Below are 57,671 nucleotides of genomic sequence, written 5' to 3' on the forward strand. Positions count from 1 at the left end.
GGGGCGCCTCCGGCGGCCTGGCAGGGGCCCAAAGACAACGAAGTAACTGATTCATAACCCCGCCTCACACACAGAAATCCTGACACTCCCGCAGAAGCGCTTGGTCTGGGGAGAACAGCATTCTCAAACTACAAATCCGGACGCCGCCGTCTTCCCGACGTAGCAATAGCATGCATCTCAGACGCGACAGGGCTACCGATCACAACAGTGATGGCGGCAGTAAACGCGCATTGGGATGGGACACCAGATGATGAACTGCCGTTCTGGGCCGAAAGACTGGGGACACTGGCAGGACATCGGCGGAAGCGGTGAGATTCGAACTCACGGTAAGGTCGCCCCTACGCTAGTTTTCAAGACTAGAGCCTTAAACCACTCGGCCACACTTCCTAGAAGGGCTGCATTGTAAGCCAAGCCAAGCCCTATTTTCCAGGCTTTTGCGCCTGCGGACAATCGATCTGGATCAACTCGCGCTGGGCGCCGTCAATGCGCACCGCACTCAGTTGGCCGCCCCACACGCACCCTGTGTCCAGCGACAGCAACTTATCGGTGTTGATCAAGCCCAAGGTGGACCAATGCCCAAAAGCCACCGGTGTGTCAGCCGTGCGCCGCCCGGGCAATTCAAACCAGGGGGAGAACCCCTCAGGAGCCTCTCCCGCCCCATCCTTGGTGGCAAATTCCATGGTGCCGTCGTCTGCGCAAAACCGCAGTCGCGTCAAGCTGTTGACAATGCAACGCCACCGATCAGGACCCTGCAAATCGTCTTGCCAGCGGTTGGGTTGGGCTCCATACATGACGTTCAAAAAATCGCCAATGTCGGGGCTTCGCAACATCGATTCAACCTCACCCGCCAAGGCCACTGTTTGGTCGGCATCCCACTGAGGCACTACACCGGCATGCACCATCAACCAGCCGTGCTCCCAGACCGCCAGCCGCTGGAGCCGCAGCCAATCGAGCCAGTCATCGCGGTCACGGGCCGACAAAATGCTGTCCAAGGTGTCGTTTTTGTGCGGTTTACGCACGCCATGCGCCACGGCCAGCAGGTGTAGATCGTGGTTGCCCAGCAGGCAAACCGCCGAATCGCCCAAGCTGCGCAGCCTTTTCAGCACACCCAAAGAGTCGGGCCCGCGGTTCACCAAGTCACCCAAAAAGTAGAGCCGGTCCCGCGAGGGAGAGAAGTCAATCGTGGCCAGTAACCGTTCAAGAGGGTCACAACAGCCTTGCAAGTCGCCAACGAGATAGATCATGGCACCGATTCTGCTACGCTTCGGCGGTGAAAATTGATGGCCCGGCTTTGCCCGGCGCCCCACATGGACGTTGCGCTTTTAATTTTTCTGACAATCCTTAACGGCTTATTCGCCATGTCAGAGATGGCCCTGGCCGCCAGCCGCAAGGCACGGCTGCAGGTGATGGCCGAAACCGGCGATGCTGGCGCCAAGGTGGCCATGGAGTTGCACGACAACCCCACTCAGTTTTTGTCGACCGTGCAAATTGGCATCACTTCGATCGGGGTACTGAACGGTATCGTGGGTGACGCCGCGTTTTCGGGTGGCTTGTCGGTGTGGCTCCAGGCCCAATTTCACCTCAGTGAAAGCGTGGCCGCCATCACAGCCACTGGCCTGGTGGTGATGATCATCACCTTCATCACGATCATTTTTGGCGAACTGGTACCCAAGCGGGTCGGCCAGATGTATCCGGAACCCGTGGCCCGCTTGGTCGCTCAGCCCATGAAGTGGCTGTCGCGCCTGACCAAACCCTTTGTGTACTTGCTGACCGCCTGCACCGAAGGCCTGTTAAAGCTGATGGGCGTGCATGACACCGGTGGCCGAGGCGTGACCGAAGAAGAAATCAATGCCAGCCTGGAAGAAGGACTGGACGCGGGTGTGATCGAGGCCAATGAACACCAGATGGTGCGCAATGTGTTCCGCCTGGACGATCGCCAGGTGGGCTCGATGATGATTCCGCGCAGCGACATCGCGTGGCTGAACTTGGACGCATCGATGAAGCAAAACCTGGCAATCATCGCGCTGCATGGGCATTCGCGTTATCCAGTCTGCCGAGGTGGCCTGGATGACGTGGTCGGGGTGATCACGGCTCAACAATTGCTGCACCAGATCACTCAGGGGGTGAGCAACGATCTGGCGCTGGGCCTGCAACCTGCGGTGTTCGTGCCAGAAACCTTGTCCGGCATGGAGTTGCTGGACCACTTCCGCGCCTCATCGGTGCAAATGGTGTTCGTGGTGGATGAGTACGGCGAAGTGCAGGGTGTGATCACCTTGCGCGATGTGTTGGAAGCCATCACGGGCGAGTTCACCACGCCGCAGGACGAGAACAGCTGGGCGGTGCAACGCGAGGATGGTTCGTGGTTGATTGATGGCCTGATCCCCGTGCCTGAGTTGAAGGACCGGCTGGGCTTCAAGGCGCTGCCCGATGAAGACAGAGGCCGCTACAACACGCTGGCCGGCATGGTGATGATGTTGTTGGGCCGTTTGCCGCAAACCACCGACACCGTCGAGTGGGATGGCTGGCGATTTGAGGTCGTGGACATGGACGGCAAACGGATCGACAAGTTGCTGGCCTCTCCCCTGCCCGAAGATGAGCTTCAGTCCCAGTAGTGTCTGGTTCGCTGACGCCAGCATTCGCCCACGTGAAGGTGCTGTGCGGGGTCCAGTTTGAGCGCCTGGGGTTGCGCCAGTGGTGCATCCCCGCTGTTCCACAAAAAGGCACCACACGCGGGCGTGGCGACACGCGAAACACCCCGCTCGTCGTAACGGGCCACGATCTCGGGCGAGGGGTGGCCATAGCCATTGCGCCGCCCCACCTGGATCACGGCCTGTGTCGGGCGCACTGCCTCCAGGAACACCTCGGTGGATGAGGTGCTACTACCGTGGTGGGGCACGACCAAAACCGTGCTGCGCAGACTTGCAGCAGGCCCTTCACCCGATGCCCGAGCTCGCGCCACCACGTCGGCCTCTTCCTGGGTTTCGATGTCACCGGCCAGGAGCACGCTGGCGGCCTCGCGCCCGGGCAAGGCCTTGGCCTGAACCCTCACCACGCAGGACAAGGCGTTGGTCGACAGATCCACACGCCTCTCATAGTCTTCCGCACGGGGGTGCAGCACGGTGAAATCGACGCCATCCCATTGCCAATGCTGGCCTGCCTCGCACCGACGATGACGCAAAAGCTGGCCGTCCACCATGGTCTGACGCAAAGGGTGCTCGTCTTCCAGGGATGAGCGCAACAACATCACCGGCACCTCCCGCACGACCGAGGCTGCGCCGCCCACGTGGTCGGCATCGCGGTGGCTGATGATCAGCTCGTCGAGCTGAGTCACGCCCAAGGCCACCAGCAAGGGCACCACCACGCGCTGGCCCGCATCGCTTTGATCGCCCACCTTGGGGCCCGCATCGAACACCAGGGCATGCCGCGCCGTGCGCACCAGCACCGAAGTGCCCTGCCCCACATCTGCCGCCACGACGCTGAACTGGCCAGGGAGTGGCGGCGGCACCAGCGACCATTGGCCTGGCAAGAACGGCAGCAACAGCAAGGCTGGCAAACCTGCCAGACGCCAGCGCCAGGGCACGGGCAGCACCAAAGCCCCGGCTGCCAGGACCACGAGCGCCGACAAGCCCATGGGCAGCATGGGCACGTGGGTGGCAGCCCATGACCAATGGGCCATCCAGGCCAACACTTTGACGGTCATGGACACCAACCACGCGGCCACACTCCACAAGGCCGGCCAGGCGACGCCGCCCAGCGCCAAAGGGGTGATCAACACGGTGAACACCGGGATGGCCAACAAGTTGGCGGCAAAGCCCACCACCGACACTTGCTGGAAAAACACCGCCGCCAAAGGTGTCAACGACAAGGTGGTCAACCACTGCGTGTGCACCAGGGATTGGACCATGCTCGAGGCGCGTGCGCGCCATGACGCCTCGCCAGGCATGGTCGGCTCAAGCACCGTGCCGCTGGACATGAGCACACCCACCGCAACAAATGACAGCCAGAAGCCGGCCTGACAAAGGGCCCAGGGATCCATCACGGTGACCACCACCGCCGCTGCCAGCCAGACCGGTGGCCAGGGCCAGGGACGGCCACCGATGCGCAACAGTGCCCAAACGGCCATCATGCAGACGGTGCGTTGTGCTGGCACGCCCCAGCCGGCCAGCAGCGAATAAGCCGCAGCCACCAGCACGCCGCTGACCAGTTGCACGACCGGCGCAGGCCAACGGTGCATCAGCCACGGGCTCCGCCGCCACAAGCGGGCCAACAGCATGCTGCCCATCCAGCCCACCATGGCAATGTGCAAACCGCTGATGCTGATCAAATGCGCGATGGAAGTTTTCCGAAAGACATCCCAGTCTTCACGGTCGATTGGTTGCTGGCATTAAAGTCGTTTTCTTGCCAAACAGTCGTTTCCAAATACTGTTTCGACAAATAGTCGTTTCCAGACTGGGAGCCAAAAGCGACCTGCCCGCAAATAGTCGGTTCCAATCGACCAGCAGGCGTTGAGCTGCTTGACCCGGCTGGCCATGCACCGTTTCTGCAAGTGAACGTCAAAGTGGCGTGGAAGGAGCTTGCCGCCCCTCTACCAACTTGCTCTTTGACAGCCGTGAACTTCCAGTTGCGCTCAAAGCCAGCATTGGCGCGGCTTCCACAGAGGCGATTACAAATAGTCGTTTCGCCGCAAGTTCTTGCTGACAAATAGTTGTTGCCGCTCAACGGCTCCTCGAGGAATACGTATGGCTCGGAGGTGCGATGACTTTGAACCACCGTTAGATTGCTGAGAGGCTCAGTCTCGCCCGACGTCTGCCGCGCTTCACCCTCGGGATATAGCGGGCAGCCAGCCCTTGATTTTTCGAACGGTCGTCTTACTCCGCTCCATCTTGGCGACGTGATTCGCAGCGAGGCGCTCGACTCCCGATGGCGGAAAAATCCGCGCGGCACATTCGCTGGTCGCAGTGGGCGAATCCCAGTGCTCTTCGCAAAGCCTAGCGAAATGAGAGGTTGCGCGAACATGTCGCATACGACACAATAATGCCTTATATGTAACTTTCGACTTGCTCAACTTTCGAAAATATGAAAGTACTTGGTGGCGTTGGCAAAGAGGTTCTCTACCTGGACTACGACGGCGTGCTGCATCCGGAGGGCGTGTACCGGGACAGGCATCGCGGCAAATACCTGGGAGACGAGTACGCAGGGCACCACCTCTTCGAGAATTCCAACCTCTTGCGTGAATTGCTTGAACCCTACCCGGGCGTGCGGATTGTCTTGTCGACAACGTGGGTTCGGATACTGGGCTTCACCCGAGCCAGGTCCTACTTGGTTCCTGAGCTCGCTGAGCGGGTGGTGGGAGCCACATACCACTCGGCTATGCAGCGCGGCGTCTTCGCACAGCTGACGCGACCCCAACAGGTGCTGGCGGACGTTACCCGGCGGTGCCCGTCCACTTGGCTCGCTATTGACGACATCACCGATGGCTGGCCCGACAAAAATCTTCCCAACTTTGTTGCTACTGACCCGAGATATGGATGCGCGGAACCCTCCGTTATCGCCGAGTTGAAGGCACGTATGGCGGTGAAGTACCGCAGCCGTGGTTGAACGATGAAGAGGCCAATTCTGTTCCTCGATTTCGACGACGTCATCTGCCTCAACGCTCCCTACGGCGGATACGACGTGTTTGCGCCCAACAAGCCTTCAGACCTGTATGAACGGCTTTTCGCGCCGCAGTGCACGACGCTCCTTCTTGAAGTGCTGAAAGCGTACCAGCCCCAAGTTGTCCTCACCACTTCCTGGCTTCGCCTGATGGACCGTGAGGGCTTCGAGAGCCTGTTCAGTCGCACCGGCCTTGAGTTGGTCTCTACCTCTCTCCAAGAGCACTGGTCCGCGACTCAGAACCGCGGGTGGGAACGTGTTGCTGCAATTGATAGTTGGCTCAGCAACTTTCACGACGGCGAGCCCTACGTGATTTTTGACGACGAATGCAGCGGCACCGGCTTGAAGCGCTCACGGCATGACAGAGCAAAACGTCTCGTCTTGTGTGGCGAAAATGTTGGACTTCAAGAGGGCCATCTTGCTTTGGTAGCACAGGCGCTAACGACACCAGCAAGGCGGCAGCAAAGGAAGCAGCGCGATGGTTGAAACGGACTGCAGGCAGGCGGCAGACGACATCGCTCCGAGAAGGTTAGCCGGGCAAACTCACGCTCCAACAGGGCGCATCAATATGCTTCTCTCGGCATATTTGTAGCCAAGCTGCTGAAGCCATGCCATCAAACGCACCTTCAAGGAAGCAACGGCTTCACACGCTGCCGGATGGCGGCGCCAACTACGAAGCGTCGTGGCTTCGTTGGTCGCAGACCGGCGGCTTGGTGATGGTCTTTATGTGCGGCCAGTGCGGCGTCTACGCCTCTTACTAGGCGCTCCGCATGTGCAATTTGGTTTTTTCTGCCGACGGTGGCTAGACCATCGACTCGCAGCCATCTCAGAGAACTTCAATTCTTAGGACCATGAAACATCCCCCTACTCGACGGAAGAAGAGCTCCGGCGCCGGCTTGACCGAGACGGTGGTGGCCACGGTCGTGCACGGCGACGATTTGCTTTTGACCAAAATTGAGGCTGCAGCCCAGTTGAAGACCAGCCTGCTTTACGTATCCATGCTCTGCAGCGCAGGAAAGTTAGGTGAACTGGTCACGGACGACGCGGGACATGGACGCATTCGGTCCTCGGCAGTCGACGCCTACCTAGCAGAACGGACACGGCAACACGAGACAGCCCTTTCTCCGCGGGAGGCGGGAGTAGCGGCAGGCTTGTATGACTATCCAGACAGTCACTTCATTCGTAAACTGGTGAGGCGGCCAAACAGGCTGCAAGCAAAGAATCCGCGAAAGAAACGATAGCGGCTGGCCCCTGAATATTGCCATCTAAACCACCACGGCCCTCATTGACCTCCATGGACCTCATACCCACGGCAAAAATACCGAAGCGGGGCGCTTCAAGTTCACTTCAGGTTCCGTTCGGGCTTCACGGGGGAAAGCTCGTCGAACCACTTCAGGTTCCGCTAGGTACCGATTGCGATTGTTCTTGCCCTGGCTGCGGCGGCCCATTGATTGCAAAGCACGCAGCGGCCGGAAAGATGACTCCGCACTTTGCCCACGCTGCAAACACCGGTTGCGAGGGCGGCCTAGAAAGTGCGTTGCATCTCGCGGCCAAGCAGTTGATTGAAGAACGGCAGGAACTTGTATTGCCGCCGTTAAATATCGAGGTAACGGCTTACGGAATGCGACGGACAGCCCTAAGCCGCTCGGCGCTACTTCATCCAGGCGGAACGGTTCACTTGTCGCGCGTGCAAGTGGAGAAAGCAATTGGAAAAATACGGCCAGACCTAGTCGTTCACGGTAACGAATTCGAGCTGCTCGTCGAGATTGCCTTCACTCATTTCGTTGACGAAACGAAGTTGGCGTTCATCAGGAACCAAGGCATCGCCGCGATTGAAGTGGACATTTCAGACTTGACGGTCATCGACTTTACTGCGCTAGCTCAACGCCTATTCGTAACGCCGTCCGCAACAACTTGGCTCTTTCATCCAGACGCTGGCCCCCTGAAGGAAGCTCTCGAGATTGAGTTGAGGAATGACCTGTCTACCGAGCGACTTGAGTGGTCCAGGGAGCAAGCCGCTCTTAAAGCTCAAGCAGACATAGAGGCCAGGGAAAAAGCCCAGCTAAAGATTTCTAACCGTCCCCACACCGTGAAGCATGGCCAAAAGGAGCAGGCTCGCCGACAAAGGACAGCCGAATTCGCCGCACTCTCAAATGAGCAGAAGCTCTCACGAGTTCTTCGCTATCTCGGTATTGAGATGGATGAATTGCCGAGCTTCTTAACGATGGAAGTTAGAGCCTCGCGGGGAACTTCAGCTCAACCACGTGTATGGCAAGCAGCAGTTTTCGCTTCTTTGATTCACACGGCGATAAGAAGGAAAGAGCCTCAGGTCAATGTTGAGTGCGTACTGGACTGGCTTGCAGGCAGATTTCAATCGAGCGTCGTGGGAGGACGTGGAAGTCCGACATCCGCAGTGAAGGACTACTTGTCAAGTTTAGAAAAGCTTGCAATCTTGCATCGACACACCAGGTCTGAGTTCCTTGTCGCAACTGCCGACTTCTCAGCCGCAAAGGAGCTCGCTCTGGACCACAGGACGCTAGGACGGCTTCGGCAAAGGTGGCGCAAGGAATGGCCAAGCAGAGAGCAGACTGAAACTCTTGCCGATGTGTTCTCCACTATTCACGGTTCGTCGCAACCATGGACAAGGCTGCCAGGTCTATTGCCATCGGTACGAGAGAATGAAGAGCCCTTGGAAACCATCATGTACTACATGAGCGGCAACTCACCTGGCATCGGAGCTGCGGAACTGCGAAGGTTCTTTTTAAGTGTCGGTTTTACGGAACTCGCACGGCCCTAGCGGGCATTCACCCTGAATGCAATTGCCCCCTCATTTCGGGGTTGGTGTTAGTCGCATGCAAGCCGATACACTTCGGTGATGCGCTTGTCGACGCACGCTGCCCACCATGGCCCATCTGGTTCGCCGGAACGACATTAGGTATTTTCTATTTTTTGCATCCACGTTCAGCGGAACTTGGCAGTGGGCACTGAGCTATTCCGCTTCAACGATTGGAGCGCACCTTGAAAATAATCCCGATAACGGCCACTGCTGCCGAGAAGCTTAAGCGCCTTGCGAAGACCCTGCGAAAGCAGACAGGCACATCCCTCGCAAAGGCTCTAGATTCAGTTGCCCTAGACCAGGGCTATGGCAGTTGGAAGCACCTGACACTCTGCCTAACTGAGACACAGTCCGCTGGAGCCTCGCCTCTCACCCTCCCCCAATCACTGCTTGGATATCTCGAAGACGAAGCAAGGGCAAATCCTTCCATTGCAGGGACGTCCGGGTTGGCCTTTCAGTCCGGGCTTGTATTCGCGCTGGACGTCAAAGACGCTGAGACGTTCAATCCCGGTGACAACGTGGTCGAATGCGGCGAAGCGTGGATGTTCGCCGCCAGCGACGTGTGGAGACTCTTTGTCAACGCAAAGGACGACGAGACGGGGAAGTCCCTGGTGGACGTCTATTCCGGTGATGCCTTGCTCCAGCGAGCACAGGATTTCTACATGGATGTGCGCCTCTTCAAGTACACGGGGCCAGACACGCCAGAAACGCTGACGGAAGCCTTTGCGCGAGTGCTTAGGCGCTCCTTCTTTCCGCCCATGTACATATGGCTCAAAGGCAAGTTCATTGACATGGATGATGTGCGCCAGTCCTTGGTGGATGGTGAGGTTACCTATGCTACGGCAGCTGTTGGGGAGCAGGCATCCGCAGCTGGGCATCTTGTCCAAATTGCTAACACCAGTCTTCCGAAGTCGACGCCAAGTGACAAGGTCATCATGGAGCTCGATATCGAGCGAATCGATGCTGGTCTCTATGGATTTCGCCTTTCGTTTGGACCTAACGAAATGGATACGGGTGCAGGCTATTCCTCAATTCAAGAAGCCATTGAATCAGCGGCCGCCGTCACAGGGCCCATTCGAGGCTACGTTGTTTCATATCAAGGGGTCGTCGTCGGAACTTACCCACTCACCATGCTTCAGTCATCGGCTGCAAAGGTCGCTCAAGAAGCAGTGGATACCGTATCCGCATTGAGGGACTAGAGGCGCGACCCGTCCTCCGGACGCGTGTGGAAAGAGGTAGCACCTTAAGCTGATGCTGCCTCGAACGAACCATTTGCGCGAGCAAGCGCAGTTAGCTGCTAAGGCGTAGCCGCCGTGATTTGCAAAGACCCCGCCTGCTCTCCTTCTTCAGGTTTTTGCTAGGACCTTGAGAGGAGGAAAAATGTGCACACCAACAGCGTGCGCCAGATGTTGGCATCACGGGCCCCCGTGAATCAATGGTGGCCACGCCACGAAAAGCGACTTAAGCGCCGTCTACCGATACCATGTCCACCAGTAGTGAATGGGAGTAGACAAGCAATGAGCGAACACTCGGCCAGCATCCTGGACCTGTTGACGTATATCGAGGAGGCCGAGAAGCTCAAGCGAAAGCCTGTCTATGTCGTCCCCACAGAGTTCTTTGCCAGCCATCAGGTTGACCTCAAAGGTCTGCCCGATTTGCAGGTCAACCTACAGGAACCCGACGGCGACGTTTGGTTGCGCGTTCCTCGTCTTCAAGAACTGAAGGCTCCCTCGCTGCCAGAGCAGCTGGTTGGCTGGGTCACCCTCAGTCAGTCGCTGACCAAGCCGCCTGTTCTGCTGTCATCCCTTCCGGTCATGAACGGCAAGACTCAGGTCGGCGAAGAGCTCCTGACCGACCAGCCAGAATTGCCAGAGCTGTTTGACTGGTACCTTAAATTTCACTGGGAACCGTGGCAGCTAGTCGAGACCATCCGGCGCAAAACAATCTCCCTGTACAACAAGCTCTTTGTGCTCAACCAGACGCTGTCGATGGACGGCGTTGAAAACCCCATTGAGCTGGTCTGGGGTGTTGGAATGGCATCTTGGAAGAAGGCGGGTTCTCCATCCAAGGTCGAGCATCCTCTGCTAACCCAGGCCTGCGAAATCAGGCTCAATTCTCGGACCTTCGCCCTGGAAATCAGTCCTCGGGAGGCTGACTCCAAGATTGAACTGGACTGCTATGCAGAGATGGAGCTGCCTGGTGTGATGCCGCTGGAGGCGCTGTGGAAGGAGACTCAGTCCAAGCTGGCCACGCCACTGAGCCCGTTCAGTCCGGACACTTACGAGCCAATCCTGAAAGCGGCCGTCGCCAACCTGGACCCATCGGGGCGCTATGAGGGCCGAACTGATGACCTTTCGGTGCCAACGGCCCGTGACGTTCTTTGCCTCACCAACACCTGGGTGATTTTTGCCAGGAAGCGTTCCGCTGATGTTTTCCTGGAGGACGTGCGCCGCCTCAAGAAGAAGGTCGAAGACGGTGCGCAGGTGCCTGCCGTAATAGAGGAGTTTGTTCGGCCTGGTGACGCTCAGGTCCGGACGCGCCAGGAGGTCGCCTTCCGTGGCTTGTCCACCAGCGCCTCTGGCGCTGGCGTTCGAGAGCTGTATTTCCCGATGCCTTACAACGAGGAACAGGTCTCCATCATCCGCAAGCTGGAGTCAAACAACGGAGTCGTGGTTCAAGGCCCCCCGGGCACTGGAAAGACTCACACCATCGCCAACGTGATTTGCCACTACCTGGCGCAGGGCAAGCGCGTGCTGGTGACCTCCAAGGGCGAGACGGCGCTAGCTGTCCTGCAAAACAAGCTGCCCGAGCGAATCCGTCCCTTGAGCGTGGCATTGCTGTCCGACGAAAAGGAAGGCATGCGCCAGTTCGAGCACTCCATCGGGAAAATCGCCTCAGAGGTCTCTGCCTTACAGCCCATGCGCCTGCAGGCCAACATCGCCACCCTGGAGCAGCAGCTCGGCGAACTGCATGCACGCATCTCGGCGGTGGACCAAGCCATCTCCAAAGATGCCTCCCGGAACATGCAGAAGTATGTCTACCAGGGTCAAGAGGTCACGCCCGAGGACCTGGCCAAGCTGGTCATGTCCCGGATGGACGACTTCCAGTGGTTCGATGACGAGTTACCCGAGCACGGTTCGCAAACTCCTCCGCTGACCGATGACGATATCGCGTTGCTCCGCAAGGCGCGTATCCACGCGCTCGCAGACCTCGGCTACATCGGCACCGCTCTTCCCTTGGCCGCAGACCTGCCTACATGGGAGCCTTTGAGTGCTCTGCACAAAGACATCGTCCGGGCCAAGACCATTGAGGAGCAGGTCGCGAAGGGCGTGGTACATGCGCTCAAAGACTCGTCCTTCGAGACTTTTGAACAAGCCAACCAACTGCTCACACACCTCACGCACTACCTCGAACAACTCAGCAAGGTTAAAGCCCGCGGCTTCGGCTTGCTGACGCGATTTCGCGATGCCGAGCAAGGCGATACCCTTGTTTTGAGCTTGATGGCCTTGCAGCACAAGGTAGCCAAGCTTGAGGACCTGCGCAAACAGCTGGTGGCGCAGGCCGTCGACGTGCCCCCAGGGGCGGAGCAGCACGTAGATTTCCTGGTCGCCCTGGACAGGCTGCTGGAGGGTAAGAGTGCGTTCGGCCTGCCGTTCGGAAAAGCGGAGGCTCGCAAGCTGGTGGCTGCGGTCAGCGTAGCTGGCTCGGAGCCGACCAGAGAAGCTTGGGCTCAGGTCAAGGAGGCTGTTCAATGGCGCCTGGACTCGCGGCGCGAGCTTGCACGCTTCGGCGCCATAGCTACTGAGTTCGGGCTGGAGATTGAGGCCTCGGTTGGGCTGGATACGGGCATCAAGCGCGCGCACGACCAATTGATATTCGTGGGCCATACGCATGAGCTGGTCTATGCGGTCGAGCGCCAGCTGTTTGGCCGAGTTGAAGCCGTCTTTGGAACGAGAATGGCCAACGACCTGGGTGACGACTACGAAATTTCCCTCGCGGGCTTGGTTGACAGCCTCCTTGCCCAGCTGGATAAGGGGCGCCTGGGCTATGCCATGGGCAAGGTGTCGGAGTACTTGGCGGTGCTGGACGGCAAGTCAGGCGACATCACCGGCCAGTTGAAAGCCTTCTTGCAGAACCGAATTGGCAATCCCGACCTGGACGAGTCAGTTCTGCGCCAAGAGTGGGTGTCGACTATCGATGAACTGAAGCGGCTCAACGCGCTCAAACCACAGTTCGACGTCATCGAAGAGTGCTGTGTGGCACTGACCAAGTCCGGAGCAACGCAATGGGCTCAGCGTCTACTGATGCAACCGCCAACTGTTGATTTCGACCCTTTGTTGCCCTTGAACTGGCGCGATGCCTGGGCATGGCGTTTGGCGCTCAGCCTGCTGGAGCGCATCGACGTGCACTCTCGCTTGCGCGCCCGCTTTGAGGAGCGTCGCACTCTGACCTCCACGCTGGCCAAGACCTACCAGGACTTGGTGGCGGAAAAGACCTGGCTGGGCGTTTACAACAATTCGCCTTCCAGCATCCGTCAAGCTTTGCAAAGCTATCTGACGTCCATCCAATCGATGGGCTCGGGCACCGGCATCCGTGCCGTGCGTCACCGGCGCAATGCGCGCGAGGCCATGAAGCAAGCCTATCTGGCCGTGCCGTGCTGGGTGCTGCCCCAGTGGCGCGTCTCAGAAACACTGCCGCCGGAGATGGGCCTGTTCGACCTGGTGGTCATCGACGAGGCGTCCCAGTCGGACATCTGGGCGCTCCCTGCGCTTTTGCGCGGCAAGAAACTCTTGGTGGTGGGTGACCACAAGCAGGTCTCCCCTTCCGTGGTCGGCATTCCCGAGCAGAAGATTCTGGACATCCAGCGGCGCTTTCTGGACGCGCAGCCGCACGGCAAGCACATGACGCCGGACTCGTCCATCTACGACCTGGCCAGAGTCATCTTTGCTGGCAATTCGGTGATGCTCAAGGAGCATTTCCGCTGCGTCTCAGCCATCATCGAGTACTCCAAGCGCGAGTTCTACGAGCACGAAATCGTTCCCCTGCGTGTGCCTAAGGCCAGCGAACGCCTCGACCCGCCGCTCGTCGACGTGTTCGTTAAGGGTGGTTACCGCAAGGGAGACGCCAACCCGCCAGAAGCTCAAGCCATCGTCAATGAGATTTTGGCCATCATTGCGGACGACCGCCTGGGAGGCCGCAGCCTCGGCGTGGTAACGCTCTTGGGAACGGAGCAAGCCAAACTCATCCACGACCTGATTGCCGACAAGGTTCCCGCCGAGGAAGTGGTTGCCCGCGAAATTACCGTGGGTCCGCCACCCTTGTTTCAAGGCCGCGAGCGAGACATCATGCTGGTGTCCATGGTGCTTCAGCCCGGAGACAAGACCGCGGCCAACACACTGGGCCAACAACAGCGCTTCAATGTGGCGTTATCCCGCGCGCGGGACCGAACCTACCTGTTCCGCTCGGTTGGGGATGATGCCTTTCCACCGGACAGCTTGAGTGGTCGCTTGCTTCGCCATTTCCGCTTGCCATTTGCTCAGGATTCTCAGGGCGTGAAAGCGAGCCGGGAACTGTGCGAATCCGGCTTTGAGCTTGAGATGTTCGATGAGCTGACCAAGCGAGGTTTTCGCGTTCGGCCGCAGGTTCCTTGTGGAGGTTTTCGCATCGACTTCGTGGTCGAAGGGCGCGAAGGTCGGCGACTGGCCATCGAGTGCGATGGTGACCGGTTCCATGGACCTGGCCAATGGTCCGAAGACATGGCTCGCCAGCGGGTTCTTGAGCGGGCAGGCTGGGTGTTCTGGCGATGCTTTGCATCCAGCTTCGTGCGCAGACGCAAGGAAGTGATGGAAGACCTTCGAACGAACCTGGGCTTGCTGGGTATTGAGCCCATGGAAGACGAGGAGCAGGACACCTCACATTGGGTGACCAAGAAAGAAGTCGACCCCATGGACATCGCTAACAGCAAGCAGTTTGAGGGAGAGAACACCTGATGGACCGACCACTCGCACAACTTGGAATAGATAAGCTGGAGGAGCTGTTCGCTGCCGGTCAAACTGACGCTAAACGCCTCAAGAGCCTGGCCGCAGAGCTGGAGTGTCGTTCCACCAATCGAGCTGCAGGCCTGTTATCGAAAGTCAACGAAGCTCTCGCCCAAACTGGTCCAGCTGCAGCCGCGGGTCCACGCCAAACTGAATTGGGCTTGACACCTCCGAGAACGCCCACTCGAGAGGACTTGCCACGGGGCGCTCCGGTGGCACCACCGATTGTTCGGGCGACAACCGCCGCTACGCCAACATCGAGGTCAGCAGTGGCCCCGGTTCGGCCGGCGGCACCTCCCAAGAGGGATGAGGTCGCTAAGCCCACAATGGACTTGGCTGAAGCCGCACGGGTGCTTGGCGTTAAGACGGACGCGTCCTGGGAACTGGTAGAGCAAGCGCGCTGCAAGCTAGTCGACCCCTCAAGGCCAAAGGCCACGGGCTTCGGCTCTGAAGAGGAAAATCTGTCTAGGGTAAAGCTTGCATCAAGGGCGAATGAGGCCTATCAAGCTTTGGTCACAGGACGGGCATATTGATGGGTTCTCTGTCCTGGTATTGCAACCAAGCCAAGTACGAGTGTGCCGAAGACCTCCACGTGGGGCGGTGTCCGAACGAATTACTCATCGAGGCGCTCAGCGCGCTTGAGTCGGCAGAATGAACGGAAAGCTGCTCGCGGTCGTCGGCGTCGAGAAAGCCGACAGGGTTGTTTGCCAAGCCCAAGGCTGTGGCCATGGGGTCTACCGGCGCATCCACGTTGTTCGCCACGATGAAGGCGCTCTGGGTGTGTACGGCTCTGATTGTTTCGGCCGGTTGTTCAGCCACCTCGTCGAGACCAACCCGCGGTACGGAAGTGGTGAGGGCCGAGAATTGACCGCAGACGAGCGTCAAATGCTGGCCGAGAACACGGAGCGGCTGATTTGCCAGTTCGAAACCGAGCATCAAGCCCTGCTGGAGCAGGCTCGGCTTCGACAGGAGCACCAAGCCAAAGTCGAACAAGCCGCCCATGAGCTGGCCGAGCGTCGAAGGGCAGAGGCAGAGCGTCGTCGGCCCCCTACTGCTGAAGAGATTGCCCGCGTTGAACAGGAAGCAAAGAAGATGGTCCGGGAGAAGTACAGCGTCGACCCAGACGCGCCGGGGTGGCGTGGGCTGGTCATAGCGGAAGCACGGAAGCTGCTTGGCCGCTAACGGCTTTGGGATGCCCCTGGCGAACCCCGAAGCCCAATTGGCAGTTTTTGACAGCATTTTGTCAATTTCCAAGAGTCTGGAAATTTTTGGCAAAGCGGCAGGTGACGAGGCCAGTAAACCCAAGGCGCTCCAATTTCCATTGGCGTGTCGGGGGTGGTCGGGGCTCGGGCAAATTGTCGGTTGTGAAGCTAAACGCGGCGAGGCTTGGGCCGCAACTGTGCCCGACACGGGCAAACATGTAGTGGTCACATTCAGCCCGTGGCTGTACCAAGATTTCGAAGGGGCTCGAAGCGCTTTGCTTCAGCTTGTCGGAGACGGGGTCCTGCGACGGGCGTCTGCTGACGAAAAGCTTTTGAAGAAAGCGAACCGCTTACTCCAACGTATCAATTTTCTTCGCCTGCTGCAGTTCGGCGGAGAAGCACCAGCAACCATCGTCACAGGCGTTCGAGTAGGAGTAGTCGACCGAGCCCCGGCCTTTTCCTGCCTATTCTGGGTCGTAGGTCACCAAAGTCAGCTTATGGCCGTTTTCTTGAACGAGTGTTTGTTCGTAAACAGATTCAGGCTGGTTCGAACTCGATGACTCCGTCAGCCACCAATGCGAGTCAATTTCAAACCACTCGTCTGGGTCGGTAGCCGATTGTCGGCTGGGACTCTTTGTGGGGAGGCGGTCACCCTTGCGCACCGCCAAACGTTCTACAAAGTATTCGCTTTTGACAGCGTAGCGAATAGTGTTGTCCTTAGAAAAGACCACAGCACATGCGTACTCGCTGAGCTCGACTAGCCGACGAGCAGTCATCTCCATGCTAGTGCCGAACTGGTCACGTAGCTGAACTATGTGAGCTAGCTCCGGGTCCTTCAGCGAGTGCAGCTTGTTCTTGACCAGCTGCGCTGGCATCAAAAGCTCTGCCGCAAATTGATTTGCTTGAATTTCCCATTCTTTGTTCGCACGCCCCCCGATATCCTCAGCTGTGCAACTGAAAGAAGTTTGACGATGCCAAGGAAGAAGAAAGTGTCCAAGCTCGTGGCCAATGGTGAATCGTTGCCTTGGCCGAGGACTCAACGCACTGAAAAATATCGCGCCCGCTGACTTCGTTGCATTAGCAATGAGGGCTCCCTCAAAACCTTCGCTTGAAAACGCTTCAATTCGGTTAATGCCCGAGAGACGTGCAATCTCCTCGATAGGCACAGGTATTGGAAGGTTTGGGTTTTGCCGAATGATTTCGGCGACGAGCTGGTCTGGCCGAACAAGGTCGGCGAGTTCTATCAAGTTAAGCTGAACCATCTCCCTGGGTCTTTCTATTTTTGAAGACCTCGATAGTCTGCTTCAAAAGAGCTTGTTCGGAGGGCGCTAAAGATTGGAAATCTCTAAAAAATTGCTGCGCCTCAACGTCGGCAACTGAAGTTGACCCATCCTCATCCGCCAAGAACGTAAGCGGCACGTTGAAGTGGTCCGCCAACTTCCGAATTAGGTCAATCGAAGGGTTCTGACTCGAGCCCTTCTCAAGCTGCCAAATATGGGTCTTCGAAACGCCAACGGCGTCAGCCACGTCCTGTAAGGACGCGCCTTTGCGTAGGCGGAGTTCCGCAAGTTTTGAACCAAGCGGCATGAGGACTCCCAGCTAGTAGCAGAGGTTGCAGAACAAAATTGGATTCTACTCTTAGAACAAATCGTTCGTTACAGTTGACAACGAGAAATCGTTCTTTTAATATTACGTATCGTTCACTCAGGAGGTCTTATGACCGGAAAAAACCAGCATGTTGTCCCTCATCCAGATGGCTGGGCCGTCAAGGGAGAAGGCAATTCCCGCGCAACTTCTGTCCATGACACGCAGAGGGAAGCCACTGATGCAGCTAGGCGCATCTCGCAAAACCAGCAGTCAGAACTGGTCATTCATCGACCAAACGGTCAAATTCGCGACAAGGACAGTCACGGTCACGACTCCTATCCTCCAAAAGGCTAAGTGTTGGCGTCGCCCGCTTGCGGCGTGTTACTGCTCGCTGGAGAGGCGACGTTATTTGCGGCAATGAAACGCCATTGAAGTGAATCCAAATGCTCAACCTTAGTCAATTGTTTTTCTCGGATGAAGACTCCGGCTGCTTTCACGCAAAGCTGGATTTGACGGAGCGTGAGCGCCTAGCCCTTTCGAGTGCTAGAGCGCTGATTCGCAATTGCCTGCGAGTGGAGATTCCAAGGATGCTCACGCGTGGCGGCTATCAGGGAGTGCCACCAATACCTCGCTTCTACACGCAGGGCTCGTGGGCCTATAAGACGTTGAATGCACCGGCGCAGAAGCCTCAGCAAGCAGACTTGGATGACGGCTGCTATCTGCCTATGAGCTTTGTGTCACAGACTTCACGACCGAGTGTTGCATCAAACGTCTTCTTCACCGCCGTGGAGGCTGCCTTGATGCCTCTGGTAAAAATGCATGGCTGGGCGCTGTCGCAAAAGCCGACCTGCGTAAGAGTTGGGCTCAGTCCCGTTGCCCACATTGATGTACCGCTCTATGCCATTCCCGATGCTGAGTTCGAGTTGCTCAAGGCAAACATGCGAGCCCATGCGGCAGACAGCGCGGTGGTCAACAAGAAGCGCGACAATTGGGCAGCCTTGCCCCGCGACAAAGTTCTCTTGGCGCATCGAACGGAAGATTGGATTAAGTCTGACCCTCGCGCTGTAAACGACTGGTTTGAGACCGCTGTCGCAGTTCGTGGTGGGCAACTCCGACGCATCATTCGCTATCTCAAGGCCTACCGAGACAGCCGCTGGGCGGAAGGCGGGCCTTCGTCGATATTGTTGATGGCGGCTGCGGAACCGGTGTTTCTTAAAAATCATGGGCGTGATGACACTGCCCTATTGGAGGTCGTAGCTCAATTACCCGCAATTTTGCGAAAGGGAGTTAATAGCCCAGTCGACCAGACAGAGACACCATTGACCACGCGATTGGGGGCAGCCAATGTGGAAGAGGCTGCTAAGGCATTTGAGGCTCTTGAGCGACTTCTCCGAGGCGCAATAGATGCGGGAAGCTCCAGCCAAGCCTGCACCTGGATGCATCAAGCCTTCGGCGCCAGATTTCCCAATCGCCCTGACTTGGTAAAGATTGTCTCCGTGGCAGCGACTATTGCCGCTGCGCCAGCCGTGGCTGCATCTCATGAAATCGTGCCTCGAACGAAGGCGGGCTGAGCTTGTCTGAGGAAACATCCAATGTCTATGACGCACTGCGGGTAAGAGGTTTCGCTTTCAAAGGCAGGGCAGTGACGGGTCGTCTTGTCTTTGAAGGACCTCTCCGAGTTGGCGGCAGAGATGTTCAATGCGAACTAGGACTTGACCCTGACTTCTTCGTCATCCCATACATCAAACTGATTTCGCCTGCGGCTGTCATTAAGCGGAAGATTACGCCGCACCTTGGTCATGATGGAACACTTTGCTACCTCGCAGCGGGGGCAATGGTCGTGGATGTGTTCGACCCGGTGGGACAGACTCTTGCATGCTTGGCTCAAGCCGAGCGCGTTCTTAACGGGGCGTTGGAAGGTAAGTACCTTGAAGATTTGGAGGAAGAGTTTCAAGTCTATTGGGGTGGTGAGCTCTGTCTCCTAGACATTCAGGATGTCCACGCAGAACTGCAGGCTGTAGTGATGACCCCGTCTGAGTCCGGAGTTTTTGGAGCCATTACCGACGACTACCAAAGAACGTTGAGAAAACTTCAAGCCATCAAACGCGGCGGGAAGCAGGCTCCCTGGCCAGCCTTCTGCGTTAGCACGGGCATAAAACCTCGTCCCAATCTTGATGTTTGGCCGCCAAAGACCGTTGGTCAATTCTTGAACTGGCAAGGCGGCTTGGACGTGAACTGCCGCAAGGCCCTTGAACGGAAGATGTTGAAGGCACTTCAAAATGGTGCGCCAGGCGTCGTATTGATGGTTCACTCTCCGTTGGTGAGATATTGCGTCGGCGTACTATTTCGAGACTCAGCAGTCTCCGGTAAAAGAATACTTAGGAACAAGAGTTGGCTATACGAACGTCGCCTATTCAGGCTTGAAGGGGTACGTATCGATGACTGCTATGTTGCCGAAAGAAATACGCCTGGGGTACGCACCCTTGCAGGCAAAAAAATTGTTCTTGTAGGCGCGGGCACCATAGGCGGTTACCTGGCAGAAATGCTCGTAAAGGCGGGAGCCGGTACTTCCGGAGGGCAACTCATCGTGGTCGACCCCGACTATCTTTTCCCGCAGAATCTAGGACGGCATCGTCTTGGGTTTTCTCACTTGTTCAAACACAAGGCCGACGCCTTGAGCGAAGAACTCACCGGTGTTTCGCCGGGATGCAAAATCAGCGGAGTTGTAGAGGACGTTCGCCATGTCGAACTGCGTGGCGTTGACCTGTTAGTCAATGCGACAGGGGAGGAAGCCCTTGGGCACTGGCTTTGCCGGTATGCGAGGGAACAACCAACTCTCACAGTTTGGATAGAAGGGCCTGGTTCAGCCGTACGCGGGCTTTTAAAGGCATCGAATAGGAGCGCATGCTTCAGATGCCTTTGCGACGCGAATCGTGAAGGTGCCTTGCTCGCTACCGAAGAGCCAGTAGAGCCGCTTATGGCAGGAAACGGTTGTGAAGGTCTTTACGTCCCATTTCCCGCCTCCGTATCCGTGCAGGCAGCAAGCCTTGCTGCAGAAATGGTCCAGGCTTGGTGTAGCGAAGAACCAGCACCGGCTTTGCGAACACGCGTAATCGACCAAACCAGAACATTAGCAACACCGGACTGCGACCCACTTGCAAACGCGGACTGCCCAGCATGCTGTACGTGAGCTCTTGGTCTGCATTGGACCGCAGGGTCTTGCTTAGCTTTTCTGATGCGGTCATTGCCGTTTTTCAAACTTACGTCCAAGACCGTCAAGCTGGTTATGAGGCTGGCGGAATTTTGATGGGGACTGTTCATGGTCAACATATGCTTGTCAGTGAGGCGACCCAGCCAACGCCGCACGACAGGCGGTCACGTTTTCGGTTTGAGCGAAGTACAAGAAATCATCAGGGAATGGCATCCCTTCGATGGAGAAAAAGCTGTGGGACCGTGCGATATCTGGGGGACTGGCACACACATCCCGAAGAGTCTCCAATTCCATCCAATATCGACCGGAAAGAGTGGGCCAAGCTTGCCTGCCAGCGACAGGATGGTCGTCCATCGCTTTGCGTCATCGTAGGAAGCGCAAGCTTGTTTGTCAGCCTGGCCTTTAAGAATGGGGCCATTGAGAAGCTGGCCTCTATTCCTGGCTAGCCATCAGCTCTTAACGCGATGAGGTTTCCAACCTTCCTGTTTTTGAATGCCAGCGGGAGGCTGCTTGCAAGTACGTTCAATCTTGCATCTCAAGGCAAGGCAAGGCAAGGCGCCAAGCAGGCGAGGTTCTAGAAAAGCCGAGGCGTTTGAGCCTCAGAACATCTGACTAATGAACGGAGGAACTGATGGATTGGAATAAAGACAGGCCCTTTCAGGCACTTGCTTTGACCGGGGGGGGCTATCGAGGTCTGTTCACTGCGCGTGCCTTACAAGCAATTGAGGACCATTTAGGAGAGCCCATCGGACGTCGGTTCGATTTGACATGTGGTACTTCCATTGGCGGCATCATTGCGTTGGCAGTAGCTTTCGAGATACCGATGAGCAAGGTCGTGTGCGAATTTGAAGCATCTGGTACAACCATATTTCCTCCCAAGGAAAAGCCAACAAATTGGATTGGAAAAGCGCAAGACTTTTGGGCTCATCGAAATCGAGCTCGCTATCAGTCTGAAAACCTTCGGGCGGTAGTCGCGAGGATTCTCGGCTCCGACACCACACTGAACGATGCGCTGCACGCGGTCGCCATTCCAGCCGTAAACGTTACGAAAGGACAGCCCCAGCTGTTCAAGACTCGCTACAAGCGCGAGTGGACTCGTGATTCAAAATATAAGGCAGTGGATGTTGCCCTAGCGACCTCTGCTGCGCCAACGTTCTTTGAGTTGGCAGAAGTCGATGGGCATCTGTATGCCGACGGAGGTCTTTTTGCAAATGCCCCTGACTTACTCGCCACCCATGAGGCCGAGCACTTTTTAGGCGTGGAGCCTGGAGCAATAAGGCTCCTTAGTGTTGGAACAACCACGAAGAATTACTCGGTGTCGTTTGGTGCTGGGCGCAACTTTGGCATTCAAGATTGGATGCAAGACCAACGTCTCTTCTCTGTCACCATTGCCTCTCAACAGCAACTTGTTGACCAATTGATGAAGCACAAGCTTGGGCCAAACTATTTGAGAGTGGACGCCGAGCCATCCCACGAGCAGGCTAAGGACCTGGGCCTGGATGTGGCCACTGATGCTGCAAAACGGACGCTTATAGCGCTTGCCACTAAATCCATTTCTGATGTCCTTGGCTCTTCCTTACAGGAATACCTTAAGCACGAACCTCAACTCAAGTTATTTAAGGAAGGCTGAAGGCAATTTTTTTTGCCGACATGACTAGGACTTTGCGAGCTCATGACACCCCACGTTGCCGACTGTGCCCATCGGCGGCTTGGCTTGCATGAAGACCCATGACAAGGAGGACTGCCTTGAAGACAAACATCAAGCGAAGCGAGCTCTACGCAAAAGTTTGGCAAGCTCCGATGACGCGGCTAGCCAAAGAATTCGACATCTCTGACGTGGGCCTGGCCAAGACTTGCAGGAAGAACAACATACCTACCCCACGGGCCGGCTATTGGGCCAAAGTTGCCCACGGAAAAGCACCGCCGCCAACGCCTCTTCCACAAGGTGAGGACGTTGTTATCAGACTTGAGGCTCATGTTCATCGAATGCAGCCGGCGTCCTTCAAACGAGTTGCAGCCGTCAGTGCAGAACTGGTTGCACCGGTCGTTCAAATCGCTTCAACAGATGACTCGGATAGGCTTGCCACATACAGCCGCGCCACTCATGCTGCATTGAAGAAAGTCAAAGCGAACTCATCCGGCTTCCTTCGCTGCGAGACCGCCAAGGCTTTCACATGCATCATCTCTCAAGGCACCTGGGACCGGGCTATACCGCTTTTAGATGCCATTGAACGGACGCTGACCAATGTCGGCGGCGACTGGAAGCCAGACGTCAAATCGGGGAAGCTGATGCTCGAAATGGAGGGGGAGCAAATGCAGCTTACGTTGACCGAGCGGTACAAGAGGACCGAGCACCTAGAGCCCAAACCCGACTCCCCGTGGTACACCCCCCTCACCTATACATATCAATTTCCGGGGGAACTGACACTCACGCTTGAGGCTGACTACAGGGGGAGACGAACTTGGTCTGACGGCAAGAAGAGCCTCCTGGAAGGCAAGCTCGACGAAGTCGCCATCGGGGTTCAGAACGCAGCTCGAGCCATAAGAGAACTCAGAGATGAGAGGGACGCTGAGCAAAAGCGCTGGGCGGAGGAGGCACGGCTCAGGCAAGAGGCGGAGACCAAAGCAAGACACTTCAATCAGTTCAGGTCGAGGTTGTTGGCGGAGGCCAATGCATGGCAGAACTTTCAGCTGGTCACCGATTACGTCGCACACATCGAAGCACTACTTGCTGCCGAACCAAAAAATCACAACGCAGAAGCTATGCAAGCTTGGATGCAAACGGCCCAGGAATGTACATCCAGCCTTGACCCATCAACCCAACGCGTTAAACGTCTGCAACTGGCAGTCGATGGCGGCTCTTACTATGGACCGTTCGGTCAACCAATCGTCTAGCGGGAAAAATCGATATCAAATTAACTGCCTAGCAATGAGACCTACTCAACGATTAGCTGGACACTTATTGCATAAGGCGGCTCTGAAAAATCTGTCTGATGCTTTACTTTTGCACTTAAAGAAACATCGACGGTTCTATCTGTAGAAGGGTCGATAAAGACGTAGGTAGTCATGCGAAAGTCTTGTAAGCCGTCGGCAGCACGATGACCTTTCCAGTGCACATTGCTTGCAGCCGGGTTCCCCGTCACAGCGAGAAGCGCGTTCCACGATTTCCACTCAGACTCAAACTTGTCATGGGAAGAAAATCGTCCTAAGGCACTGAAGGACTGAAGCTGACGGTCGGAAGATTCCGCGTTGGGCATCCCCTGAAGTAAGCGGACCGAGCTATACACTCCGGTTTGAATCAGTATGCCTAGGCGTTCACGAAGCAGTGTCGGAATTTTTTCTGGAGGACCACACGAGATTGGGGCTTGCTCAACGGCTCCCGAATTCTTAGCTAGCAACTGAATTCGCCCACTCCTCCCACTAGGAGCGGTGGTTGCGAACATTGTGTAGGCCCGTCCAGAAGGTGCTTTTACATACATCGCAGCCGTTTTCTCTTCGGTGTCGGCCAAGTCGCCTCCAACCGGCCACGGCTCAACAGTTTCATGGACGGATAGCGCTCCTGAGATGCATGTACGCGCAATGGAGTGCTGCAAAGCCCGGGATGCACCGGCAAGGTCCAACCATGCCTTGTACCGTCCTTCGACAATTTGAATGTCTAAGCGCTCTGGCGAGCGAAACTCAAGCTTGACGATGTCATCAAGCTCTGGCTCTCGGTGACAGCCATTCGCACCAACAAGCAGGAGGAGGGCCACTCCGATTGCAACCAACGTTCGTTTCATCTCTGGCTCCGCCAAGAACATGAAACTTGTAGAGAGTGTGGTTTATTCCGAGTGCCTGTTGCCGACTGAATGGCACTCAACGCCCTTTGCCTGCAATTGGCAAAGCAACGGCACCATCTACTTTTGGACAATGCTCAAGTTCACCTGAGCAGATGCGCAACCGTCGCAAATGTACATATTCGGGCCGTTGGGGTTAAGAGTGAATGCAAGTGGAGCCTTCGAAGCATCTACAGCCTTGAATTTCATAGCTCCCGAGAAGATGTTATTCAAGTCAACCTCTGTGTATTGCAGAGGTGCATCCGCTCCGCGCAAGAGGGTTGCTGCCCCATTCTCAACGTGAATCCGCAAGCCCTGTGCAGCTTTGTCAGAGAGGCTAAGTTCCCTATGTTGGCTGCAAGAGGCAACAGCGAGCGCGCAGAAAAAGACAGCGACATAGGGCAGCTTCATAGTTATGGGCATAAAAAAGGCTTATCGTAAATGCAAAAAAACTAAAGAAGGGCAATCATTCAGGTTGCTCTACAACCGAGGTTGTGCGCATGGCTATGTGAAAGGACAGCTCAAAGGTCATGAGTCGTTGTCGAAGAGGGTTGAACTACCCCGGGGACATCTACAAGTACATGCGCTCCCGTTGATTGACGGGCGCACAGCGCATGATTGGAACCTATCCAATGGAGTGAGCATTGGGGTTGCGGCGATAAAGTCGAAGTCCACCCGCGGTCCTCAGGTGCCTCATCTGCCGTTCACTATCTCGACTAGATACCTTCATTAGTTCCGCATAAAGTGAATCAAGCTCGAGATGAGCAGCGCACCTGTCGGGACCACGGAATTTTGGTAAGCACAGCCAAAATTCTGGTAATCCCTAGGACTAGCCACACCGTCCGATGGTTGCCAGCTCGTCAACAATCGCCGCGTATCCGTCGTGGGGATATGAAGGCCACCCTGAAGGCGCACAGAACCCCGCTCTCCGCTCGATTTCGGCGAAGGCGGCATGCCAAGCATTGCTTGCAAGCAGCACCCAACCTTTGACATCGGTGCCTCGGAATTGGTCGTGCGTAATGTCTATGAGTTGGACACCGACCTCGAACCAAGCGTGAGTTTGGTTCATTGCCAAGTAAGGGTGACCGAAAGCACAGACATAGTGCCCTTTAGCCCAAAGCGCTCTTCGAGGAGTCTGCCAACAAGCTCGGCAGCCGGGCCGCAGGAACCCTTGGGGAATCCACTAAATATTGAGCTTCGCTGGCCGGCCAAGCTTTCGAGCCCGCGGCGGCAGGCGGCAGCGAATCTCACCAAATCCTGCTCTCCCTGGGCAGTCACTAAGCGCTGCTCCCTGCCCAGTCCCACACCTCCTTCGCGAGCAACTCGGGAGAAGCATGTGCTGCAACTCGGAATCCCTGCTGCTCCAGGCTCCAACTCTGGTCCCCAAGAATGTTCTCTAACCTATCAAACTCCGCCGGGGCATGCTGTCCTTGGCGGGCAGCATGACAAAAAGGCCGAGTTGCTGGTCACCGAGCCTCTTAAGCCTGGCATATGTCTGCTGGACGACGAGTTCCTTGCTCAGGTTCAGAACCTGCCAGAACGCAACCTAGCGGTCGAATTGCTGGAGCGCCTTCTGGAAGGCGAAATCAAGAGCAAGTTCGCCACAAATGTGGTTCAAGAGCGCAAATTCTCTGAACTGCTAAGCGGGGTCATCGCTCGGTATCAAAACCGAAGCATTGAAACTGCACAGGTCATGGAGGAGCTGGTGGAGATGGCCAAGAAGTTCAAAGCGGCGGCAAGCCGTGGCGAGCAACTGGGATTGACGGATGACGAGGTCAAGTTTTATGACGCGCTGGCCAACAATGAGTCGGCGGTCAAGGAGCTGACCGATGAGACCTTGAAGAGAAATGCGCATGAGCTGACGGAGAACCTGCGGAAAAACATCACGGTGGACTGGTCGCAGCGTGAAAGCGTTCGCGCCAGTTTGCGCCTGATGGTCAAGCGGGTGTTGCGTAAATACAAGTACCCACCTGACCTTGCCGATTCAGCTGTGGAGTTGGTGCTTCAGCAGGCTGAAGCGCTGGGCGAGGAATGGAGTTAAGAAGCCGTTGCTTAAGCGCCTTCAGCCAGCGCTCAACTACGTTCTCGAAACTTTGCGACCTTTTCCCCGCGCGCCCCGATTTGATGCTGCAGCTCGATTTGGCACCAAATTTGTGGATAACTATAACCTGTATGCACAGAATGGACGCAACAAACTAAACTACGCTCATAAGCATCCGTAATCCACCTCCGAGCAAGGTCTGCTTGGTGTGTGAAGTGGCATCCCCTGCCATGAAAGGACTCGACCATGACAGCATACCCATCCAAGGGCGGCTCAAGCGTATCCGCTCGCGCCATTACTCCTTCCTTGCAACTGGCAAAGCTCGTTGAGCTTTTAGTCAACGCAGTGACTCCAGATACTGCTGGACCAAGCGCGCTCCCATTTGTCAGCGTTGCAGGACAAAAAGTTCTAATCAACCTGCGTGCGCCGTTGGCACGTCTTGTCCAAACAGATGCGTTTCAAACCGCATTTGCGCCCGGAGCAGATACCGGGTTCATGCGCGACATGGATATTCCGCTCAAAGGTCTAACTGCCCGGACTGGGGGGCGCCTGACCCAGGCTACCGAGGGCGCAGCGTCCAAAGCGATAGCTAAGTTGCATGCCGAGATAAACACTACGCTCGATGCAGCGTTGAAAGACTTAGACGTTGGCTCGTTCGCATTGCCTTCGATGGACGCCGCCCTCAAGCTATACGCTGACTCTATTGGCGAAAGCGCACCCAATCTACCAAAGACCGCTTCAATGGTTCCTGTAGCTTTCGCATCGAACGACAGGCGGAATGAAGAACGAAGCAAGGATATTGGTCGAGTACTTACCGCGATTGAAACGGTAGATGGACGAGATGGCCTTGACCTGATGTGCCAGGGCATTGCCCACAAACTTCGCAAAGACGGTCTCGATGACGAGGTAGAGGAAACGCTGGCAGCCATCAAGGCTCAGCGCAACCGCCCGGGAAGTCAGATTCGGGAGTTCCTCGACTTCTTAGACGACCAAGCGCTATCAAGGGTCAGGTTGCAGGTCACCATGCGGTTGATGGGCGCCCTCGCTTCCCAATCGACGAAGAATGGGTTTAAGGCCTACGTCGAACGTGTGCGCCAGTGCTACGAGTTGTTTGGTGGCGTCGGCGGAGAGGCTCTGATGCTAGACACCTCAACCGTCTATGGGCAGGCGAATACATCAGATATTGCAGAGCACCTGCGCAAGTCAATGTTCTATACCTGCCTACCAGTTTGGGCGCAATGGTCGGTGCAGCTCTTCGAAACGCGCACCGAGCCCACAAAGGGCTTTGCCACCGTGCGTGAGGTCTCCTACCGTTTCCGCATCAACGGCGACAACCCCATGACGGGCAAGTCGGCATTCGATACCCGCCTTGACAAGCTACATGACCAACTGTTTATCGACATCAACACAGAGCGTCGCGTGCGGCGAGACATCGCAGAACTCATCTTTTTGCATCTGGTCACGCCAAACTCGTTAGAGCATCCGGGCTGTTTGGATATTGTCGCCGAAGCAAAACGCATTGCGTTTGAGCTAAAAGCTAACCCGGTCGAAACCTTGCGAAAAGTGCACACATCATTGAAGGCAAGGACGAACGTCATTGACAGTCTGGCCGACGAACTCATCGAGCTTCTCAAAAGCAAGGTGAATAAAGTGGTGGCCCTGGCCAATGCCGCCTCAGACAAGTTCACCGTATCTATCCACAGAGGAATCGTCAACTGGGAGGCCGTGGATTCAATCGGAGCCAAAACCGACATCCTGGTTAAGGCAAAGGCGGGGGACAACTCAACGGAATGGTTCAATCATCTGACGATTTCCGACGACGCGTTGGTCCAAGGCGGCATAGCGTCGTACTTCGTCAAAACAGAGCTCAAGGAGCGGTCGTTGGCAGCGGCGGGAGAACCTGTCGCTGCCGCAATGGAGCGAGACCTGAGCGCGCCTGTCTTGCCTGTTCGATTTATCCCGTTCAGGTGGCACAAAGGGGACCAAACGTGGCTACCCGACATCGCCAATGTTGAGCCATTCGACGCAAAGGTCGGCGTAGAGCTGCAATACGACCTTTCGCTACTTGGTGTGAAGCGCGCAAGGGACGACCATGAAAGGGCTCGGTCTGAGCAATTTCGCGCAGCCTCGGTCGCCGCATTCTCCATCCTGACCTATATCACGCTGTGGGAACTCCAAAGACGAATACGCGCGAGCAAGCCAGACCTCGGAATTGCACTGATTCGCCTACAGCACACTGGTCGCCAGCATGACCGAATTGCAGATGCGGATGACGCCAATACAGCCGTCTACGCCGCGAGTAAGGCAGTCGAGAAGGCGCTTGCGCGCGAAGGATTTGTCAAACTTCAAGGCGTCACAACCATAGCCGACGGCAAGGCTGACACCTTGCGTTGGAAGCGCCGGGGCGCTTTGCACGCGCTGCTCGGCGGGCAGGCCCTTAAATTCAAGTTGGAGGGAACCCTCGATAGGGTCGCACTTGTAACCTACGTCACAAGGCCTTGCGATTCGCACCCTACTCACGCCGACGCCGACGGGTATTTATTCCTGAGTCGAACTTACGTCGCGGAGCGCGGCGAGAACGGTTCAAAACTCAAGGCGTTGCGCATGCGCTCACGCTTAGTTGAGAACCGCAAAGACTTCAAGAATCCACAACCCATTCTCGAAGAAATTGCGCGCTTGCATGATGCTGGCTTCAAGCACGTGATGCTGTTGTCACACCACTTTGGCAACCGGCACATTGGACGGGCCGCCGAGCGCCATGCTCCGCACGGCACCCTGGAATTTCTTGATTCAGCGGTGCAGCGTTTCCCTGAAATGCTGCTCTACACCTTGCGACGCGACGTATTCCCAGCAACACGCCTTCGCAGGCGAGGTGGCTCAGAAAGTGCATTTGAAGTAGTCAACTTCAAAGACCATCAGCAAATGTACGATGCGGTTTCAACCGATGTCCTTCGCAGCATCATGCCGGTCTATACGTTCGCAACACTGGCAGTGGTGGGTGAGGAAAAGGGCCGCCCTCAATCCGGTTTTTGCACATACTTCTTCGATGCGGAGCAACGAATCACGGACGTCGAAGTACGTGAAACAGTTCGCCAAAATATTCTTGGCATAGGCGCAGAAGCAGCCGAGGTGCGCAAGTCACTCGTCAGCGTGCTGAGAGCCATCCACTTCATGGAAAGCGAGAAGTCTCCCTCGAAGGCCACTCCCGTGCTATTACCGGTGCTCGACCCATTCGGATGGGTAAACCCAGACAAACGCTCTGCCTCAGGAGAAATTGAGGTCATCACTCGCCGAAGGTCCGGCTCTGTTTTATTGTCCTTGCCGGCTGTGCTTGCTCACGTCACGAAAGTACTCCATAAGGAAGCGGAATGACGGACTTGAGTTTTCATCAGCAGGCCGTGCTTTGGGGGCAAGCTTATGAGGTACTGGTCAAACGAGGCGTGATTGCATGCCTCATTGAACATGGGCTCATAACTCGGGACCGGCCCGGTCTGGAGCGCTGGCGCGAGACTCGGTTGCTAGACGTTTCCCGCGCTTTAAGTGATGAGCTTCACATTCTGGACGAATCGGCACGCGACGTGGTCAAAGCCGCAGTTAGCCACTTAGCTTTAACCGCTTACGGTGTCGGCTACACCGCGACGCGTGCATACGTGCAAGCTGTCCGCGACAAGTTTAGGAAGAATCCGGATGCGTTGGAGGTCAGGGCGCTATGGTGCCCGCTCATGCTTCCCGGCGAGTCGACTCTTGAGCAGTCCGCAAGGACAGAGACACGTGAAGCCTTTTACAAGGAGCTAGCCCTGACTGGTGCCAACGACCCAGATTGGTCACGAAAGGGTCAACCAGCCAACGCTGACTTCGTGCTTTGGCTTACTGCGGGAAGCAAGGAGGACCACCTGCTTGTGCAGGAATATTCGTACGACATGCCGCCATCAATGGGTGACTTCCGAGAGCAAGGCGCACATCTCGACGAGTTGACTCGCCATCGGCGAACCGTGGATTCACGCAGTGTATTTGCGCGTGTGGCAGCGGAGGTTGATGGCGAGGCATTCGAATTATCTGAAGATATTAAAAACTACCTTGGCGCACTCACGTCGGAGAACAAACCTTTCTATAAGTTGTGCCAGGCCTGCTCGTATGCAGAGTCAACACTTGCTCTGCTGCAGCGTCGAGGATTAATGGTCCGGCCATGCGTGGCACGTGCGTTAGCCATCACTCCTAATGGACTTGAGAGCCTTGCAGCTCGATTTGCGTTGGACGAGGCGCCGGAGCCAAGATGTACTTTGATGGCTCAGCTGGGAGCCGCCTACCGAGACACAGCCAAAATTGCAGATGGCGATGAAGCGGGACTGGATGGGCAGATTGCTCGCGTATTCAAAGGCGTAGTCAATAAATTGCCGGAACATCTGCGAGATGGCATGAAGTCGCTGCGGGCCATGCCCCAGCCTGGCGAAGACTATGTTTTTGAATTTTCAGAGACAGTACCGGAATTCGCCAATCCCACCGACAAGTTCACGCTTGAAGATGCCATTAAATTGGTCGACGAAGAAGAAGGACTGCGAGCTTATTTTGGCCAGTCCGCAAAGGCAGCCGTCGGAAGGGCGATGCTTGATTTCGCAAAGGGAAGCTCCGTGCTGTCGTTGAGAGACATGCATGCCGCCGCCATTGTTGCAGGGATGCAGTGTGGCAGGCAAGGAAAGCTAAACGTACTTGCTTTGGAGGGCAACCCCGGAATCGGCAAGACGACTGCAATAAGAACTCATTTGGGCAAGAAGCAAGACGGCTATCTGTTCTTGTACGTCAGCCCTCGGGTGGTTATCAACCGCGACGTGACGGAAAGCTTAGCTCGAAACGAAGACAAGTCACTCACTGGCATTTTGACTGTGACGACCAACGCGCAGCTCATTGCAGCCGCCGAGCGGTGGCACTTGGCCCAAGTGGCGTTAGGGCTGGATACAAAGAGGCATATCGAAGGCGCGGTCGTGGCAGATGGTGTACCAAACCTAAACAAGCCGCGAGGTGCCGTGCTCGTGCTGGACCCTGCGGATGAAGAAAAGATTGATTCCGAGCACGCAGGAAATAAGTTGCATAAGGACACCCTGTCGGAGCACGAAGACTTGGTTAAAGACCGTCCGTTGATGGGCGTACTTAAATGCATGTCATCCACCGCGCGTGAACTTTTGGAGCTGAATCCAACTGTCAACCGTATTGTGCTTACAGCAGCACTTCAAGGGTTTCGCGAACGCGAAAATTCCAAGACCACTGTTGATGCGTTATCCAGTCTTTTCATTAACAAGGCATCCACGCAAGCTGGGCGCAACGAAAGACGCCATTTTGCTAGACGCATGCCAACCATTGTGGTGATGGTGGACGAACTTGCAGGAGATGGCGCCGGAGCACGATTTGTTCACACCATCGCCACGTGGCTGAACAATGAGTTCATCGACTGCTTTGAAGATGAACCCAGCCCGTTCACGGTCACCCTCGTGGTTTCAGATGCATCGCTTGGCAACGAAATAGTTCTTGACCGATATTTAAATGCTGGCGACCGAACCCCGGACAAGGTGCTGGTGTCAAAGTCCAGTGGCATGCGCCCCTTCCGCCTTGCCGCAACTCGAATCAAAATTGGTCAAGCGAAGCGTGACACGCTCCACGTCATGACGAATAGCTACCCTGCCAGTGAACTCCATCTGCATTATCGGGTTCGGCTGACGGCGGTACAGCTTGAGCAAAGCACCAAGAACATTGGTGAGCTTCAGACACCCAGGGAAGCTATTCGCAAGGCGGCGGAAGAAGCCTTGGTCAATGGCGCATGCTCTCAAATATTCAAAGCATTGAGCGCTGGAGCGAAGCAAGTCATCTACTTCGCCCAAGACAAGCTATTTCTCAGAACAGTCAAAGGCGCCTTGTGTAGCGAGTCAAGCGCGGGGTTGGATAAAGCCAACGTTCAAGTACTGGACTCTTCAATACCAGGTTGGAAGCGAAAGCAGTTGTTGGAACCAGAAAATCGTGACGAAGTCCGCGTCTTTCTTATGACTTCATCGGGGGCCCGAGGCGTCTCTTTCCCTCTCACGGACTGGATTATTGCAAGCGTGCCCCGCTTCAATATCGAATCGGCGTTGATGGAAATCGCACAGCTCATCTACAGGGGCCGCGGCATGTACCGGAACAAGCAAGGCGCTTGGCAGTCGGGGGACAGCGTGCCGAGGCATTTGGTCATGCTCGTGGACGACTTCATCATCTCAGAAACCTCGATGGATAAACGACAGTGGCTGCGTCAGTCTCTAGACCTGATGACATTGCTGGTCATGCTCAGGGGCACCATTTTCACGCGCATCACTGGTGACGCGGCATTGAAGCAGCCACTGGCACTGGTACCAGTTGGTGCTGTGGGCACTGAGGAGCTCATCAGCTTGATGTCGCAGTACGTCTCAGAGTTTGTCAAGGAGGCAGAGGTCTTCAAGCTACAGAGCAACGACCGCGACCTGATTGCGTTGGCTCAGCGTGCAAGGGCAAATGTTGAAGAGATATTTTCTAGAGCGAAACTTCACGGCGTCGCAAAGAAAGGTGCTGATGACCGTTCGATGGTCAAGAGCCGCTATGTCGAAGAATTACTTGAACTGGTCACGAGTTTTATTGGACCACTTATGACGCACGCCGCGGACGGATTGAGCATTCCCGACCACCTTCACTTTTCTGGTCCCGTCGCCGTTGAGTCGTGGCATGGATTTGACAAGCAAGAGGTCTTCGCTTTTGAAGGACACGAGACCCAAGTCAGCAAGGCCAGTCGTTCGTTGGTCGGCCAGTTGTATGAAATTGACCGAACCCGAGAGTTCCCCCCAGCGCTGCGTATCCCCGCCGCAAACTTGCTGCGCCTGATTCAACGCGACCAACACGATGCAGCCAATGAATTTCGTACGCTCAAGGAATTAAAATCGCCAAACACCTGGGTCGCCGTGCCAGCTGGTTACTACAACTTCATGCACCCAGAAGCCACAGTCGACAGCCAACCAGTTCGCCTTGATGACCAAGCGTTATGGCAAGAGGCACTTGGACGTTCTTTGAATGCCGGCTCGGCAGTGATACCCCCCCTGCCGCGCTACGACTCATTTCCTTGGGCTGCTGCGGTTGGTAAAGTAAGTCCACTGAAATTGGACCTTGTTTTCGATGACCGTTATTTCATGGCGTCGAATGAATTGAACCTCTTGAACACGCTGCTGCTAGCAAATACAAGCTAAACGTCGCCGGCGACCGCGACCCGCTCGGCGCTTTTTATGGCCCCCGCCGCCATCGAATACTGGGCAGTAGCCAATCCGCTTCGGGAGAGGAGCATCGGGCTGACATTGAGAAGAGCTTCATCTGTAGTGTCGGGCACCATGGGAATGAGCTGGTTACCCGCCAGTGCGAAAAGTTCTTTCGAGGCGACTACCGCTCTGGGGAGGCGTGCGGTCAGCACGGGTTCGCAAGCACACAATCCAGATTCGGGGTTTCGGTAAACCCTTGCGTATGGACCGCATCGTCGGCAAAACGATGGCAAATTCATCCCCGCTGAACCAAATTTTCACACCAGCCGCCAAGAACAAATTGCGCAGCTAATTAGCTTGCCTTGGCCGGTAGTGCCAAGGGTGGCTTAGTAAGGCATCACGACAGTCAAGCTGACCCGACGCTCGCGCTTTAACTGGTTGGCGCGAATTGGCGTAGGTGACTGGAATTTGCTAGGCGTGTACTGCACACAGAGGACGCCGCACGAACGCGCCACCTTGAGCTACTGATGGCTCTGCCAACACCGTTGCTGAGGAGCTATGTCCACGTACCGGTGTTGAGCATTGAGCCAAGCACCTGAACATACCTGTGCCCCAAAGCCACTTCCAAGCATCCCCTATTCGCCTGTGCGTAACCCAGAGTACGCCTGCCAATCCTTAGTCCTCTTCGTGAAACCTTCGTTCATCTACGGGGACTTGGACTGGACCTTCTCCCACAGCTTCTCGGCCCAGGGAACGTCAATCGTCTTCCGCGCGTAAACCGCAAACGAGCCCTTGCAAAGGATACCCTCCTCCACAGGATACAGCTTGCTCCATTGCTCCGTCGTGTGCTGATTGTTCTCCTTGCCAGTGACGAGGGCGCAAGTGTCGTGCTCAAAGAAGAAGCTAAGCAACTCGCCGCGCCCCCACTCCCGTGCATCTTCGCCGAAGATTTGCTGAAACCGCTCCTCACGAGGCATGGCGTGGGCTCTTCGAAGCCCTGCGGCGCTCTTGTTCTCGGCGATGTGCTTCAGCGCCTTTTCCGAGATACACACCACGCGCCAAGCATGAGCGCTGTCGGCAGCGTTTTCGAAGGTCCGCTTCTTGGCGTGGTTGCTCATTGACTTGGGCGCCTTCCGCAGAAGCAGATACATGGCGAATAGGAAGTCAGCGGTCTCTTCGTCCACCTCGTAGGGCCGATTGAACTGTTTAAGGATGGATGGTAGGGCGGTTTTGGGCATGAGTCACCTGTAAAAAGGGTCTGCTGAAAACTGGTTATATTGATAATAGGCGCATTTTTTCTGAAAACCACTTCTTCTTGAAACAATTGAAATGGGACGCCGTTTCTGCAACGTTACTCAAGCGGTTCTCTTGGCGCTTTAGAGGATGCCTATGGTTAATGGATTCAAAATAACCGCATCTGCCTGATGCTCGAACCTTCTTTCGCTGCAGGCTTTTCGTCTACTCAATCTGTAGGTGGCCACTCAGGCACCTTACTTGAGCGAATTGCTACCCACCTAGCAGGCAGCAACACCAGTCCAACGACGGCCAAAATCGGCATGAAGATGACGGGCCCACCGGAGGATTCCGCGTGCATGCGCCGAAACCCGTCGATTACGCGTTCGCGCTGATGAGCGATGGGCACCAGGATTTCGGCGAGTTGCACCGCGCGCGCCACGCCGGCCGTGCCGTCTTCCATGTAGCTTCGAACAAACTCCCAGTAGCCCAGCAGCACTTGCCGTCCCACGTCACCTGCACCAACCGGTGCTAGCGCGAAGGTCTCCACCACCGTCATCCTGTCGTCCGCCAGAACGTGGCCGCGGATGTTCCAGTTGTTCATCTGGCCCGTGGCCAGGCAAAAGAAGATGTCTTTCCAAGGCACCGAGAGGACGGTGCCATCCAGCCTGAAAACGTGCACGGTCTGGGTGACCCGGTCAAAGCGAATTGGGTAATGCGTGAAGGCGAACAGCTCCTTGCGCAGCATCCAGTACAGAAGCACGGCGACAGGGGAGACCAGCAGGAACATGAACACCATGACGGGCCAGTCCTGGGCCAAGCGGCCGGGCGTCGTCGCGCTTATGAACACCATGCTGCCCAGCATCCAAAGCAGCATGGCGCTGGCGACCGCGACAAAGGTGGTGAGGATGCCCTTTCACGCATAGAACTTGTCTGTGAGCTCCAGGAACTCGTCGTCGGCGCGGATGACGCTGAGCTGATAGGCGGGTTCGGCCTGCAGCGGCTTGCCCTGGTGCAGTTGGCGCTCGCGGTCCAGCTCGGTCAAGGGCCGTTTGATGGGGTATTTGGTGGTCAGGCCTGAATATTCCATGCGCTCGTGAAGTGGCCAGCTCAGCTGGGCCCTCTCATCCTCGGTCAAGTCCTTAGCGGCGAGCGCTCGCCGCTTTTGCCCACGGCGGCCGGTGGGCAGCGCTCGGGTGTTCCTGCTTTACCAAAGGTGGCTGCCACCTCCGCAGGCCACTGCGGAATCTTGCTGGTGCGCATGGCCAGCCAACGCCCTGGCGCGAACACGGCGCTGATGAAGCCCCAGACCAACACGAGGGGGGTCGACTCACCGCTGGCCACCGCGTGCATGCGGTGAAAACCAAAGGCAAAACTTTCTCGCTCTTTCTCAATGGGCAGCAGCACCTGGGCCAGCGCGATGGCTGCCTGCGGGCCGTCCTCCATGTACCCGCGCACCATTTCCCAGAAGCTGAGCATGATGTGGTGGGCGGTCTTGCCGGCGGTGGGGCTCAAGGCAAAGGTCTCCAGCACCGTCACTCGGTCCTCAGCCAGCACGTGGCCACGGATGTTCCAGGCGCCGCCTTGGCCGGTGTCCGTGCAAAAGAAGATGTCGTCCCAAGGCACGGACAAGACCGTGCCGTTGAGCCTGAACACATGGACCATGCGCGTGATGCGGTCCAAGCGAATCGGGTAGTGCGTGTAGGCAAAGGATTCCTTGCGAAAGCCCCAGTTCATCACCCAAAGCACCGGTGCGAGCATGCCGTACATCGCCAGCAGCACGGGCCAGTCCTGGACCATGCGGCCAGGCGTGGTGAGGCTGAACCCCGTCACCGCGCCCAGGAACAACAAGACCATGGCGACGGGCACCAGCATGACCGTGGTCATCGCGCCCTTGAGCGCGTAATACTTGTCCACCAGTTCCAAGCCAGCTTCGTCCACTTGAATGACACCAAGCTGATAAATCAGCGGCACCTCCAACTTGCGCTTTTGATGCAGCTGTCGTTCGCGGTCCAGGTCCGTGAGGGGCCTGTTGACCGGGTACTTGATGGTGAGCCCTGAATATTCCATTTTCAAAGGCCGTTCGTGCGGACAGGTGTCTTGGCGCCCTGAGAATATGTCTCTTGACGAGCAGTCAACGGCATTGCCTTTCGGAAGCGCAAATTAGCCACTGGCCAGCCCCGCGGCAGGCCCACCCTTCGAGTTCGTCCTGCCAGGGGGCGATGCGGAGGTTTTGCCAAAGGACGCGACCACCTCTACCGGCCATCTTGGAATGTGACTTGTGCGCATTGCCAGCCACCGCGCCGGGGCCCACACCAGGCACAGCAATCCGTAGACCAACACAAACAATCTGGGTGCCCCTGCTGATTGCGCATGCATGAGGTGAAATCCGAAGGAAAGGGTTTCGCGCTGGTGTTCGATGGGCAGCATCTGGGTGACCAGCTTCGTGGCCTGCTGAGGACCTTCCGCCATGTAGCAGCGCACCATTTCCCAAAAGCCCAGGACCGCGCGCTTGCCCGTGTCGTTGTTGCCTCCAGTGGCGCTCAAGGCGAAGGTTTCCAGGACCGTGAGTCCGTCGGTGGCCAACACATGGCCCCGGACATTCCACACATTGCTCTGGCCATGGGCCAAGCAAAAGAAAACATCTTTCCAGGGTTTGGACAACACGGTGCCGTCCCTGCGGAACACGTGGACCATTTGCGCCATGCGGTCAAAGCGAATCGGGAAGTGGGTGTACGTGAATGCATCGCGGCTCAGAGCCCAGCTCAACGCCGCGAACAAAGGAGAGGCAATCACGGCCAGCCCGAAATACAGCAGCCAATCCTTGGCCAGCCTGCCAGGCGTCTCCAACGTCACCGACAGCATGGCGGCAAAGAACACCAGTACAAGGCTGGCTGACAGCAGCACCACAGCTGTCAGTGCGCCGCGGCCTTCGTAGTATTTGTCCACAATTTCGAGGCACTGCTCGTCGACTCGCACCACGCTGAGCTGGAAGGCTTGCGCGCTGTCGACGTGAACGGCCTGGCGCAATTGATTCTGGCGCTCCGCGTCAGTGAGCGGCCGATTGACGGGATACTTTGTGGTCAGGCCGGTGTAGTCCATGTACAACTTTCAATCATCAGGAGGTAGCCTTCTTGAACTCCGCCATCTCTTCTTCAAGCGTCTTGTAGCGCTCCGCGTTCTTGGCAGTGCCCCACAGGCATCGTTCCAGCCAGTCCTGCACCTTGTTGTTCTTGAAGTATTCGATGGCCACGGCAATCACTATCAGTATGCCCAGAAGGATAAGCCCGAAGCCTGTGAACCCCAGCCACATGGCCACCGCGAGCCCGACTCCAAAAATGGCTGAGGTGCCATAAAGGAAGGCCATGCCGGCATTGCCCTTCTGATTTTCTTTGTAGGCATGATAGAAGTCCCATCCGGCCATGACCATGGCACCGATGAAGCCCACGACCCGCCCGCCCAAGCCCAGCCATTCAGCCTTTGCCACCAAGCTGGGGCCAAACCGGGAGCTCAGCAGCGGCAACTTGCTCAATCCAAGTGCGAACAGCTCCCCCATGGTTCCGCCCAAGGCCATCATGCCGGCCGCCATGCGTTGTAACGCTTCGCCCTTCTCATGCGCCATGGCCTTGTCACGGTCTTCCATGAGCTTTTGAAGGGCACAGAACTGCAGGGCCGCACCTACCGCGCCGGCCAGCTCGGTGTCCAACATCATCAAGAATTTCTTCTTGTCGGTCCCCTCAAGTTTTTCGCCTGCCAGCTTTAGGCGCCGCAACTCGGCCGACACGGCTCGTTCCATTTTGCGCTGGTCGAGGCCCTGTCCGTTACCCTTGAGCAGCTCTCGAATCAGCATCGAGCGGAACGCCTTCTTGCCGCCTTTGACTGACTGAGCTGGTAGGCCAGTTCAACATTGAGCTTCTTTCCTTGGCGAAGCTGGCGCGCACGGTCTTGCCCGGTGAGGGACCGCTTGACCGGATACTTGGTTGTTAGCCCTGAATACTCCATGTTCAGTGGCAGCTTGTGCTTTCAGGCAACAACTTGGCGGTGGCGAGCAGAACACCGCCCGGCGAAGGCAAGGTGCGCAACTCAGGCCTCGGCCTGTCGTGGCCGCGACTCGCTCTTGGTTTTGTGGCTTGCCTTTGCACTGGGCTTGCCCAGCTTGCCGAACGAAGCCCTCACGTCAGCAGGCCACTGCGGAATCTTGCTAGTTCGCATCGCCAACCAGCGGAAAGGCGCGAAACACGCCGAAATGACGCCGAAAAGCAGCACGGCAAGCACCGACTCTCCACTTGCCACCGCATGCATTCGGTGAAATCCGAACGAGAAGCTCTCGCGCTGGTCGGCGATGGGTAAGAGTATTTGAGCCAAATTCATCGCGGGCTCCGGGCCGTCCTCCATGTAGCCACGCACCATCTCCCAAAAACCCAGAGCGACCTCTTTGGCCGCGTCCCCGGCTGTGACACTGAGCGAAAACGTTTCAAGCACAGTGACCTTGTCCGAAGCCAATACGTGTCCTCGGACGTTCCAGAAATTCATGTGGCCCTTGTCCAAGCAAAAAAACACCTCGTCCCAAGGCACGGACAGCACGGTGCCGTTCAGCCGGAACACGTGGACCATCAGCGCGATGCGGTCAAAACATATCGGGTAGTGGGTGAAGGCGTAGCCCTCCCTGCGAAAGCCCCAATACAGCACCGCAAACAAAGGCGCTACCATGGCATAGAACGCCAACAGAACAGGCCAGTCCTCGGCCATTCGTCCAGGCGTCGTTGCGCTGAAAATCGTCACATCGGCCAGAAATAAGGCGAACAAGAATCCAATAGCTGCCATGGCAAATGTCATGGCCCCCTTTAAGGCGTAGTACTTGTCCACGAGCTCCAGCGTTTGCTCGTCGACCTTGATGACGTTGAGCTGGTAGACGAGCGCAACATCTAGTCTCTCGTGCTGCCGAAGCTGGCGTGCGCGGTCCAACTCCGTGAGAGGCCGGTTGACCGGATACTTTGTGGTGAGCCCTGAGTATTCCATCTGGTGATTTCGGAGGTCTTCGAGATGGTTAAGAGTTAGCTGCCTTCAGCTGGGCCATTTCCTCTTCCAAAGTCTTGTAGCGCTCGCTCCCCCTGCCCCATAGGCACCGCTCGAGCCAATCCTGCAATTTGTTGTTCTTCACGTACTCGATTATGCAGGCCACGACCATCAGCAACCCTATGAGGATGAGTCCGATGCCGGTCCAGCCGAACCACAGAACTGCCGCTACCAACCCTCCAAGAATGGCGGAGCCAACGTAGGCCAGTGCAATGCCCGGATGGCCCTTCCGGTAATTCTCGCGAGCCTGAAGCAGGTCCCATCCGGCCATAACAAGTGCGCTGCAAAGGCCCAGCACCCGCCCGCCTAATGCAATCCACTCGGCTGCTTTCGCAAGACCCGGCCCAAAGCGAGGAATAACGACGACTACCTTTCCGAGCCCTGTCCCCACCAACTCAGTGATGGTGCCAGCGAGCGCGACCTGGCCGGCTCGCAGACGTTGGTGGGTTTCGGCCTTCTCTTGGGCCATTGCCTTGCCGTCGTCTTCCATCAGCTTTTGCGCGACGTTGTACTGAATGAGGGCGCACACCATGGTCACGACAATGCCAATGCTTCCTTTGAGCACATTGCGCGTTGGGTCGCCAATCTTCCCGCGCCAGGCCGACAGGTTGAGCTCTTCGACCTGCTGCGGTGTGCGAATTCGCGATGCCACCCATTTGGCTCTTTCCTGAGCTGGCAGGCCTTCGGGCATGCCACGAAGTTGCTCCGGGTCCACCATTAGCAAAAATCGCTTCTTGTCGGTACCCTCCAGCTTCTCGCCTGATAGCTCCAAGCGTCGCATCTCGTTGGCCACTGCTTGCTCCATCTTGCGCGGGTTGGTCGCCTGACCGTTGCCTTTGAGGAGCTCCCGGATAAGCATCGCGCGGAATGCCTTTTTGCTCCCCGTGACTTCGACGGCGACAAACGGCTTTTGAGTGTAGAGGCTCAGTGCCACCAGGCCCGCGCGGACCTTGCCGTCATACGCTCTTCCTATGACCTTTGAGATGGGCCCCAGCACTGCTGCGATGAGCCTCCCAAGCGCATCGGCTTCACCCATGGCAGCCCGTTCCGTGGCCTTGCCAACACTGCCCATCAAGGCGTCAAAGGGATAGCCACGCCAGTCCAGCGAGACGCCCAAGCCCTTAGAAATTTCGGAGGCCGTCTTGTCCAGGTTGAGGGTCAGCGCTCTTAAAAGAAGGTTTTCCTTCTTGGTGATGTCGCCGTCAAACCAGTCGACGTACAAGTCAAAGCAAGCCGCTTTGTCCTGCGTGCTTCCGATACACATGTGCAAAGTTTTGGCGTAAACCAGGCCGACACGCTCATCCGATGCGTCGTGGGTGCACTCGAACTTGGCCGCCATCAAAGTGGACTTCATCCAAGCCGTGTGGGCCAGGGCCAAAGGCTCAATGTTCGCTTTGTCGAAGGTCTGCAACTGCGCGTCGAAATCCTTGCGCCAAGCAGCAGCGGCCTTGAAATCGAATTTGGTTTGATAGCGAGCCCACTCGTGGTCCCCAGCCCGTTTGGCTTCAGCTTCCGTCACGGTGCGCACATCTTCGACTTGCGCCAGCTTCTTTTCCCGGTACCCCGAGAAGAGCATGCCAATGTCAGGTTGGCCAAGCATGTCGTTGGCAGCCTTATCTGCCGCGGACTCTTCAGCGCTGCGTGCGTACTCACGAACCGCCTGCTCAATGTTGGTGATGGCGTTGCTGACTGCCAGCTCCCGCTTTCGCACCTTGGCATTGCTGAACGCATCGAAGCTGTTTTGCATCAACAGCGCCAGGTCGGCGGCAATGGCTGCGGGGTCGGCCACGGCCATGACCAAGCCGCCAGCCGTCGAGATGAGAGGAACTCTTTCTTTGAGTGCTTTGGCCGTGGACGCCTTGGACTTGAATTTTGTAATAGACGACGCTAGGGCCTTGCCGGCCGCATCGCTGAGCGCGTACTCGGCCACCACCTTGTCGACTTCGTTGATGTCAACCGCGCCGTGGTGGGCTTTGCTGGCCACCCATGTCTTCACGTCCAAGCATTGCATATGGCGTGCGCGGTACGCACCGTCATTTTTGTGTTTGGTACGGACGGCTTCTGTCCATTGCACGTCGCTGTACCCGAACCAAACGTTCGTTGCATTCTTAACGTCAGGCACGGTCACACAGCTGGCCACTGTGCCGCACTTCTCTGGCGCGCAAGAAAACTTCAGGTTAGGCGGCGTGGACTCATTCGGCTCCAGCTTGTAAAAGTACCCGCCCTCCACGACGGCATACGCCTCTAGCTTCCCTCTCGCCTCGTCGTAGGTATACAGGAAGCCGGGCCTCAGATGCCTGAGCGTGTAGCTGGCGGGATTGATAGCGATGTCAGCAGCGCCAGCCATCATGTCTTTGGGCACCGCAGGGGCGTGCATTCCGGCAGGCGCCACCGCAGGCCTGGCAGGCAACACGGCCAAGCCCTTTTTGTCGCAAAACTCACACTGCATTTAATGTCTCTCCGGTCTTCTTTTATGCTTTGGCGCGGCCAACTCGGTTGTCTAGCTCAGCCCAAAATTCTTCTGTTTGCGCGCCGGCCACTTCAGCATAGGTTGCCTCGCGTGTCGCGACGCGAGTCATGAGCGGATGGAATTGCGCGGCCTGCCAGAACTCTTGGCCATAGCGCGCGGTGTGTTCCGCAAAATCCACACGGCTGGCCATGTCCCAAATGGTCATCGAGTGGGCTTGCGCGTCCGCCTCAGCCAATTGGCGCGCCCGGCCCGGCAAGTCATTCACCGAAGGCTGCCCTTGGCGTGCGAACACCCGATTGATAACCCCGATGCTTTGAATCTGCTGCCATTGGGCAGGGCTCCACTTCGTAGGGCCCATCTGCTTTTCGCCCGTAGGAAACTCGGTTTGGAGCCACATCCCCTGCCAACTCCAACCAACCGACCGCGCAGGACCGACCAAGTAGGCCAACTGCTCTGGCGTAGCAATCCACAGCAGATTGGCCCAGACCCTCACGTCGTGCCAGCGTAGCCAGTGCTTGCTGGTGTCCGGTGCTTGAGTAACCTGCGTTAACGCCCACCTGCCAAGGTCGGCACCAGGGGTGATGTCGCCCAGCAGCAAAGGAGGCGCAGTCAGGTTTTCTGACTGGTCTAACTCGGCAAGTACTTTGTCGGCATCGGCAGCCGATAGGTCCGACAAGTCCAATAGACGTGGCAAGTGGTCCGCGTCGTCCGCCAGCGCCTCACAGGCAAGCGCCCAGGTGTCTTGCGGGTTGACCGACGGGTAGTCCACCAGCGCATCGGCGTCGAAGACCAAGAGAGGATGTGCGTGCAGCAGACGATGCAGCAATGGTGCGGCAGTCGTGGGTAGTGGAGTCTGCATGCGGCTCACTGGATAGGCACCGTTGCATCGCCAGCCCCGCCCGCCTTGGATGCAGTCATTTTGCACAAGCTGCCGGGCTTTGTGAGCGTCGGACCCTGCGGTGATGCGCTGGCTCCGCCTGTGAGCACCTTCATTGCCGCTTTAAAGCTTGCGGTGCCCGACGTCCCGACTGTGATGTCTGCGCCATTGATTTCGATGAAACTCCCTGCACCGTTCAGCACAATGCGCTGAGGAGCAGAGATGACGATGCTGGCGCTGGTGCTCTGCAGGTCGATGCTCTTCTCAGCTGTGAGAGTGAACTTATCAGTTTGAGCCTGCGTGTTGACGTTGCCGCTTGCGGCATGCAGCTTCAGACCCACATCCTGCACTGCCCGCTGCCCGTCCGTACTTTCTCCTCGGGTGAACAAGGAGATGCCGCCCTGGACGGCCCAGGCCTGATTGCGCTGGCTCAACAGGTTTACATCTTGATTGGCAGTCACGGTGGCATGCCCGCCCACGGCCATCACGGTGTTGGCGGGCGTAAGAGACGCGATATCGCCGGCAGCTGACAACAAAATGTCAGGCTGACTCAAGACGGGAATGGTGCCATGCCCGCCATCAATGGCAGGAATTTCCCTTGAGGATTGTTCTGCGTCGGAATAACTCACCTTGCACCCTGATTTCCAGTTCATTGAAACTGATTTTTGGGCGAAGGATACCTGCTGCTGAGCTCACCTTGCCCCCCCATCGGGGGGTGTTAACAAGCAATTACAAACTGGTTGCCACCACGGCTTGGAGCCGCCCCAGCGCTGCCTCAACCCTCTGAAGATTCGGCGGTCGGCCCGTTCGTATCAATTGGTCGAGGGCCTCGTCCAGCGCCTCGGCACAACTTCTCCAGGGTTGAGCAATGCCCAAGGATGCCAACTTGGCGGAAACCCCCGGCGCAGCTAAGCTGAGTTGCGAGCCTTCAGCGGTCAACCGTCCATGTGCACTTCCCAGCCGAACTGCAAGTGCCTGGATGTTCGAGCGCGACTTTGAATGGCCAATGTCATTCAAGGCCTTCTCAACAAGTTCCAGTTCGAAGCTCACCGAGAAGCCGGGCCAGTGGGAGTGCCGGTCCGCGAAGTACTCATGCCAAATCTGTCGCGCGTTCAAAGTGGATGTCGCTTGAAACACCAAACCTTTGCCTCCATCGGCAAGGTAGTGCAGAGACAAATCAGCCACGTGGGCCAGTTCATGCCAAATTGTGGTCAGTCCGTACTGTCGCTCGACTTCACTGTCAGGAGCAAATGCGTATGCCATCACATGCGCCGGCATCACGACAACGATGCCGCAGTTCATCGGGAATGCAAATGCGCCGGAACGGGACTTCAAATCCTCCAAGTCCGGGTAAAGGCGACCCAGGTGATGGGCGTTGGCCTCAATGACGGCATTCCTGTCTGACGCGATGATGAAGCGATACAGGCCCTTAAAGGACATCCACGGATACCGCATCGCCAATACCGCAGCGGTTAGCTGCACATAGCTGGCGGCTTGTTGCGCGGCCTTCTCACTGGCATTCGGGAACGATATGCAATCACCCAATGGGGCGGAGAAAGACTCCGCTGGCTCGCCATCAACTTCCGCGGCGAATCCAATGGCGGTAATGGTCTCGCAGGTTTCAGCGCAAAGCGACGAAGTGGATACGCTCATGAATTGATAGCTACTCGCTTGCAATCGAGCTGTCGAAATTTTTCTGGTGGCGCTAGAGTTTTCCCATCAGCACCGCCTCGAACGACTCACTGTTGAGAAATGAAGATGTTAGAGCGCGGCCGTTCTCCATTGCTTTGGCCCAGGAAGCCAACGATGCGTAGTGTCGGTCAATAACCTCGTAGGACGAAAGTAGGTATTCGAGTGCCTGCGTACATCCGACCAACGTCCACACGTCAAATCGTTCGATGAAATGATGGACAAGTTCATTCCTCATTTGAACGAGTTCGCCGAGTTCTCTGACCAAGCGCGCGTGCTCAACCTCAGGCATTTCAATCTTGGTCCGAAAAGATATCCAACCCACCAAGCCAACATCTGCATTTGGCCCGGCGACATCGTCGTTGTGACGCTCTGGCCTGCGAACCGAAAGAAAGGAGCCAGTCAGCTGCGTAACCAGCCCTCCCAACGTCTGCTTGGTTTGCTTTGCGACTTTCTCTGCTTGCAGCGATTCTAGTTTGTCAGCCGGTCCTTCAAGTTCGTGATGAGCCACGATTGCTTTCAACAACAGCTCGTATTGTTGGAGTCGCAACAGGCAGCGCCCCAGTCTTCGTTGAACTTCAGGCTGGATGGAAGAGACGTCTTCAGTCATTGAATTCTTTAGGACGCGCTAGTGGCGGCGAACGTAGATGACCTTCGTCGGCGCCATACGGCAGACAAGTAGAGCTGCAATGGCTGAGAGCAAAAGCACCAACCCGGGTCCAATCCAAGTTCTTTCTTTCACCGGACCGAGAAACTGCAATGCAACCAGACTGCATGCGCATGAGGCCAAAAAGAAAGCAACAAACGCCAGCAGAAAACGAAAGGCCCATTTCTTCGTGCGTCGCGCTCCGCACCCGCGGCAGACGTTAAACCCCTCGAGCACCACCGTGCCACAGTGACCGCACTGCTCATTCGCTACTGCGCCCATCTCTATGCCCCCAGTCTTTGTCGAGCGCAGTCTATGGTAGCTGAGGACACCATGCGAATGTGTGACCTCAAATCAAAAATGACTCGACGCTGCTTCCGGCATCCACCTCTGCTTGGAGCCATCGAGGCTTGTTGCCACGTCCCGACCACGTCTCACCGGTGGAAGGGTTGCGGTACTTCGGCGCCACCTTTTGTCCAGTCCCAGGAAACACCGAGGGTTCCTTCGCGTACTTGGCAAATTTTGGCCCGAGGTCAGCAAGCATTAGCCCATGGGTCTTCATAGCTTCTCTGATGTGAACAATCACGGCATTTCGCTCTTCATTCTTTGCGGCCGCAAGCTCCCTTTCGAGCTCAAGCGTTTGCTCTTCGAGTTCGGCTTGTCGAGCAAGCAGCGTGGATACAGAGGTCATGGCCAAGTCGAAAGTTGATGTCACCCCGATTTTGACATCCGCGTCCCGGCCAATGATGTTGGAGCAAAGGGCAAGAGCGAATGAGTGCGTTGACCACAGACGGAACTCAATCCGGCAGCCGACAGCGATGTCGCTGATGAATTAGTCGAAACCGGCCTGGCGGGCGTGGCAAGCGGGTGACTCGACGTAGTACGTTAATCACCGTTCTGGATGATTAACGTACTTCGTAGGAGCGGCAATCATCCGAAAAATTAGACTTATCACCGGCCATTCTTCCATATGAGCGCGCAGACGTTCACCCACTAAGTCATTCCATTTCAGGTGTCTTGACTCATCCAAAATCAAGGCCAAGTTGCTGCTGGACTGCGCCAATTGAGTCATTCGGCTCAATTGACTCTTCCACCTTGGGCTTCTTTGTCCTAGGCGGTTCGGGGCAGGAGGCAGCAACCAGTTCTTCCGCTGCGAAAGAATGGAAGAAGTCGAACGCGTTGCCTGGACTACAGTCAAGCCATGCGTCGTACTCAGCTTCGCCCAGCAAGACTACCGTGCGCTTTTCCTCCGGTTTGCCTTGGTTATCAAACGGCCGGTGGAAACGATGCAGCAAGGGGTGAATGTCAGCATTTATTGTGAGCATGCTGAAGCTCGTCACTCTGTCGTCATCGTCAGGATGGCGTTTCCAGATTTCCCATATGCCCGCAATCCCCATTGGCTGTTGGTCAAATCGTTGTATGGCGAAACGTTCAGACCTCCGGCTTCCCGCTGCCCACTGGTCGAGGTCATACAACGGTTCGTAGAACCGCTCGGCGGGAATGATGCACCACTGCCGTTCTCTAAATGGCCCTTTGTACGACCTAGCGGTTCGAACCCTGTCGTCACGTGCGTTCATCGTTGAGAGTTCGCGCTTGCCCGTCTTCGACGCAGCCGGCACCAGACCGAACTTAGCCAAGACGGACTCCCTTGCGCCAGGCCGACCTCCGCGTGGTCGGCGGACGATAGGCGCGACGTAGTCTGGATACACATCGTCGCGCCATTCTCCCGTCGGCTTGCTCACGCCAAAGTGGCTTTCAAACAGGTGGGGCTGTTGCAAGGTGCGAAACTGGTTGCACATGCGGTTGACTTTGCCACAAACGCAACTCTTGCGATGTCCCCACATAACTCACACCCTGCTCACACCCTGTCTAGGCCAACTTCGCGCGGAGAGATTCGAACGGATGCTGCAAGCGCTGAGCTGGCTTAGAACCGAAATTTGCGACAAAGGGCCTGGTTTAGACCGCAAAAAAAATCGACGACTGCAGATTCATGGGCATGCATCTCTCCACGTTAAGCATTCCTCGAAATCCAGCCCATATCGCGAAAAGTCCCGAAGTCTCAGGTCAGACATCTCGACACAGCTCTAAAGGTCATGGTACTGTACATCTATACAGTATTATTTGAGTTGCCGAGCATGTTTGCCGACCTTCCAGTCTGGGACGACTTTCCCTCAGACCACCTCCCCTCCACTAGAAAGCCAGCGCTAGCCGCAGGCGAGTTGCCAGCGCACGTAGCTGCGGCGATGTGGCGGGGGAACGAGTTGGGCAGCAGCGTTACGCGAGTCCTCCAAACAGGTTGGGTCGCGCTAGATAGTGAGCTGCCTGGAGGTGGCTGGCCTTGCCACTCGATTACTGAAATTCTTCAGCCACAACCTCTGGTGTGCGAACTGCGCCTGTTAGGGCCTACTCTCAGGTCAGTCACCGAGGCCGGCAAAACGGTGGTCCTTATCGGACCGCCAAAACAGCCTCACATGCCCGGCTTAAAAATGATGGGCCTAGACGAACGGAACCTGATTTGGATTCAGGCCGATGCGCCTTCACAGCGCTTGTGGGTGACCGAGCAGTTGGTCAAGAGCAATGCTTGTGGTGCCCTGATTGCGTGGCTTCCACAGGCTCGTCAAGAACAGATTCGACGGCTTCAGATTTGCTCGCAAATTTCAGAAGGGCCTGTGTTCTTATGCCGGCCTGCAACGGCACAGCACGAGGCATCTGCCGCACCCCTAAGGGTACAACTCAACTTGGGCTTGGACTGGGAATTGAAGGTCCACGTGTTCAAGCGCAAAGGTCCGGCCCACGAGGGTATCTTGGCACTGCCCTCCATTCCAGCCGGGATGGACTCTCTCATCAGTCCTCGCCTGCGCAGACCAAGCGAGCTCCTGGCAAATCGCGAAGAGCGAGAGGCCATTTCAAATGCTTTGGGCCGCACTGCTCCTGGCCAACCCGCCGTCCGACGAGCACCGGCGCATTGAGGCGCTGCGATGGCTGTCAACGTGGTGCTTGCAATTTACTCCCCGCGTTGCCGTCTCCGAGCCTCTGTCCGCCGCGCCTGCCGTCGTGATGGAGCTGGAGGCGAGCGTGCGTTTGTTTGGCGGCAAGCGCAAACTGGTTCAGCGCATCAAGGAAGAAAGCCCTGACCTGGGTGTGGCTCAGCTCGCATGGGCACCTACGGGATTGGCCGCCGTGGCCTTGGCCAGGTCAGGGGTCTCGAATGGCTTTGGCAAACCACTGGACCATGTTCTGGATGCACTGCCACTGGAGTCGCTGACGTCGGTGGCAGAACACCATGCTGTACTTGCACGCCTGGGTTGTCAGACGCTCGGCCAAGTGCGCGCGTTACCCCGCGGAGGGCTCAGTCGCAGGTTCGACGGCAAGTTGTTGGCAGCCATTGACCAAGCATACGGCCTGCGGTCGGAGGTGCACAACTGGGTCGAGTTGCCGGAAGCGTTTGACTCGAAGGTCGACTTGATGTCCAGGGTCGATTTAGCGCCAGCGCTGCTCTTCATAGCCCGGCGCCAACTGCTGCAGATGTCCGCGTGGTTGATGGCACGTCAATGCGGTGTCACCGCGTTCACGCTGAAATGGCATCACGACGACATGTTTGCCAAGACTCCCGGCGATGGGGGTGGGCTGACCATTCGCACCGCCAAGCCGACGCGAGACATCGAGCACTTGACCCGTCTGTTAGCTGAGCATTTGGCCAAGGTCAACCTTGTCGCACCGGTGAGCGGCCTGCAGCTGCTGGCCGATGAGGTGCACCGCTTTGAAGACCAAAACCTGTCGCTCCTACCCGACGCCAACCAGTCGGGCGAAAGCATGACGCTGGTCCTGGAACGGGTTGCTGCTCGATTGGGTCCGGACAAGGTCCTGCGTCCTGTCATCACCGAAGACCACCGGCCTGAGTGGATGTGCATCTGGCAACCTGCAGCCGACAACAGAGCTCGGGCACTTGGCCGGACCGTGGACATCACACAGCCAACCGTCGTGCTGCCCAGCCCGCTGCGGCTGGCCACACGGGTGCATCGTCCCCTGTATCAAGGGCCATTGCAGTTGCTGATTGGCCCACACCGCGTTGAAGGCGGTTGGTGGCATCGCGTCGAGGAAGGCGGTGTGTTGACCACCCTTCACGTTTCCCGCGACTACTGGATTGCAGTCAATGCGCAGGTAGGCCTGCTTTGGATTTTTCAAACCCGCCTACCTGGAGACGCTGCTGAAACAGCTTGGTTTCTCCACGGCTCTTTCGCCTGACTCACACCCATGACTACGCTTCCTGACTATGCAGAACTTCGCTGCATCTCAAACTTCTCATTTTTACGAGGTGCGAGTCGGCCGGCCGAGCTTGTAGTACGCGCCGCCGAGATGGGCTACACAGCATTGGCCTTGACTGATGAGTGCAGTGTCGCTGGGGTGGTGCGCGCGCACGTTGCTGCACAAGAAAACGGCATCAAGCTGTTGGTCGGCAGTCAGTTCGAGGTGTTCTGCCACTTCCCGTTTTCGTTGACAGTCCTAGCTTGCAATCTCAATGGGTATGGCAACCTCTGCGAGTTCATCACGAAGCTGCGGCGCTCCTCGGACGAGAAAGGCGCCTATCAGCTTGAAGTCGATGACATCACAGGAGCAGAGCTTCAGGATTGCGTGGTCATAGCTTCCCCCAAAAGGATGTCCGAGCCCGCGCAGGTTGAGCAATGCGCCAGATGGTTGCTGGACCAGTTCTTGGGACGCTGCTGGCTTGGCGTAGAGCTTTTGAGCCTCTTGGATGATGAAATGTGGTTGTACCGTCTGCGGCAGGCCAGCGACCTAACCGCCATTCCGCTGGTGGCTTGCGGAGATGTGCATTTCCACGTGCGCTCCCGCAAGGCGCTGCAGGACGTCCTGACGGCCACCCGATTGAACCGTCCATTGACCGAATGTGGATTGGACCTGCAGCCTAATGCCGAGCGCCACCTGCGCACGAGGCTGCGCCTTGCTCAAACCTATCCAGCGGACCTTCTGGCGGAGACCTTGCATGTAGCAGCGCGGTGTACCTTTTCGCTTGATGAGCTGAAGTACCAATACCCGGACGAAGTGGTGCCTGCGGGCGAGACTGCTGCCAGCTATCTACGGCGCATCACGTACGAAGGTGCCGGCCGCCGATGGCCAGATGGGATGCCGGCCAAGGTCCAGCTGCAGATTGAGCACGAGCTCGAACTGATAAGCGACCTCAAGTACGAACACTACTTTTTGACCGTTGCCGACATCGTCCAGTTTGCCCGCAGCCAACACATTCTTTGCCAAGGCCGAGGGTCAGCGGCGAATAGCGTCGTCTGCTATTGCATAGGGGTGACCGAAGTGGACCCTGCCCGCATGAGCGTGCTGTTTGAGCGTTTCATCTCGAAAGAGCGGAACGAGCCGCCGGACATCGATATTGACTTCGAGCATGAACGCCGAGAAGAGATTCTTCAGTACCTGTATCGCAAATACGGGAGGGAGCGCGCTGCGCTCACTGGAGTAGTCATCAGCTACAGGCCGAAGTCGACCATTCGCGATGTAGGCAAGGCGTTGGGATTTGAGCCCGATATCGTCGACCAGTTGGCGAAGTCTCACAAGTGGTTTGACGGACGTGAGCTACAACAAGCGCGGCTTTTGGAGCTTGGACTGTCATTGGACAACCTGAAGGTGCAGCAACTCATGGTGTTGACTGACCAGCTGCTGGGCTTCCCACGGCACCTCTCTCAACATCCCGGGGGCTTCGTAATTACAAAGGGGCTGCTGTCGCGGATGGTTCCAATCGAGAACGCCTCCATGGCTGACCGAACTGTCGTTCAGTGGGACAAAGACGACCTGGACGCAGTAGGACTGCTCAAGGTTGACTGCTTGGCATTGGGGATGTTGACGGCCATCCGCAAGGCGCTTGACCTCATCGGCAAGCGCAAAGGTCATGTTTTTGAAATGCAGGACATCCCCTCTGAGGACCAGACCACGTACGACATGATTTGCAAAGCAGAAACCGTGGGTGTGTTCCAGATTGAAAGTCGTGCGCAGATGAGCATGCTGCCGCGACTCAAGCCCCGCTGCTTCTACGACTTGGTGGTTGAAGTTGCTCTCGTCCGACCCGGGCCCATCACTGGCGGGATGGTCCACCCGTATCTGCAGCGGCGCCAAGGATTGGAGCCGGTGGTGTACCCAAGCGAAGCACTGAAGGTGGCGCTGGAGAGAACGCTAGGCGTGCCCATCTTCCAGGAGCAAGTGATGCAAATTTCGATGCTGGCAGCGGGCTTCACTGCCGGAGAAGCCGATGGCCTGCGACGAGCGATGGCAGCTTGGAAACGCAAAGGCGGGTTGGAGCCGTACTACGAAAAAATCGTCAACGGCATGACCGACCGAGGCTACGAGAAAGCGTTCGCCGTGCAAATCTTTGAGCAAATTAAGGGATTCGGGGAGTACGGCTTTCCTGAGTCGCATGCAGCATCGTTTGCCCTGCTGGTTTATGCGAGCTGTTGGATTAAGTGCCATCACCCCGCCGAGTTCTTGACGGCCATGTTGAACTCCCAGCCGCTTGGCTTCTACAGTCCGAGCCAGTTGGTCCAGGACGCCAAGCGGCACGGTGTCGAGGTTCGAGCAGCGGACGTCATGCACAGCGATGTTGACTGCACTCTCGAAGACATGGACCACAAGCCTGCTGTTCGGCTCGGCCTGCGCCTGCTTCATGGTCTGCGTTCGGACGCCGCAGCTGCAATTGTGGCCACTCGCCAGGAACGCGTGTTTGACAGTGCGGAGGACCTAGCTCGCCGTGCTGGCCTTGAACAGCATGAGATGCAATTGCTTGCTGGGGCTGACGCGCTCATGAGTTTGAGCGGGCATCGGCGGCAACAAGTGTGGGAAGCATCAGCTTTACGTTCAACGCCAGAGCTTCTGCGCGATGCCCCAGTCGATGAAGACTTTCTCGAGCTTCCTGAGGCGCCAGAAGGCGAGGAAATCGTCTTTGACTACGCCGCCACTGGCCTTACGTTACGACGCCATCCATTGGCACTATTGCGCCCCTTGCTTGCAAAGCAGCGCTTGCGCACGGCTGCCGAGCTTCAAGACTGTCGAAATGGGCAGTTGGTTAGGTACTGCGGGCTTGTGACGCTCAGGCAGCAACCAGATACCGCCAACGGCGTTATCTTTGTCAGCCTTGAGGACGAGACAGGCGTGGTTCAGGTCATCTGCTGGCGAAGCATCAAAGAAGCCCAGCGCAAGGAACTTTTGAACTCAAAACTATTGGCTGTTTACGGTACGTGGCAGTCCGAAGGCGAGCTGCGCAGCTTGGTCGCGGGACATCTTCTTGATTTGACGTATCTGCTGGGAAGGTTGAATACCCAGTCGCGGGACTTTCACTAGGCTTGCTTGCGTAACCTTGTCTTCCCCTATGCAGGTTTGTTTCCGCAGAGCACCCTAAGAGAAGAAATGCCACGAGCTTCCGTCTGTTTTGACCGCTACGAAAACTTCGCAAACAGACATAACTCACCTTGGCGAAGGTCGCGGCCTAACCTGCACTTCATCGACGTTCAGCGCCCTCATGCACTGTAAAAAGAACGCGAACGAAAATTTACCGCGCGATATTCGACTGGCAATCGCCAACTCATTGTCTTTTATACCCATGGCTTCAAATCTGGCCACGAGGACTTTATAGCTGACCCCTGAACGGGCCAACTCGGCCTTTAGGACGAGCTTCGCTTCAGCTTCCCAATTGACAGAAGCCGTTGCAGATTTCGAGCGCGAATTGGTCGGACCGACGTGAGTCTGGGGCATCAGCGAAGTATCGGCCACAAGCGAAATGCCGATAAACAACATGTCGCCTACGACATAATTATGTCATTTATGCCAAGTTAGTCATGATTATGCGAAGTGAATAAATGTCGAGCGCTGTACTTTCATAGGTAGCGGCACTTTCCAGCTTCGAGTTGGGTTGAGCCGAGCGACAACTTAAACGGTCTGAACCAGACCAGGACATTCAAGGTGAAGTCATGAGCCCCAGACGAATCAAATGGAACGAAGTCCGGATGGAGAGGCCGGAGTCAGAGGGACGTGGAAGCTGCAGTGAAGCTCTCGGTCACTGGCCAGCGTCGGTCCTAAACCTACGTTCAAATTCCAGGTCAATCGGAATCCGCCTGCATGCCCACCTCCTGAATCAGGCGGCCAACAGCAGCGATAGGAACTAGACATGGGCATCCGAAGAACCACAGTCACCGAAGCCAGCATCAGCAAAAAGTGGAGCGAAGGGTTTGGTCAAGGATGCATTTCCACGTACAAGCCTTGGGAAACTGTTCAGTCATTTAGCTCCAAAGGCAACTCCCATCGCGTCCACAGCACCAAGACGGGACGAACGCATCATCTATTTTCGAATATCGAGCGCGCTCTCTTCCTAAAAGCGGAGTACGGGGAATCCTTCATCGATTTTCAAGAACAGCGAGCCATGGAGCGAGAACACACCCTCGCCATTGCTGAAGTTCTGAAAATCAAACATCCCGTGTATGTTGGAACCCAGATTCCTTTCGTCATGACACTTGACGCCGTGGTCGTTCGGCGCGGCCCCGACCGGACCGAATTCTGCGAGGCATACGATGCAAAAGAAGCTTCAGCGCTCATCGACTCGCGCGTTTTAGAAAAGCTCTCGATTCACAAAGCGTATTGCGAGCAACGAGGCTGGCGACACACCATCGTCACCAATGAAACCATTTCCCGTGAAGTCATTCGGAACCTTGAATGGATTCGAATGGGAGCCGCCAAGCCTGGTGAAGTTGAACCCGTAGTTGGGCTCTTTGAGGAGCTTCCTGAACGGATGCTCGCGTCATTGAAAACTAAAGGCTCACGACGTCCTATCAATCAGTACTGCGCAGAGTTTGATAGAAGTCACGGACTCCCCGGAGGAGCAGCCCTCCGAGTACTGCAAATACTCCTATGGCGGCACGACCTCTCCACGTCGCTGTCCGGCGCCCTGATACATCTCCGCCCGGTGTCCTCCCTAGAAGCAAGGAAACCTTCCGTTGGCCAGTTCGCTCTGCGGCTGGTTGCATAAGAGTGCGCGCCATGTTCCCTATTCGAACTTTAATATCAACAAAAGACGGCCGCAAACTCAGGGTCATTGACGTACTTGCTGACACCCAACAGTTGGTCACCATTGACGCCGAAGACAGCTCGGCACAGCCGCGCATATGGGCATTGCTCGAGCTAAGCGTTACCGCCAAGGAGCAGGGCTGGAAAGCCTTAAGCACAGCCAAGCCGAAGAAGGCAACGGCCGAAATATCAAGGCGCTCGGTCTTGGCGTTGTCGTCAAAGGCACAGGCACTTCGCGACGAGCGATGGGCAACGGTGGAACACCACCTCAAAGACAGGCGCCTGTACGACCGAGCGACCAGAAGCGCTGCGATTAAAGAGATTGCAACGGCCAATGGGACTTCCAAGGTCCACATACGACAGCTCATTCGACTCGCGTGGCAAGGAGGTAGCACTCCCGACGCTTTGACTCCCCAGCTGCATGAATGCGGAAGAGGTGGACATGACCAGAAGCCTCGAGGGCGTCGACCGATTCATTCGGAATATGTGCCATTCATCTGGAACGATGGGCAAAGAACCGTGGCCTCGCGGCTTGTACGTTCTAAGTACGCGGACGATAGGACCGTAACCGTCGAAGCGACCTACGACCAACTGATTCGAAAGCATTTCAGCTACGTGGACAGAGAGGGCGAAATCCAAGCGCTGCCGCTCGGAAGCCGACCAACAATGCGGCAGTTAAGGAGCATCGTTGAAGCCGAGCTTACCGACTCAGAACGCCATATCGCAAGGCATAGCCAAGCAGACTACGACAACAATTTCAAGCCGACCATCGGGCATGTTCTCCAGGATTGTCAAGGTGCGGGTGACGTGTATGAGCTAGACGCATCCCAGGTCGACAATTGGATTGTCGCGGAAGAGGACCGCAAGACCGTTATCGGCAAGGCGACGATGTACCTTGTTGTAGACCGATTCAGCAGACTCATCGTTGGCTTCTATATTTCCCTTGATGCGGCGTCATGGGCCAGTGGAACCCAAGCCATCTTGTCCATATTTCAAGACAAGCGAGAGCTGTGCAAGGGGGCTGGCGTTCAGTATGACGAAGCCGACTGGCCTGCCCACGGGCTCATGCCAAACAGATTCTTTGCGGACCGCGGCGAGTTCGTCAGTCAGGCTAGCGACCGCATTGCCGATGGTTTGGCCGCGACTGTCACCAACGCGCGGGCGCTCTGGTCGGCTGGCAAAGGGCTGGTCGAGTGCTCCTTCAAGCTAACTCACATCTCGCTGAAACGTCTCAAAGCGGGCTATGAACCAGCGCGCAATACCAAGGTACGCCGCGGCAAGAAATATGAAACAACAGCGAAGATGACGCTGAGCGATTTGCGCCGCAAGTTTCTCCGAATCGTCATTGACCATAACCGCAAGGCCCACATGACGTACGAACTCCCCAACGCGGACATCCGTGACGGTCTTCTTCCCATTCCCCGGGAAGTGTTTGCTCGAAGCATCCGGACCCATATGGGCCTATCGGCACATTTCGACGAGCATGAGGTTCGTTTCAAGCTTTTGCAAGCCACCACCGCAACCGTCACGCAAAACGGAATTGACTTCGGCCATTGCTTCTACTGGGCACAAGAGGCTGAAGACCGCGACTGGTTCACCCGAGCTGCAGTACGAGGTGTCTTCAATGTAGCTGTACGCGACAACCCCGGTCTTGTCGACTCAATCTACATCGTTGACCCGAACGATTCCACCTCCTACTTCTTGGCGACCCTGACTGATTATTCAGCTAGGCACAAGGGGCTTTCGCGAGCGGAGGTGCACAGCGTGGCAAAAGCTACCAACGAAAACAAGGTGAAGGCAGAAGCCGCGAACCTCAACCTCCGAATCAATACAGCCGCACAGGATGAAGCTGCTGGACTGACAGTTAAGGGTTCAAAAGCAAAACGGAGCCCAACCCGGAGCCCGATTCTCAGGGAACAGGCAGCGAGAGAGGACCGCTCGGTAAGTCAAGCCATTCCCGCTGCCCCGGGTCAAGTGCAAGTGGAGCATCAGGCCTTCGAAGACAGCAATTGTGAAGAGACCTCTACCCTGCCAGCCTCAACGAACGAGGATGACTCGGCTAACTCCAGAACGAAGGCTTCGGCCTTCGCCAAGATGTTCGAAGGAAATGATGATGACCTCGAGTGAAAGATTCGCCGCAGCAACTTACAAGAGCCATGCTGTGGACGCCTACAAGAACAATCCGCTCATCGAAGCGCTAGAACAGTTTGAAACTGATGAACTGCTGGCTCAGTACTTGGAGCGCACCAATCCGAGATTCGACGAACAGCAACGAGAATTTCCGAAAACGACGCGGCTTCAGCTAATCAGTGGCCTCAGTCGCTTCGCCGTCGCATTGCCACGAACCCAAGAATTGGCTCGCGCTCTCATAAACTTGCTAATGGAAGGTTATGTCGGCCGGAGCGTTCCAGAGTCGAAGGAGTTCCGCACGCAAACACAGGAAATCTTCGAAAATCAGAAGCAGAAGCAGCCACTGGAAAGTCTGAAAGCTCGCACCATCGGAGCCGAGCTGTCGACAGCTCTTATTGGTGCCTCCGGTTCCGGGAAATCAACGGCGTTAAGGTTGATATCCCAGCTCTACGCTCCGGTCTACTATCACGAAGAATCAGGTGCCGCGCAAATTCCTTTCCTCATCTTTGACCTTCCGCACGACGGCAGGTCGATACATAGCTTAGCCACTGCCATCATCGAAGAAATTGACAGACTCGTGCCGTCCGGGCGATACGCTGAAATCTATCTCTCCCGCACCCGCAAGAATGCGAATGACCGCATCTATGACGCAATCAGGTTAGTTCGATTTCATTGCGTTGGGCTACTGATAGTCGATGAATCTCAGAATCAGAAAGTTGTTGCGAAGAAGCCCGCACGAGGTCGAAAGGCGTCGCCCCACGAAGATACAGGGCTGTCGCCATCGATAGAAACACCGCTCATTTCACAACTCATCACGACGAGCAACAGGCTTGGTGTGCCTCTGGTACTGGTGGG

The 57,671-nt window shown here is 56.6% G+C and carries 41 protein-coding genes, 1 tRNA gene and 1 pseudogene (1 of these 43 running past the window's edge); 21 read left to right on the top strand and 22 right to left on the bottom strand.

Translation table 11 applies throughout. The features are described 5' to 3' along the window. Positions 1-300: 300 nt before the first annotated feature. Positions 301-387, bottom strand: a tRNA-Ser gene (locus PSV38_RS03145). Positions 388-419: 32 nt separating this feature from the next. After that, entirely contained in the window at positions 420-1,244 is an 825-nt protein-coding gene (locus PSV38_RS03150) for a symmetrical bis(5'-nucleosyl)-tetraphosphatase (RefSeq protein ID WP_300544753.1), read from the bottom strand. Between the two features lie 63 nt (positions 1,245-1,307). Here PSV38_RS03150 and PSV38_RS03155 point away from each other — a divergent pair, with 63 nt between their 5' ends. After that, a complete protein-coding gene (locus PSV38_RS03155) occupies positions 1,308-2,612 on the top strand; it encodes a hemolysin family protein (RefSeq protein WP_300544754.1) in 1,305 nt (434 codons plus the stop codon). On the opposite strand, the gene PSV38_RS03160 is transcribed toward PSV38_RS03155, so the two are convergent. After that, on the bottom strand, positions 2,600-4,372 hold the full coding sequence (locus PSV38_RS03160; RefSeq protein WP_300545538.1) for a DNA internalization-related competence protein ComEC/Rec2: 1,773 nt from the start codon (positions 4,370-4,372) through the stop codon (positions 2,600-2,602). The genes PSV38_RS03155 and PSV38_RS03160 overlap by 13 nt on opposite strands. A 704-nt stretch (positions 4,373-5,076) precedes the next feature. On the opposite strand from PSV38_RS03160, the gene PSV38_RS03165 reads away from it, so the two are divergent. From PSV38_RS03165 to PSV38_RS03185, 5 genes are all read left to right on the top strand, one after another. Further along, the gene (locus PSV38_RS03165; protein WP_300544755.1) at positions 5,077-5,598 is read left to right on the top strand and encodes an HAD domain-containing protein; all 522 of its coding nucleotides are present in this window, start codon (positions 5,077-5,079) and stop codon (positions 5,596-5,598) included. 3 nt (positions 5,599-5,601) lie between these two features. Next, positions 5,602-6,138 (top strand): HAD domain-containing protein, encoded by a 537-nt coding sequence (locus PSV38_RS03170; RefSeq protein WP_300544757.1) that lies wholly within the window; start codon positions 5,602-5,604, stop codon positions 6,136-6,138. Between the two features lie 808 nt (positions 6,139-6,946). Further along, positions 6,947-8,449 (top strand): competence protein CoiA family protein, encoded by a 1,503-nt coding sequence (locus PSV38_RS03175; RefSeq protein WP_300544759.1) that lies wholly within the window; start codon positions 6,947-6,949, stop codon positions 8,447-8,449. Positions 8,450-8,670: 221 nt separating this feature from the next. Beyond that, complete coding sequence (locus PSV38_RS03180) at positions 8,671-9,687, top strand: hypothetical protein (RefSeq protein ID WP_300544761.1); 1,017 nt, start codon at positions 8,671-8,673, stop codon at positions 9,685-9,687. Between the two features lie 318 nt (positions 9,688-10,005). Next, entirely contained in the window at positions 10,006-14,478 is a 4,473-nt protein-coding gene (locus PSV38_RS03185; protein WP_300544763.1) for an AAA domain-containing protein, read from the top strand. Positions 14,479-15,039: 561 nt separating this feature from the next. Here PSV38_RS03185 and PSV38_RS03190 read toward each other — a convergent pair. From PSV38_RS03190 to PSV38_RS20395, 3 genes are all read right to left on the bottom strand, one after another. After that, positions 15,040-15,780: a hypothetical protein gene (locus PSV38_RS03190; RefSeq protein WP_300544765.1), complete on the bottom strand. Its 741-nt coding sequence runs from the start codon at positions 15,778-15,780 to the stop codon at positions 15,040-15,042. Between the two features lie 412 nt (positions 15,781-16,192). After that, on the bottom strand, positions 16,193-16,990 hold the full coding sequence (locus PSV38_RS03195; RefSeq protein ID WP_300544768.1) for an ImmA/IrrE family metallo-endopeptidase: 798 nt from the start codon (positions 16,988-16,990) through the stop codon (positions 16,193-16,195). Then, complete coding sequence (locus PSV38_RS20395; protein ID WP_366526633.1) at positions 16,977-17,315, bottom strand: helix-turn-helix transcriptional regulator; 339 nt, start codon at positions 17,313-17,315, stop codon at positions 16,977-16,979. The genes PSV38_RS03195 and PSV38_RS20395 overlap by 14 nt, the downstream gene beginning before the upstream one ends. Before the next feature lie 129 nt (positions 17,316-17,444). On the opposite strand from PSV38_RS20395, the gene PSV38_RS03200 reads away from it, so the two are divergent. The 6 genes from PSV38_RS03200 to PSV38_RS03220 all read left to right on the top strand — a co-directional run bounded on the left by PSV38_RS03200 (position 17,445) and on the right by PSV38_RS03220 (position 23,421). Further along, positions 17,445-17,669: a DUF2188 domain-containing protein gene (locus PSV38_RS03200; protein ID WP_300544771.1), complete on the top strand. Its 225-nt coding sequence runs from the start codon at positions 17,445-17,447 to the stop codon at positions 17,667-17,669. 89 nt (positions 17,670-17,758) lie between these two features. Continuing rightward, positions 17,759-18,886 carry a CBASS cGAMP synthase gene (locus PSV38_RS03205; RefSeq protein ID WP_300544772.1) on the top strand — a complete coding sequence of 376 codons (1,128 nt, stop codon included), beginning with the start codon at positions 17,759-17,761 and terminating at the stop codon, positions 18,884-18,886. 2 nt (positions 18,887-18,888) lie between these two features. Then, positions 18,889-20,505, top strand: coding sequence for a ThiF family adenylyltransferase (locus PSV38_RS03210; protein WP_300544774.1), 1,617 nt, complete (start codon positions 18,889-18,891; stop codon positions 20,503-20,505). After that, positions 20,493-20,972: a Mov34/MPN/PAD-1 family protein gene (locus PSV38_RS20400; RefSeq protein ID WP_366526634.1), complete on the top strand. Its 480-nt coding sequence runs from the start codon at positions 20,493-20,495 to the stop codon at positions 20,970-20,972. The genes PSV38_RS03210 and PSV38_RS20400 overlap by 13 nt, the downstream gene beginning before the upstream one ends. A gap of 185 nt (positions 20,973-21,157) precedes the next feature. Further along, complete coding sequence (locus tag PSV38_RS03215) at positions 21,158-22,156, top strand: CBASS cGAMP-activated phospholipase (RefSeq protein WP_300544776.1); 999 nt, start codon at positions 21,158-21,160, stop codon at positions 22,154-22,156. 116 nt (positions 22,157-22,272) lie between these two features. Continuing rightward, positions 22,273-23,421, top strand: a complete 1,149-nt coding sequence (locus PSV38_RS03220; RefSeq protein WP_300544779.1) for a hypothetical protein — start codon at positions 22,273-22,275, stop codon at positions 23,419-23,421. Between the two features lie 41 nt (positions 23,422-23,462). Here the strand turns inward: PSV38_RS03220 and PSV38_RS03225 are convergent, their stop codons facing one another. Then, positions 23,463-24,305, bottom strand: a complete 843-nt coding sequence (locus tag PSV38_RS03225; protein WP_300544781.1) for a hypothetical protein — start codon at positions 24,303-24,305, stop codon at positions 23,463-23,465. Between the two features lie 1,516 nt (positions 24,306-25,821). On the opposite strand from PSV38_RS03225, the pseudogene PSV38_RS03230 reads away from it, so the two are divergent. The 3 genes and pseudogenes from PSV38_RS03230 to PSV38_RS03240 all read left to right on the top strand — a co-directional run. Then, positions 25,822-26,382: pseudogene (locus PSV38_RS03230) on the top strand (DUF3387 domain-containing protein); the annotation flags it as partial. 246 nt (positions 26,383-26,628) lie between these two features. Next, complete coding sequence (locus PSV38_RS03235; protein WP_300544783.1) at positions 26,629-29,754, top strand: hypothetical protein; 3,126 nt, start codon at positions 26,629-26,631, stop codon at positions 29,752-29,754. Beyond that, positions 29,751-33,617, top strand: coding sequence for a hypothetical protein (locus PSV38_RS03240; RefSeq protein WP_300544786.1), 3,867 nt, complete (start codon positions 29,751-29,753; stop codon positions 33,615-33,617). Before PSV38_RS03235 ends, PSV38_RS03240 begins: the two co-directional genes overlap by 4 nt. A 710-nt stretch (positions 33,618-34,327) precedes the next feature. Here PSV38_RS03240 and PSV38_RS03245 read toward each other — a convergent pair. The 14 genes from PSV38_RS03245 to PSV38_RS03310 all read right to left on the bottom strand — a co-directional run bounded on the left by PSV38_RS03245 (position 34,328) and on the right by PSV38_RS03310 (position 47,458). Then, a complete protein-coding gene (locus tag PSV38_RS03245) occupies positions 34,328-34,861 on the bottom strand; it encodes a hypothetical protein (protein ID WP_300544789.1) in 534 nt (177 codons plus the stop codon). Positions 34,862-35,085: 224 nt separating this feature from the next. After that, positions 35,086-35,733, bottom strand: a complete 648-nt coding sequence (locus PSV38_RS03250) for a DUF6708 domain-containing protein (protein ID WP_300544791.1) — start codon at positions 35,731-35,733, stop codon at positions 35,086-35,088. 39 nt (positions 35,734-35,772) lie between these two features. Continuing rightward, positions 35,773-35,946 carry a hypothetical protein gene (locus PSV38_RS03255; RefSeq protein ID WP_300544793.1) on the bottom strand — a complete coding sequence of 58 codons (174 nt, stop codon included), beginning with the start codon at positions 35,944-35,946 and terminating at the stop codon, positions 35,773-35,775. A gap of 44 nt (positions 35,947-35,990) precedes the next feature. Then, a complete protein-coding gene (locus PSV38_RS03260; protein WP_300544795.1) occupies positions 35,991-36,926 on the bottom strand; it encodes a DUF6708 domain-containing protein in 936 nt (311 codons plus the stop codon). Between the two features lie 93 nt (positions 36,927-37,019). Beyond that, positions 37,020-37,958, bottom strand: coding sequence for a DUF6708 domain-containing protein (locus PSV38_RS03265; protein WP_300544797.1), 939 nt, complete (start codon positions 37,956-37,958; stop codon positions 37,020-37,022). 16 nt (positions 37,959-37,974) lie between these two features. Then, positions 37,975-38,706, bottom strand: a complete 732-nt coding sequence (locus tag PSV38_RS03270) for a hypothetical protein (protein WP_300544800.1) — start codon at positions 38,704-38,706, stop codon at positions 37,975-37,977. A gap of 233 nt (positions 38,707-38,939) precedes the next feature. Beyond that, entirely contained in the window at positions 38,940-39,875 is a 936-nt protein-coding gene (locus PSV38_RS03275; RefSeq protein ID WP_300544802.1) for a hypothetical protein, read from the bottom strand. Between the two features lie 28 nt (positions 39,876-39,903). Beyond that, positions 39,904-42,381 (bottom strand): T6SS effector BTH_I2691 family protein, encoded by a 2,478-nt coding sequence (locus PSV38_RS03280; RefSeq protein ID WP_300544804.1) that lies wholly within the window; start codon positions 42,379-42,381, stop codon positions 39,904-39,906. 22 nt (positions 42,382-42,403) lie between these two features. Continuing rightward, the gene (locus PSV38_RS03285) at positions 42,404-43,261 is read right to left on the bottom strand and encodes a hypothetical protein (protein WP_300544806.1); all 858 of its coding nucleotides are present in this window, start codon (positions 43,259-43,261) and stop codon (positions 42,404-42,406) included. A 5-nt stretch (positions 43,262-43,266) separates the two neighbouring features. Continuing rightward, a complete protein-coding gene (locus PSV38_RS03290) occupies positions 43,267-43,932 on the bottom strand; it encodes a DUF2345 domain-containing protein (protein ID WP_300544809.1) in 666 nt (221 codons plus the stop codon). A gap of 76 nt (positions 43,933-44,008) precedes the next feature. Continuing rightward, positions 44,009-44,932 (bottom strand): hypothetical protein, encoded by a 924-nt coding sequence (locus tag PSV38_RS03295; RefSeq protein ID WP_300544811.1) that lies wholly within the window; start codon positions 44,930-44,932, stop codon positions 44,009-44,011. A gap of 52 nt (positions 44,933-44,984) precedes the next feature. Then, positions 44,985-45,578, bottom strand: coding sequence for a hypothetical protein (locus PSV38_RS03300; RefSeq protein WP_300544815.1), 594 nt, complete (start codon positions 45,576-45,578; stop codon positions 44,985-44,987). Between the two features lie 385 nt (positions 45,579-45,963). Continuing rightward, positions 45,964-46,305 carry an H-NS histone family protein gene (locus PSV38_RS03305; protein WP_300545540.1) on the bottom strand — a complete coding sequence of 114 codons (342 nt, stop codon included), beginning with the start codon at positions 46,303-46,305 and terminating at the stop codon, positions 45,964-45,966. Between the two features lie 331 nt (positions 46,306-46,636). Beyond that, the gene (locus PSV38_RS03310; RefSeq protein WP_366526635.1) at positions 46,637-47,458 is read right to left on the bottom strand and encodes an SOS response-associated peptidase family protein; all 822 of its coding nucleotides are present in this window, start codon (positions 47,456-47,458) and stop codon (positions 46,637-46,639) included. Positions 47,459-47,857: 399 nt separating this feature from the next. On the opposite strand from PSV38_RS03310, the gene imuA reads away from it, so the two are divergent. Genes imuA through PSV38_RS03325 form a run of 3 tightly spaced genes read left to right on the top strand, consistent with a single transcriptional unit; the run spans position 47,858 to position 52,970 of the window. Next, positions 47,858-48,583 carry a translesion DNA synthesis-associated protein ImuA gene (gene imuA / locus PSV38_RS03315; RefSeq protein ID WP_300545542.1) on the top strand — a complete coding sequence of 242 codons (726 nt, stop codon included), beginning with the start codon at positions 47,858-47,860 and terminating at the stop codon, positions 48,581-48,583. Beyond that, positions 48,525-49,859 (top strand): DNA polymerase Y family protein, encoded by a 1,335-nt coding sequence (locus tag PSV38_RS03320; protein ID WP_300544820.1) that lies wholly within the window; start codon positions 48,525-48,527, stop codon positions 49,857-49,859. Before imuA ends, PSV38_RS03320 begins: the two co-directional genes overlap by 59 nt. Positions 49,860-49,868: 9 nt before the next feature. Then, on the top strand, positions 49,869-52,970 hold the full coding sequence (locus PSV38_RS03325; protein WP_300544822.1) for an error-prone DNA polymerase: 3,102 nt from the start codon (positions 49,869-49,871) through the stop codon (positions 52,968-52,970). Between the two features lie 123 nt (positions 52,971-53,093). Here the strand turns inward: PSV38_RS03325 and PSV38_RS03330 are convergent, their stop codons facing one another. Then, complete coding sequence (locus tag PSV38_RS03330) at positions 53,094-53,423, bottom strand: DUF6471 domain-containing protein (RefSeq protein WP_300544825.1); 330 nt, start codon at positions 53,421-53,423, stop codon at positions 53,094-53,096. A gap of 370 nt (positions 53,424-53,793) precedes the next feature. Here PSV38_RS03330 and PSV38_RS03335 point away from each other — a divergent pair, with 370 nt between their 5' ends. The 3 genes in view from PSV38_RS03335 to PSV38_RS03345 are tightly spaced (at most 11 nt apart) and all read left to right on the top strand, a layout consistent with a single transcriptional unit that may run on beyond the window. Next, positions 53,794-54,648, top strand: a complete 855-nt coding sequence (locus tag PSV38_RS03335; protein WP_300544828.1) for a TnsA endonuclease N-terminal domain-containing protein — start codon at positions 53,794-53,796, stop codon at positions 54,646-54,648. An 11-nt stretch (positions 54,649-54,659) separates the two neighbouring features. Beyond that, complete coding sequence (locus PSV38_RS03340; protein WP_300544830.1) at positions 54,660-56,813, top strand: hypothetical protein; 2,154 nt, start codon at positions 54,660-54,662, stop codon at positions 56,811-56,813. Next, positions 56,800-57,671 carry the 5' portion of an ATP-binding protein gene (locus PSV38_RS03345; RefSeq protein WP_300544832.1) on the top strand. It continues 694 nt past the right edge of the window, so the window shows 872 of its 1,566 coding nt (coding positions 1-872); it begins with the start codon at positions 56,800-56,802; its stop codon lies off the right edge, out of view. Before PSV38_RS03340 ends, PSV38_RS03345 begins: the two co-directional genes overlap by 14 nt.

The organism is Aquabacterium sp. (genome assembly GCF_029946005.1).
GTDB lineage: Bacteria > Pseudomonadota > Gammaproteobacteria > Burkholderiales > Burkholderiaceae_C > Aquabacterium.

What these genes read in the sequence shown, in the direction of transcription:
- PSV38_RS03150 (WP_300544753.1), bottom strand. Translation starts at nt 1,244, where the DNA reads ATGATCTATCTCGTTGGCGACTTGCAAGGCTGTTGTGACCCTCTTGAA.
- PSV38_RS03155 (WP_300544754.1), top strand. Translation starts at nt 1,308, where the DNA reads ATGGACGTTGCGCTTTTAATTTTTCTGACAATCCTTAACGGCTTATTC.
- PSV38_RS03165 (WP_300544755.1), top strand. Translation starts at nt 5,077, where the DNA reads ATGAAAGTACTTGGTGGCGTTGGCAAAGAGGTTCTCTACCTGGACTAC.
- PSV38_RS03170 (WP_300544757.1), top strand. Translation starts at nt 5,602, where the DNA reads ATGAAGAGGCCAATTCTGTTCCTCGATTTCGACGACGTCATCTGCCTC.
- PSV38_RS03175 (WP_300544759.1), top strand. Translation starts at nt 6,947, where the DNA reads ATGGACCTCATACCCACGGCAAAAATACCGAAGCGGGGCGCTTCAAGT.
- PSV38_RS03185 (WP_300544763.1), top strand. Translation starts at nt 10,006, where the DNA reads ATGAGCGAACACTCGGCCAGCATCCTGGACCTGTTGACGTATATCGAG.
- PSV38_RS03195 (WP_300544768.1), bottom strand. Translation starts at nt 16,990, where the DNA reads ATGGTTCAGCTTAACTTGATAGAACTCGCCGACCTTGTTCGGCCAGAC.
- PSV38_RS20395 (WP_366526633.1), bottom strand. Translation starts at nt 17,315, where the DNA reads ATGCCGCTTGGTTCAAAACTTGCGGAACTCCGCCTACGCAAAGGCGCG.
- PSV38_RS03200 (WP_300544771.1), top strand. Translation starts at nt 17,445, where the DNA reads ATGACCGGAAAAAACCAGCATGTTGTCCCTCATCCAGATGGCTGGGCC.
- PSV38_RS03205 (WP_300544772.1), top strand. Translation starts at nt 17,759, where the DNA reads ATGCTCAACCTTAGTCAATTGTTTTTCTCGGATGAAGACTCCGGCTGC.
- PSV38_RS20400 (WP_366526634.1), top strand. Translation starts at nt 20,493, where the DNA reads ATGCTGTACGTGAGCTCTTGGTCTGCATTGGACCGCAGGGTCTTGCTT.
- PSV38_RS03215 (WP_300544776.1), top strand. Translation starts at nt 21,158, where the DNA reads ATGGATTGGAATAAAGACAGGCCCTTTCAGGCACTTGCTTTGACCGGG.
- PSV38_RS03225 (WP_300544781.1), bottom strand. Translation starts at nt 24,305, where the DNA reads ATGAAACGAACGTTGGTTGCAATCGGAGTGGCCCTCCTCCTGCTTGTT.
- PSV38_RS03235 (WP_300544783.1), top strand. Translation starts at nt 26,629, where the DNA reads ATGACAGCATACCCATCCAAGGGCGGCTCAAGCGTATCCGCTCGCGCC.
- PSV38_RS03240 (WP_300544786.1), top strand. Translation starts at nt 29,751, where the DNA reads ATGACGGACTTGAGTTTTCATCAGCAGGCCGTGCTTTGGGGGCAAGCT.
- PSV38_RS03245 (WP_300544789.1), bottom strand. Translation starts at nt 34,861, where the DNA reads ATGCCCAAAACCGCCCTACCATCCATCCTTAAACAGTTCAATCGGCCC.
- PSV38_RS03250 (WP_300544791.1), bottom strand. Translation starts at nt 35,733, where the DNA reads ATGCTGCTTTGGATGCTGGGCAGCATGGTGTTCATAAGCGCGACGACG.
- PSV38_RS03255 (WP_300544793.1), bottom strand. Translation starts at nt 35,946, where the DNA reads ATGGAATATTCAGGCCTGACCACCAAATACCCCATCAAACGGCCCTTG.
- PSV38_RS03260 (WP_300544795.1), bottom strand. Translation starts at nt 36,926, where the DNA reads ATGGAATATTCAGGGCTCACCATCAAGTACCCGGTCAACAGGCCCCTC.
- PSV38_RS03265 (WP_300544797.1), bottom strand. Translation starts at nt 37,958, where the DNA reads ATGGACTACACCGGCCTGACCACAAAGTATCCCGTCAATCGGCCGCTC.
- PSV38_RS03270 (WP_300544800.1), bottom strand. Translation starts at nt 38,706, where the DNA reads ATGCTGATTCGAGAGCTGCTCAAGGGTAACGGACAGGGCCTCGACCAG.
- PSV38_RS03275 (WP_300544802.1), bottom strand. Translation starts at nt 39,875, where the DNA reads ATGGAATACTCAGGGCTCACCACAAAGTATCCGGTCAACCGGCCTCTC.
- PSV38_RS03280 (WP_300544804.1), bottom strand. Translation starts at nt 42,381, where the DNA reads ATGCAGTGTGAGTTTTGCGACAAAAAGGGCTTGGCCGTGTTGCCTGCC.
- PSV38_RS03285 (WP_300544806.1), bottom strand. Translation starts at nt 43,261, where the DNA reads ATGCAGACTCCACTACCCACGACTGCCGCACCATTGCTGCATCGTCTG.
- PSV38_RS03290 (WP_300544809.1), bottom strand. Translation starts at nt 43,932, where the DNA reads ATGAACTGGAAATCAGGGTGCAAGGTGAGTTATTCCGACGCAGAACAA.
- PSV38_RS03295 (WP_300544811.1), bottom strand. Translation starts at nt 44,932, where the DNA reads ATGAGCGTATCCACTTCGTCGCTTTGCGCTGAAACCTGCGAGACCATT.
- PSV38_RS03300 (WP_300544815.1), bottom strand. Translation starts at nt 45,578, where the DNA reads ATGACTGAAGACGTCTCTTCCATCCAGCCTGAAGTTCAACGAAGACTG.
- PSV38_RS03305 (WP_300545540.1), bottom strand. Translation starts at nt 46,305, where the DNA reads ATGACCTCTGTATCCACGCTGCTTGCTCGACAAGCCGAACTCGAAGAG.
- PSV38_RS03310 (WP_366526635.1), bottom strand. Translation starts at nt 47,458, where the DNA reads ATGTGGGGACATCGCAAGAGTTGCGTTTGTGGCAAAGTCAACCGCATG.
- imuA (WP_300545542.1), top strand. Translation starts at nt 47,858, where the DNA reads ATGTGGCGGGGGAACGAGTTGGGCAGCAGCGTTACGCGAGTCCTCCAA.
- PSV38_RS03320 (WP_300544820.1), top strand. Translation starts at nt 48,525, where the DNA reads ATGCTTTGGGCCGCACTGCTCCTGGCCAACCCGCCGTCCGACGAGCAC.
- PSV38_RS03325 (WP_300544822.1), top strand. Translation starts at nt 49,869, where the DNA reads ATGACTACGCTTCCTGACTATGCAGAACTTCGCTGCATCTCAAACTTC.
- PSV38_RS03330 (WP_300544825.1), bottom strand. Translation starts at nt 53,423, where the DNA reads ATGTTGTTTATCGGCATTTCGCTTGTGGCCGATACTTCGCTGATGCCC.
- PSV38_RS03335 (WP_300544828.1), top strand. Translation starts at nt 53,794, where the DNA reads ATGGGCATCCGAAGAACCACAGTCACCGAAGCCAGCATCAGCAAAAAG.
- PSV38_RS03340 (WP_300544830.1), top strand. Translation starts at nt 54,660, where the DNA reads ATGTTCCCTATTCGAACTTTAATATCAACAAAAGACGGCCGCAAACTC.